This window comes from Christiangramia sediminicola (assembly GCF_031344135.1).
Lineage (GTDB): Bacteria > Bacteroidota > Bacteroidia > Flavobacteriales > Flavobacteriaceae > Christiangramia > Christiangramia sediminicola.
The window spans coordinates 288358-346028 of record NZ_JAVJIU010000003.1 but is presented as its reverse complement, the minus strand read 5'-3'; the positions used below and the strand labels follow the sequence as shown (position 1 = coordinate 346028).

Annotated in this window: 59 protein-coding genes (2 of these 59 only partly in view); 23 read left to right on the top strand and 36 right to left on the bottom strand. The window is 37.1% G+C overall.

Going from position 1 to position 57671, the window contains the following annotated elements; all coding sequences use genetic code 11:
• Positions 1–931 carry the 3' portion of a GH3 family acyl-acid amido synthetase gene (locus tag RE431_RS08850; protein WP_309561625.1) on the top strand. The gene continues 608 nt to the left of window position 1, outside the view, so the window shows 931 of its 1539 coding nt (coding positions 609–1539); its start codon lies beyond the left edge, outside the window; it ends in the stop codon at positions 929–931.
• Here the strand turns inward: RE431_RS08850 and RE431_RS08845 are convergent.
• The 3 genes from RE431_RS08845 to RE431_RS08835 all read right to left on the bottom strand — a co-directional run bounded on the left by RE431_RS08845 (position 928) and on the right by RE431_RS08835 (position 2873).
• Positions 928–1587, bottom strand: coding sequence for a hypothetical protein (locus tag RE431_RS08845; RefSeq protein WP_309561624.1), 660 nt, complete (start codon positions 1585–1587; stop codon positions 928–930). The genes RE431_RS08850 and RE431_RS08845 overlap by 4 nt on opposite strands.
• A 147-nt stretch (positions 1588–1734) precedes the next feature.
• A complete protein-coding gene (locus RE431_RS08840; RefSeq protein ID WP_309561623.1) occupies positions 1735–2199 on the bottom strand; it encodes a DUF4168 domain-containing protein in 465 nt (154 codons plus the stop codon).
• 215 nt (positions 2200–2414) lie between these two features.
• Entirely contained in the window at positions 2415–2873 is a 459-nt protein-coding gene (locus RE431_RS08835) for a DUF1801 domain-containing protein (RefSeq protein ID WP_309561622.1), read from the bottom strand.
• Positions 2874–2975: 102 nt separating this feature from the next.
• Between RE431_RS08835 and RE431_RS08830 the strand changes: the two genes are divergently transcribed.
• Complete coding sequence (locus tag RE431_RS08830) at positions 2976–3716, top strand: SOS response-associated peptidase (protein WP_309561621.1); 741 nt, start codon at positions 2976–2978, stop codon at positions 3714–3716.
• 8 nt (positions 3717–3724) lie between these two features.
• On the opposite strand, the gene RE431_RS08825 is transcribed toward RE431_RS08830, so the two are convergent.
• The 8 genes from RE431_RS08825 to RE431_RS08790 form a co-directional block, all read right to left on the bottom strand.
• Positions 3725–4903, bottom strand: coding sequence for an MFS transporter (locus RE431_RS08825; RefSeq protein ID WP_309561620.1), 1179 nt, complete (start codon positions 4901–4903; stop codon positions 3725–3727).
• Positions 4904–4962: 59 nt separating this feature from the next.
• The gene (locus RE431_RS08820) at positions 4963–6867 is read right to left on the bottom strand and encodes a S9 family peptidase (protein WP_309561619.1); all 1905 of its coding nucleotides are present in this window, start codon (positions 6865–6867) and stop codon (positions 4963–4965) included.
• 101 nt (positions 6868–6968) lie between these two features.
• A complete protein-coding gene (locus RE431_RS08815) occupies positions 6969–7328 on the bottom strand; it encodes a cupin domain-containing protein (protein ID WP_309561618.1) in 360 nt (119 codons plus the stop codon).
• A complete protein-coding gene (locus RE431_RS08810; protein WP_309561617.1) occupies positions 7325–7822 on the bottom strand; it encodes a nuclear transport factor 2 family protein in 498 nt (165 codons plus the stop codon). The genes RE431_RS08815 and RE431_RS08810 overlap by 4 nt, the downstream gene beginning before the upstream one ends.
• A 7-nt stretch (positions 7823–7829) precedes the next feature.
• Complete coding sequence (locus tag RE431_RS08805; RefSeq protein ID WP_309561616.1) at positions 7830–8636, bottom strand: alpha/beta hydrolase; 807 nt, start codon at positions 8634–8636, stop codon at positions 7830–7832.
• A gap of 57 nt (positions 8637–8693) precedes the next feature.
• Entirely contained in the window at positions 8694–9980 is a 1287-nt protein-coding gene (locus tag RE431_RS08800) for a hypothetical protein (protein WP_309561615.1), read from the bottom strand.
• A 122-nt stretch (positions 9981–10102) separates the two neighbouring features.
• Positions 10103–10357 carry an SRPBCC family protein gene (locus RE431_RS08795; protein WP_309561614.1) on the bottom strand — a complete coding sequence of 85 codons (255 nt, stop codon included), beginning with the start codon at positions 10355–10357 and terminating at the stop codon, positions 10103–10105.
• 79 nt (positions 10358–10436) lie between these two features.
• Entirely contained in the window at positions 10437–10604 is a 168-nt protein-coding gene (locus tag RE431_RS08790) for a hypothetical protein (protein WP_309561613.1), read from the bottom strand.
• 70 nt (positions 10605–10674) lie between these two features.
• On the opposite strand from RE431_RS08790, the gene RE431_RS08785 reads away from it, so the two are divergent.
• The gene (locus RE431_RS08785; RefSeq protein ID WP_309561612.1) at positions 10675–11154 is read left to right on the top strand and encodes a VOC family protein; all 480 of its coding nucleotides are present in this window, start codon (positions 10675–10677) and stop codon (positions 11152–11154) included.
• Between the two features lie 108 nt (positions 11155–11262).
• The gene (locus tag RE431_RS08780) at positions 11263–11907 is read left to right on the top strand and encodes an outer membrane beta-barrel protein (protein ID WP_309561611.1); all 645 of its coding nucleotides are present in this window, start codon (positions 11263–11265) and stop codon (positions 11905–11907) included.
• Here RE431_RS08780 and arsB read toward each other — a convergent pair.
• The 5 genes from arsB to RE431_RS08755 all read right to left on the bottom strand — a co-directional run bounded on the left by arsB (position 11895) and on the right by RE431_RS08755 (position 15565).
• On the bottom strand, positions 11895–12944 hold the full coding sequence (gene arsB / locus RE431_RS08775) for an ACR3 family arsenite efflux transporter (RefSeq protein WP_309561610.1): 1050 nt from the start codon (positions 12942–12944) through the stop codon (positions 11895–11897). The two genes, RE431_RS08780 and arsB, sit on opposite strands and share 13 nt — an antisense overlap.
• 1 nt (position 12945) lies before the next feature.
• Positions 12946–13554, bottom strand: a complete 609-nt coding sequence (locus tag RE431_RS08770) for a low molecular weight phosphatase family protein (protein ID WP_309561609.1) — start codon at positions 13552–13554, stop codon at positions 12946–12948.
• A gap of 18 nt (positions 13555–13572) precedes the next feature.
• Entirely contained in the window at positions 13573–14037 is a 465-nt protein-coding gene (locus tag RE431_RS08765; RefSeq protein ID WP_309561608.1) for a DUF6428 family protein, read from the bottom strand.
• Positions 14038–14086: 49 nt separating this feature from the next.
• Entirely contained in the window at positions 14087–14422 is a 336-nt protein-coding gene (locus RE431_RS08760; RefSeq protein ID WP_309561607.1) for an ArsR/SmtB family transcription factor, read from the bottom strand.
• 63 nt (positions 14423–14485) lie between these two features.
• Complete coding sequence (locus RE431_RS08755) at positions 14486–15565, bottom strand: Gfo/Idh/MocA family protein (protein WP_309561606.1); 1080 nt, start codon at positions 15563–15565, stop codon at positions 14486–14488.
• A gap of 365 nt (positions 15566–15930) precedes the next feature.
• Between RE431_RS08755 and RE431_RS08750 the strand changes: the two genes are divergently transcribed.
• From RE431_RS08750 to RE431_RS08740, 3 genes are all read left to right on the top strand, one after another.
• Positions 15931–16869 (top strand): L,D-transpeptidase, encoded by a 939-nt coding sequence (locus RE431_RS08750; protein ID WP_309561605.1) that lies wholly within the window; start codon positions 15931–15933, stop codon positions 16867–16869.
• Between the two features lie 157 nt (positions 16870–17026).
• On the top strand, positions 17027–17947 hold the full coding sequence (locus tag RE431_RS08745; RefSeq protein WP_309561604.1) for a L,D-transpeptidase: 921 nt from the start codon (positions 17027–17029) through the stop codon (positions 17945–17947).
• 81 nt (positions 17948–18028) lie between these two features.
• The gene (locus tag RE431_RS08740) at positions 18029–18706 is read left to right on the top strand and encodes a hypothetical protein (protein WP_309561603.1); all 678 of its coding nucleotides are present in this window, start codon (positions 18029–18031) and stop codon (positions 18704–18706) included.
• On the opposite strand, the gene RE431_RS08735 is transcribed toward RE431_RS08740, so the two are convergent.
• Positions 18703–19497, bottom strand: a complete 795-nt coding sequence (locus RE431_RS08735; RefSeq protein WP_309561602.1) for an HAD family hydrolase — start codon at positions 19495–19497, stop codon at positions 18703–18705. The genes RE431_RS08740 and RE431_RS08735 overlap by 4 nt on opposite strands.
• A 231-nt stretch (positions 19498–19728) precedes the next feature.
• On the opposite strand from RE431_RS08735, the gene RE431_RS08730 reads away from it, so the two are divergent.
• Together RE431_RS08730 and RE431_RS08725 are read left to right on the top strand one after the other, a co-directional pair.
• The gene (locus RE431_RS08730) at positions 19729–22167 is read left to right on the top strand and encodes a TonB-dependent siderophore receptor (protein WP_309561601.1); all 2439 of its coding nucleotides are present in this window, start codon (positions 19729–19731) and stop codon (positions 22165–22167) included.
• 50 nt (positions 22168–22217) lie between these two features.
• The gene (locus RE431_RS08725) at positions 22218–23339 is read left to right on the top strand and encodes a PepSY-associated TM helix domain-containing protein (protein WP_309561600.1); all 1122 of its coding nucleotides are present in this window, start codon (positions 22218–22220) and stop codon (positions 23337–23339) included.
• Between the two features lie 8 nt (positions 23340–23347).
• Here RE431_RS08725 and RE431_RS08720 read toward each other — a convergent pair whose 3' ends face one another.
• Together RE431_RS08720 and RE431_RS08715 are read right to left on the bottom strand one after the other, a co-directional pair.
• A complete protein-coding gene (locus tag RE431_RS08720; RefSeq protein ID WP_309561599.1) occupies positions 23348–23704 on the bottom strand; it encodes a phage holin family protein in 357 nt (118 codons plus the stop codon).
• Between the two features lie 72 nt (positions 23705–23776).
• The gene (locus RE431_RS08715) at positions 23777–24409 is read right to left on the bottom strand and encodes a SanA/YdcF family protein (protein WP_309561598.1); all 633 of its coding nucleotides are present in this window, start codon (positions 24407–24409) and stop codon (positions 23777–23779) included.
• Positions 24410–24537: 128 nt separating this feature from the next.
• Between RE431_RS08715 and RE431_RS08710 the strand changes: the two genes are divergently transcribed.
• Positions 24538–25170 carry an NAD(P)H-dependent oxidoreductase gene (locus RE431_RS08710; RefSeq protein ID WP_309561597.1) on the top strand — a complete coding sequence of 211 codons (633 nt, stop codon included), beginning with the start codon at positions 24538–24540 and terminating at the stop codon, positions 25168–25170.
• Here the strand turns inward: RE431_RS08710 and ribB are convergent.
• From ribB to RE431_RS08655, 11 genes are all read right to left on the bottom strand, one after another.
• Positions 25167–26315, bottom strand: a complete 1149-nt coding sequence (ribB, locus tag RE431_RS08705; protein WP_309561596.1) for a 3,4-dihydroxy-2-butanone-4-phosphate synthase — start codon at positions 26313–26315, stop codon at positions 25167–25169. The two genes, RE431_RS08710 and ribB, sit on opposite strands and share 4 nt — an antisense overlap.
• 29 nt (positions 26316–26344) lie before the next feature.
• A complete protein-coding gene (locus tag RE431_RS08700; RefSeq protein ID WP_408914511.1) occupies positions 26345–27724 on the bottom strand; it encodes an LptF/LptG family permease in 1380 nt (459 codons plus the stop codon).
• A gap of 70 nt (positions 27725–27794) precedes the next feature.
• Positions 27795–28436 carry an outer membrane lipoprotein periplasmic chaperone LolA1 gene (lolA1, locus tag RE431_RS08695; protein ID WP_309561594.1) on the bottom strand — a complete coding sequence of 214 codons (642 nt, stop codon included), beginning with the start codon at positions 28434–28436 and terminating at the stop codon, positions 27795–27797.
• Positions 28437–28445: 9 nt separating this feature from the next.
• Positions 28446–30821 carry a DNA translocase FtsK gene (locus tag RE431_RS08690; RefSeq protein ID WP_309561593.1) on the bottom strand — a complete coding sequence of 792 codons (2376 nt, stop codon included), beginning with the start codon at positions 30819–30821 and terminating at the stop codon, positions 28446–28448.
• 144 nt (positions 30822–30965) lie between these two features.
• A complete protein-coding gene (locus RE431_RS08685) occupies positions 30966–31328 on the bottom strand; it encodes a diacylglycerol kinase (protein ID WP_309561592.1) in 363 nt (120 codons plus the stop codon).
• Positions 31328–31828, bottom strand: coding sequence for a thiol peroxidase (gene tpx / locus RE431_RS08680; RefSeq protein ID WP_309561591.1), 501 nt, complete (start codon positions 31826–31828; stop codon positions 31328–31330). Before tpx ends, RE431_RS08685 begins: the two co-directional genes overlap by 1 nt.
• A gap of 125 nt (positions 31829–31953) precedes the next feature.
• Complete coding sequence (locus tag RE431_RS08675; protein WP_309561590.1) at positions 31954–32202, bottom strand: DUF6952 family protein; 249 nt, start codon at positions 32200–32202, stop codon at positions 31954–31956.
• On the bottom strand, positions 32183–32497 hold the full coding sequence (locus tag RE431_RS08670; RefSeq protein WP_309561589.1) for a thioredoxin family protein: 315 nt from the start codon (positions 32495–32497) through the stop codon (positions 32183–32185). Before RE431_RS08670 ends, RE431_RS08675 begins: the two co-directional genes overlap by 20 nt.
• A 40-nt stretch (positions 32498–32537) precedes the next feature.
• On the bottom strand, positions 32538–33176 hold the full coding sequence (locus RE431_RS08665; protein ID WP_309561588.1) for a peroxiredoxin: 639 nt from the start codon (positions 33174–33176) through the stop codon (positions 32538–32540).
• A 201-nt stretch (positions 33177–33377) separates the two neighbouring features.
• Positions 33378–34850: a Na+/H+ antiporter NhaC gene (gene nhaC, locus RE431_RS08660; protein ID WP_309561587.1), complete on the bottom strand. Its 1473-nt coding sequence runs from the start codon at positions 34848–34850 to the stop codon at positions 33378–33380.
• Positions 34851–35010: 160 nt separating this feature from the next.
• Positions 35011–36225, bottom strand: a complete 1215-nt coding sequence (locus RE431_RS08655) for an aminotransferase class I/II-fold pyridoxal phosphate-dependent enzyme (RefSeq protein WP_309561586.1) — start codon at positions 36223–36225, stop codon at positions 35011–35013.
• Positions 36226–36380: 155 nt separating this feature from the next.
• On the opposite strand from RE431_RS08655, the gene RE431_RS08650 reads away from it, so the two are divergent.
• The 3 genes from RE431_RS08650 to RE431_RS08640 all read left to right on the top strand — a co-directional run bounded on the left by RE431_RS08650 (position 36381) and on the right by RE431_RS08640 (position 40634).
• Positions 36381–36839 (top strand): Lrp/AsnC family transcriptional regulator, encoded by a 459-nt coding sequence (locus RE431_RS08650; protein ID WP_309561585.1) that lies wholly within the window; start codon positions 36381–36383, stop codon positions 36837–36839.
• A gap of 99 nt (positions 36840–36938) precedes the next feature.
• Positions 36939–38342 carry a dihydrolipoyl dehydrogenase gene (lpdA, locus tag RE431_RS08645; protein ID WP_309561584.1) on the top strand — a complete coding sequence of 468 codons (1404 nt, stop codon included), beginning with the start codon at positions 36939–36941 and terminating at the stop codon, positions 38340–38342.
• Positions 38343–38441: 99 nt separating this feature from the next.
• Entirely contained in the window at positions 38442–40634 is a 2193-nt protein-coding gene (locus tag RE431_RS08640; protein WP_309561583.1) for a S41 family peptidase, read from the top strand.
• 1 nt (position 40635) lies between these two features.
• Here the strand turns inward: RE431_RS08640 and RE431_RS08635 are convergent, their stop codons facing one another.
• Both RE431_RS08635 and RE431_RS08630 read right to left on the bottom strand, forming a co-directional pair.
• Positions 40636–41349 carry a LytR/AlgR family response regulator transcription factor gene (locus RE431_RS08635; RefSeq protein ID WP_309561582.1) on the bottom strand — a complete coding sequence of 238 codons (714 nt, stop codon included), beginning with the start codon at positions 41347–41349 and terminating at the stop codon, positions 40636–40638.
• Complete coding sequence (locus RE431_RS08630) at positions 41339–42418, bottom strand: sensor histidine kinase (RefSeq protein WP_309561581.1); 1080 nt, start codon at positions 42416–42418, stop codon at positions 41339–41341. Before RE431_RS08630 ends, RE431_RS08635 begins: the two co-directional genes overlap by 11 nt.
• A 233-nt stretch (positions 42419–42651) precedes the next feature.
• On the opposite strand from RE431_RS08630, the gene RE431_RS08625 reads away from it, so the two are divergent.
• Positions 42652–43068: a hypothetical protein gene (locus tag RE431_RS08625; protein WP_309561580.1), complete on the top strand. Its 417-nt coding sequence runs from the start codon at positions 42652–42654 to the stop codon at positions 43066–43068.
• Between the two features lie 380 nt (positions 43069–43448).
• Here the strand turns inward: RE431_RS08625 and RE431_RS08620 are convergent, their stop codons facing one another.
• From RE431_RS08620 to RE431_RS08605, 4 genes are all read right to left on the bottom strand, one after another.
• Complete coding sequence (locus RE431_RS08620) at positions 43449–43853, bottom strand: DUF2846 domain-containing protein (RefSeq protein WP_309561579.1); 405 nt, start codon at positions 43851–43853, stop codon at positions 43449–43451.
• A gap of 151 nt (positions 43854–44004) precedes the next feature.
• On the bottom strand, positions 44005–45348 hold the full coding sequence (locus RE431_RS08615; protein WP_309561578.1) for a DEAD/DEAH box helicase: 1344 nt from the start codon (positions 45346–45348) through the stop codon (positions 44005–44007).
• A 64-nt stretch (positions 45349–45412) separates the two neighbouring features.
• Positions 45413–46261, bottom strand: coding sequence for a hypothetical protein (locus RE431_RS08610; RefSeq protein WP_309561577.1), 849 nt, complete (start codon positions 46259–46261; stop codon positions 45413–45415).
• A gap of 65 nt (positions 46262–46326) precedes the next feature.
• Positions 46327–47205: an aldose 1-epimerase family protein gene (locus tag RE431_RS08605; RefSeq protein ID WP_309561576.1), complete on the bottom strand. Its 879-nt coding sequence runs from the start codon at positions 47203–47205 to the stop codon at positions 46327–46329.
• A 281-nt stretch (positions 47206–47486) separates the two neighbouring features.
• On the opposite strand from RE431_RS08605, the gene RE431_RS08600 reads away from it, so the two are divergent.
• From RE431_RS08600 to RE431_RS08560, 9 genes are all read left to right on the top strand, one after another.
• The gene (locus tag RE431_RS08600; protein WP_309561575.1) at positions 47487–48284 is read left to right on the top strand and encodes a ferritin-like domain-containing protein; all 798 of its coding nucleotides are present in this window, start codon (positions 47487–47489) and stop codon (positions 48282–48284) included.
• Between the two features lie 20 nt (positions 48285–48304).
• Positions 48305–49105 carry a ferritin-like domain-containing protein gene (locus RE431_RS08595; RefSeq protein ID WP_309561574.1) on the top strand — a complete coding sequence of 267 codons (801 nt, stop codon included), beginning with the start codon at positions 48305–48307 and terminating at the stop codon, positions 49103–49105.
• A 149-nt stretch (positions 49106–49254) separates the two neighbouring features.
• A complete protein-coding gene (locus RE431_RS08590) occupies positions 49255–49791 on the top strand; it encodes an NADPH-dependent FMN reductase (protein ID WP_309561573.1) in 537 nt (178 codons plus the stop codon).
• Positions 49792–51084 (top strand): aminodeoxychorismate synthase component I, encoded by a 1293-nt coding sequence (gene pabB / locus RE431_RS08585; protein WP_309561572.1) that lies wholly within the window; start codon positions 49792–49794, stop codon positions 51082–51084. It abuts the gene before it with no gap.
• Positions 51085–51144: 60 nt separating this feature from the next.
• Positions 51145–52458: a tRNA lysidine(34) synthetase TilS gene (gene tilS / locus RE431_RS08580; RefSeq protein ID WP_309561571.1), complete on the top strand. Its 1314-nt coding sequence runs from the start codon at positions 51145–51147 to the stop codon at positions 52456–52458.
• A gap of 104 nt (positions 52459–52562) precedes the next feature.
• Entirely contained in the window at positions 52563–54422 is a 1860-nt protein-coding gene (locus tag RE431_RS08575) for a CocE/NonD family hydrolase (RefSeq protein WP_309561570.1), read from the top strand.
• A gap of 4 nt (positions 54423–54426) precedes the next feature.
• Complete coding sequence (locus RE431_RS08570) at positions 54427–56247, top strand: DUF885 domain-containing protein (protein WP_309561569.1); 1821 nt, start codon at positions 54427–54429, stop codon at positions 56245–56247.
• Positions 56248–56253: 6 nt separating this feature from the next.
• Positions 56254–57252, top strand: coding sequence for an aldose epimerase family protein (locus tag RE431_RS08565; RefSeq protein ID WP_309561568.1), 999 nt, complete (start codon positions 56254–56256; stop codon positions 57250–57252).
• Between the two features lie 36 nt (positions 57253–57288).
• A protein-coding gene (locus tag RE431_RS08560) for a solute:sodium symporter family transporter (RefSeq protein WP_309561567.1) crosses the window boundary here: on the top strand, positions 57289–57671 show its beginning. Its footprint extends 1207 nt past the window's final position; only the first 383 of its 1590 coding nucleotides appear in the window; the start codon lies at positions 57289–57291; its stop codon lies beyond the right edge, outside the window.

The window sequence follows — 57671 nt, the reverse complement described above, 5'->3', positions numbered from 1 at the left end:
AGCTGAAACTGCTAAAGATTGGGATATTGGAGCATTAAGTGGTATACCTTCATGGATGGAATTAATGCTGAAAAAAGTCATCGAATACCATAATCTTAACAACATTCACGAGATCTGGCCAAACCTGCAGGTATATACTTCTGGTGGAGTGGCATTTGAACCTTATGAGAAAAGTTTTAAAGCATTGCTTGGTAAACCAGTGCAGGTTATAGATACTTATCTGGCTTCCGAAGGATTTCTGGCGCTTCAAAACAGGCCTGATACCAGCTCTATGAAACTTATCCTCGATAATGGAGTTTATTTTGAATTCGTTCCATTTAAACCAGATTATATTAAAGAAGATGGTTCGCTAACAGAAGATGCGCCGGTAGTTACCCTGGCAGAGGTTGAAGAAGATGTTGATTATGTTCTTCTGATCTCAACGGTGAGTGGTGCGTGGAGATATTTAATTGGGGATACTATTAAGTTTACTGATAAAGAAAAGAATGAGATAAGAATTACCGGAAGAACTAAGTTTTTCCTGAATGTAGTAGGATCTCAGCTTTCGGTAAACAAAATGAATGATGCAGTTCAGGAACTGGAAAATCAATTTGATATTAAAATTCCTGAATTCGTGGTAGCTGCAAAAAGATCTGAAGAGGATAATGAATATTATCATTACTGGTATCTGGGAACAGAAGATAATGCTGATAATGATAAACTGGCAGAAGCTTTAGATAATGCCTTAAAAAACGCTAATAAAAATTATAAGGTTGCCAGGGGAAAAGCTTTACATGGAGTTAAAGTAACCACTATAGATCCAAACATGTTTCATGAATGGAATGCCCGAAATAAGAAAAAGGGAGGCCAGGTTAAGATGGAAAAAGTAATGAACGAAGAAAAATTACAGGACTGGCAGGAATTCCTGAAAGAACAGGGAGCGATTAACTAACGAGTTTCTTCGTGAATCTCATCAATTAGAACCATGATTTCTTCCTGGGAAAGGTAAAGGTCCTGAATCCTGTTTTTATAGATATCAGAAAGTTTAGAGTGATTCAGAATAAAATCCTTTGTAGCGATTATATTTTCGCCTAAACCATGATTCACAGCGTAGGTATCAGCCGCTCTCTCAGCTTCTCTAATGTAATTTTTAGAGGTGATATATTTAATTCCAAACCATAATAAATCCATTGCCGATCTATCCCTGTAGTCCATGATATGCCCAAGTTCGTGACCTATCCAACCTACAAGTACATCAGACGGGACGTCGTTAATATCAAAAACTTCATCTTCTATTGAGAACTTCTCATTAATAAAAATAAGGTAACTTCTATTTTTCCTGTTTTTAAAAATACCACTCAATTTAGGCTGAGCCTGCATAAAAGATTTTTTGATATTTTTCTTGAAGCGGATCTCTATAGGTGTATCCTTAAGTTCTGGGTAATGTGAGAGTGCTACATAAGCTTCTCTCCAAATGCTATCGGGAACAATCTTATTTGTGAATTCTAAACTGTCTTTTTGTTGCATGGTTGATTGCTGGGCATAACAAGCAGGTAGCATCATCAAAAATGAGATAATATAGAATGTTCTTTTTATCGTGCCTGTCATATAAAATTATTGTTTACCAAAGTACAACAAAATTGGTGCCTTAAGGATATTCAAGTTTTAAAATAGACTTAAAATAATTGTCTTGATTCAGTACATAAAAAAAGCAGACCGGTAAGATCTGCTTTTTTAATAATGATTGAGATTAATCTAGCTCTTCATGATTTCCTGAAGTCTTTGCTGAAGTTCAGCATCAGACCTTAGGGCCATTGCAAGTTGCTGATATCTTTCCATGCTAAGGTCACTATCGGTGATCACTGCCTGCATTTTTTTCTGAAATTCAGGTTGCATTTCTCCAAGTTCAGTAACTACAGCTTTATATTTTTTATCCTCTTCTGGAGTAGTTTCCACTTCTTTCTTAGGATCCATTTTCGCCTGGTGGATCTCATTGAAACGTTGCAGTTCAAAATCTTCTTCTTGGACCACAGCCATCATTTCTTTTTGAGCTTCCTGGTTCATCGCTCTCATCTTCTGAAATACTTCAGCAAATTGAGTTAATTCTGCATCGCTAACTTCTATTTGTTCCTGTTGTTGAGGCATTGTGGTAGATTGAGCCGATACTGAGGCTGTTCCTACTGCAACTACAAATAACAGACTACTAAAAAACTTTTTCATTTTCTTGATTTTATAATTTATCCAGATAGTGCGAAAACTATGCCTACATACCAGATTATCTTTAGCTTTAAGATTATAGCCTTGAGTCTTAAGGAAGGTTTAACATGTACGTACTGTATAATGTTAATATTTAATGCTGATATAACAAACCCATTGCATTCCTCTTGTAAAGCTGTCATGATATACTATCGCAGTTTTTTCAAAAGAGGTTTTTTCTAAATACGCTTAATCGATTTTTCGTAAGTTGCGATCCATTCAGAAACACTGATTTTAGAGGAAAGTTCGCCTATGAGATCATATGGGATATTTTCTAAATTATTTAATCTGATACAGCTTTTCCCCATATCTGGTTTTTTCCCGGTTCTGTTCTTAAATTCCCCAACAAACCATTCTTGTATATTTTTATCTGAATATATTCCCATATGATATACCGCGATATAATTTTTCTGAGAAGCCAGGTTGATAAAGGGTAGAGGTAAGGAGGGATCACAGTGATAGCCACTAGGATAGATATTATGTGGTATTACAAAGCCGATCATTCCATAATTAATGGTTTCTTCAAAACCTTGAGGAAGATTTTCCTTGATGGCCTGGCGTAACTTTGTCATAGCCGTAATTCGTTCCTGTGGAACTTTTTTCATATAATCATCTGGAGAGTTTGCTTCAATTTTCATAAGATTCCATGTAGTATTCTAAATTAAGGATTCGTCGGAATATCTCATAATGATGATGCCAGGTTCTGATATTTCATTTTGTTATCTTTAAAAGAAAAACCAATGTGTTACCAGAAATCACTGAATCAATCTGAAGATAATCTTACCAGGTATATGGATAAGCCTCCGGTTGAAAGCGGAATTCTCATCCCTTATTTTCTGAACGATGGGTTTACACATCAAAATGTATATATCATTCCCATGGATGAATCTGCTCACTGGTATCCTGCCAGTTGGGGATTGGTGCCAACTTATACAAGTGCCGAAGAGTTTTATTCCAATAGAAAATACAATACCCTAAATGCAAGAGATGATAAGGTTTTCGATTCCAGGATGTATTCCACATCTATAAGGGAACAGCGTTGCCTTATCTTTGCTGACGGTTTCTTTGAACCACATCACACCGGAAAGGAAAGTCAGCCATATTTTTGTTACCTGGATGAAAGTGATTCGGTAAAAGATCGATCTATTTTTACCTTCGCCGGAATTTATAATAGGGATGCCAATGGAAAATATTCTGCATCATTGATCACGGTTGACGCTAATCCTATGTTCGAAAAAGTTCATAATAAAGCCAAAAGGATGCCCTTAGTATTGGATAGAAAATTTGAAAAAGATTGGCTTGAAAACGGGCAATCTGAATCAATAATCAAAGATATCATGGCGGAAGGGTTCACCGGAAAATCCTTTAACGCTCATCCAGTATTAAACTATCGCCTTAAAAAGAATTGGGAATTTAAAGATTCAGAAAAAGTTGTTGAGCCCGTAGAACCTATAGATAAACAATTGAGTTTATTGGGATGAAAAAAGTTTTACTTCGAAATTTTAAAAAATAATCCGGCTAATCCTAAAATTGGGCCTATGGACAGGAGACTAAAAATCCACAAAGTGGAATGACTTTCATTTAAATAATTTAGTAATTGAATACTCAGTATAGTGATACTAAAGCCAATGCAGTTAACTATAGTGAGTGCAGTTCCTCTGGACTCTGGTGAGGTGTTCTTTGCCACAAGAGTTGAAAATAGGGGGGAATCTGCAACCACAACAAGCCCCCATAAAATAAGGAATAGAATAAGAAGTATTTCAGAATTAAGATAAAAGATTAAAGGAGAAAGTATACAGCATGATCCTGACAGAAATAACGCTAAAGCAGCTGTTCTTTTAACACCGTAATTTTCAGAAATATATCCACCTGCTATACAAGCCAGGCTTCCCAGGCCGATGATAAAAAATGAAGTAATCGAGATGCTGAAATTTGCTTCAGGATGTAATTGCTTGAAAGTGCCTAATATCACGGGTACAAATGCCCAGAATGCGTATAATTCCCACATATGTCCGAAATATCCAAATGCAGCAGATCTGAATTCCTTCTTTCTGAAAACCTTTAAAAACAATCCGAGTTCCGGTTTTTGCTTTTTTGAGCGATAAGGTCCGTTAGGTACCAGCAGAAAAATTAGTAAACCTCCTATTATCGCTAGAATTGAAGTAAGGTAGATCACCCATCTCCATTCAAGATCAATATTACCTGAAATTTCCTTTAATAAATGAGGAAAAGCAGTTCCCAGTACCAAAGCACCCACCAAATATCCAAGTGACCTGCCAAGTCCTTTGTCAAAATAGTCTGAAGCTATCTTCATTCCAACCGGGTAAATTCCAGCAAGTGAGAATCCGGTTAGAAATCTGAATAGTATTAGGGAGTAGATATCACTTTCTTCTAGCAGAACTCCAAGATTGAAGAGACTGCCCAGTAAAGCACAAAAAAGAAAAACTTTTGAAGGTGAAAATCTATCTGAAATGGTTAAAAAGGCGAAACTCAAAGTTCCCAGGATAAATCCGAATTGAACTGCAGAAGTTAAGTGTCCCAGTGCGTCAGATGCTAATCCAAATTCTCTAAGAAGATCTGGCATTACAGCATTTCCCGCAAACCATAAAGAAGTACAGCAAAATTGAGCAATAACGATTACAGGTAATATTCGGGAAGGTATTCTCAAAAATGTGAATTATGATTCTTACTGAATATTACCTGCATCATTTCCATTAGCTAGCTAATTTAATCTTTTAAAGCTTTTTCAGGCATTGTAACATCTTCATCTCTCAAATACTTATCAAGAAAAGCTAGGATCTGTCTATAGCCTTTTATTTCATTTTCTTTTTTAATAAATCCATGACCTTCATCCGGGAAAACCATGTATTCAACCGGAACATCGTTTGCCATAACAGCCTCCACGATCTCATCAGATTCTACCTGAAGTACCCTTGGGTCATTCGCTCCCTGCAGAACCATTATTGGATTCTTTACATTTTCAGCATGGAAAAGCGGAGATATTTTTCTCAATCTTATAGAATCCTTGGTAGTTGGGTCACCTAATTCTTCGTACAATGCATTTCTGAAAGATTCCCAATATGGAGGAATTGATTTTAGTGTTCTTAGCCAGTTTGTTACTCCAAAGATATTTACTCCAACTTCAAATTCATCCGGCTCAAAGGTCATTGCTGCCATGGTCATATAGCCACCATAACTTCCACCAATAATTCCTATCTGATCTTTATTGATGTATTCTTGAGATTCCAACCATTTCTTTCCATAAATCACATCCTGAAGATCTTTCTCTCCATGATTTTTATCATCCATTTTATAGAAACTGGCTCCATAACCACTACTTCCTCTATTGTTTACAGCTAGAACAGCATATCCGTGGTTTACGAGGTATTGTATTAATGCAGAATAACCTACACGAGATTGACCGCCCGGCCCTCCATGTACCCAAACCAGTGCCGGTTTTTTATCATTTTCAGTAGCATTTAATGGTTTGTAGTAAATTGCCGGAATTTCCAGTCCATCAAATGATTTATATCGCACAACTTCAGCAGATACCAGATCATTCGGGTCTATATCGGGATTCAGGGTATTGGTAAGTTTCTTTAATTCCTTAGATTTGAGGTCATAGACATAAATGTTATTTGGCGTTTTTGAAGTACCAACGGTAAGCCTTAATAATTCCTCACTTTCAGAAAAACTAGCCGAAACTATATTGCCGTCCTTGATCTCTGGCAATTCCATAGGTTCCTGAGTAGCATTTTTCCACATGATAAGTTTATTCGCGCCATCTTCGTTTACCGCTATCACCCTATAAGTGTCGTTTTCGCTCAGGCTGCTGTACATCACATCCCAATTGGTTTCATAAAGAATTTTTGAATCTTTAGTGGCCAGGTCTAGTGACATCAGCCTGCTGAATTCACCGCCATGATTGGTCGTATAATAGAGTTCTTTTTCATCTTTGCTGAAACCAGTAGGGCTATAAGTAAATCCTGGTTTAGAGATCTCTGTCTTTTCACCAGTTTCATTATTTAAAAGGAAAAGTTTGTTTTCGCTGGTAGTTATTGGCTGGGATAGAGCGAGATATTTTCCAGAAGACGAAAGACCACTAACGGAGTAACCTTCTTTATTCTCGTATAACATTTCCGGTTCCCATATGCCAACCCTCATTTTGTAAAGATCGAAGAATTGGGGATCTCTCTTGTTGGAAATAAAGTACATGTATTGTTTGTCGCCACTCCAGCCAGCGAACTCAGCTTTTTCGTTCTCCCCGGGAGTCAAATCTTTTGAACTTCCATCTGGTTTTAATAAATAGATATGATCTATCTCATTTCCGCCTTTATCAGATGAATAAAGGATATCTTTACTATTAGGAACATAATCTACTGCAAAAAAGGATTCATTTTCTGAATTAGTGACCGCAGTTTTGGTTCCATCGGCAATATTGATCTCATAGAGGTTGAATATGCCAGATTCGTCACTGCTTATTAACAGTCTGGTTTCATCTGCAGAAAAATTACCACCTCCAATACGAGTGTTTTCGTAGAATTGTTCAATGCTATATTCCTTGGGTTTCTGTTGATCCTGCGCATAAATTCCAATGGCGAACAGGAAAATAAGTAAATTGATTCTTTTCATTATTTGGTGTGTTAGTTAGAAAATTGACTTTAAGGTTTGAAAGTCAGTTAAATATACAAAAATGTATATCTGCAGGGAAGCTACTGAAATGGAAAATTCTTTTATAGGTGCTCCTGATTGTTATTGGTAAGAACATGCTTTTCTTTACCGGTATGCGCTGTTGAAGCAGGTTCAAAAAGCATTACTTCAACCTCTTCTTCAGCAATTGGTTTATGCTCTACACCTCGCGGTACGATAAAAAATTCATTTTCATTAAGCTCAACAACTTTATCCCGGAATTGTATTTTCAATTTTCCTTTCACAATAAAAAACATTTCATCCTCATTTTCGTGAGAATGCCAGATGAACTCGCCTTTGAGTTTTGCCAGTTTCACCTGTTGTCCATTTAATTCTCCAACAATTCGCGGACTCCAGTGATCTGAGAATTTTTCAAATTTTTCATGGAGGTTTACTTTTTTCATTTTTCCGAACTTTTATGATCATAACTAAGAACACGCTTCAAAATCCAGTCTCCATCCTTGAGAAGCCAGACATGGGTAAATTTTGCAGAACTTGTTTTGTAAAGTTCCTTATTAGGTTCCTTTATAAAAAATTCATGAACGCCTTTTTGAAGAGCCCCATAAAGTTTACCATTATCATAGAGTGGATAGACTTCCAATGTTCCAGGAAGCAGTTTCCTGATTGGTTTGCGATCTATATTACCGCAAATATTGTTTCTAACAGCTTCCAAAAACCCCTCTTTCGTATCGTCCAGACCAGCCTGATCATGATAAAATTCTAGGTCTTCACTTATGAAATCTATGAATTCATCAATTTTACATTGATTAAACCCGAGGTCGAAAAGCAAACTATCCTTCGCTTTCAGTTGTCTAAATAATTCGGAATCTTCACTTTCCTGAGCTGTAACCAAACTAAAGCTCATTAGAAGAACGAAAATTGATATTAGAGTTTTCATGATCAGTTTATTTTTTCAATAACCAAAAGTAAGTTACTAGAAAATTATCGCTCCAGAGCGCTTCATTATGCTCGCCTCCTTCGACATACTTAGCTTTGAAGTTTTCTGAACTTAATCCATTTTTCTTAAGAACTTCGATCATTTCTCGAAGATCTGGAACCATTTCTTCAGATTCCTTGGTTCCCACAAGAAAATAGAACTTCGTTTCAGGATTTAATTTTTCATTTTTTGGTAGTTTATAAATATCCCGGTTAAACCAGAAGGAAGGGGAGTAGGAGCCAATCATCCCAAAAGTTTCCGGATATTTAAATGCTGCGTAGAAAGAAACCAGCCCGCCTAATGATGAACCAAAGATCCCGGTATTTGAGTAATCTGGCAAACTTCTATAGTTACTGTCTATATATGGCTTTAAATTCTGAACAATAAATTCTAGATAATCATCAGCTTTGCCACCGCCATATTTTTCATGCGGAAAGGGGGTAAGTTCATCTATTCTTTTAGCTCCTCCATGTTCAATTCCCACGATTATTGCCTCAGGTTTCCCGATGCTATCCAGGCTTTCGTCTACTTTCCATTCACCTACGTAAGATGTTTCCCTGTCAAATAGGTTTTGTGCATCGTGCATATAGATAACCGGATATTTATTTTCAGAAGTTTTGTAAGACTCTGGTAGATAGACCCAGATCTTTTTTATAGTATCCAGTTGAGGTGCTTCCAGTTCAAAAGTTGTCACATTCGGTGAAGCAGTACTTTGCGAAAATGAATTGATCGAAAAGGCTAAAAAAAGGAATAGGCAGAAAGAAGTTAACTTCATTTGTGTTTTATAATATTAGACTATCAAAAATAGAATAATAATACAAAAGTCAGTTGATCATTTCTTAGCTTCTCCGGCACATTCAAAACAAGGTATAATATTTTCATCAATTTCAGCATTATCAGATCCTTTTAAGGCTTCGGTCAATCTGCCTTTCTCCTGTACGATCTGGTGGAAGGACCTGGCATATTCCTTTAAATGATCTCTCCTACTTTTGATTTTTAAACTGATATCTTCTTTATCTAATTCTGATATCGCTTTTGGCCAGACCTTAAAGGCGTCATCAATTTTGCTGTCGGTCAAAGCTTTCTGTAGGTATTCAGCTTGTTCCTCATAAGTGTTTTGCGGAGTGTCGATTAAAAAATATCGATCAAAAGGATAAACCAAACCGGGCATATAATCAATTTTGGCTTCAAATGGTCTTACCAGCGGTTCCACATTCTTATTAGTAATGATGGAAGGAATTACACCGCTTAGATTAAAAAAGGCGTTGTCACGATCTCCAGCCAGGGGAATTGCCTTTATCTCATCTTCGTTTTCCTGCAAGATCCAGCCCCATTGCTCGGCATGTCTATCCCAATCTCCAATTAAAAGATCAAATAATCGAACCCTGATTAGTGCTGCGCGATCTATACTAACCATTTCTCCTTTTTCCTGTTTTAATTCCTGCAAATCTTTGGTTTCAATGATCTCTGCTACATTTTCGAAAGAGGTCCAGTTCTTTTCGCTTTCGGTCTCATATTCCAGCAAATAAAGTCGATTCCCGTATTTTTCATTGTATTTTGAAAGTGATTTCTGCTTAGGTATAAAAAGCATTTGAGGATGTGTGTGCATCACCTCGGCAATTTCAGATAATTCTGCAGCAAGTATAGCTCCATAAGGGTGCTGCGCTGAAATTCCGTCAACTATGATATTTTCCAGGCCTAAAGTTTCGGCCATTTCCGGAACTAACTTTTTAGGATCTTTGGTTACACTTCTTAAAGTGAATAGAATACCTTCAGGATTCATCAGTTTTAGGGAATGTGTCTGCTTTCCACCGCCTTCTTTTATAACTTTCAGTCCGCCTTTCAACGTATCCAGAAAGGCGATTGGAACCTCCACTGGAGTAGCCCAGGTTTTTCTGTAGTTTTCACCTTGCATCAAGGTTTTTAGCATGTCTCCCTGGTAAAGAGTACTGGGAGCTATTTTTATAGAATCATGCTTACTGAAATCTATTTTTTCGAGGTCTTCGAATTCCTCTATATGGCAGGTTTGAAAATCTTTATCGGTACTGGATACAGACCAGTATATTAGGCCGATAAAGGCAATTAAAAGTATCGCAATAAGAGCAATTACCTTTTTCATTCAGGATCTGTTTTTATAATTCTTTCGGAATCTAAATCTATGATTTTACTCAACATCTGAAGTTTTTGAAAAGTTATATTATTCAAAAAAAACTAAACTCTATTTTCCAGTTGGAAATATCATTAATCCAACTGTAATTCACTGTTCTTATTTCTTAGATCGGGCCCGTCTAGAAGAATAGATTTCAGGTTCAGTAAATAAAAGGTCCATCCGGTTTTACAGCCAACATGAAAATTATACCTGGATTCTTCATCTGTTGGTATATTTTCCTGCTTTAATTCTAGAATTGTTTCATCAAGTTTTTCCTTTATTTTCAATCTAACTACGCCGGCTTTTCCGAAAATAAATCGAAGAAATTCATCATTTTCAGGTCGCAATATCTTACCATTTTCAATAATGTCTTCTGGCTAGCCATACCATTGCCATTTACAGGTGTCTCCAATTCGGATTTTCTCATTATTCTTTCTTTTTTTTTCCCTCTTCAGAAGTAAATTCAGATTTCTTCAATAACCACTTTTCAAGTTCCTGCTGGCTGCTCCATGCTTTTTTAATTTCGGCTTCAGTTTGCTTTAAGGGAATACTTACGCTGAATCTGCTCCAATCTATTTTTATCTCCTCTTCCATAACATTCAATTTAGGTTCATACTGAAGGATATCGGTTAGTTTTATAAATTTAATGAAAAATTGAAAATTTATGGATTACAAAGTACCTTCTCAGACTCGAATAGGTCATGTTCATTTAAAAGTGTCAGGTATCGATAAGGCACTTAAATTCTATAGAGATATTCTGGGTTTTGAGGTAACAGAAAGACTGGGAGATCAGGCAGTTTTTCTTTCAGCAGGTGGTTACCATCATCATATTGGGCTTAATACATGGAATAGCCTGAATGCTCCAAAAGCTTCAAGATCTGGAGTTGGTTTATTTCACGCAGCCATTCTTTACGAGAATCGAAAAGAACTAGCTGATATTACCAGGAGATTATTAGAAAAAAATTATCCTCTTACGGGAGCGGCAGACCATGGAGTTTCTGAAGCAATCTATCTTGATGATCCCGATGGAAATGGAATAGAACTTTACTGGGATAAACCAAGAGAAAATTGGCCTCTAAAGGAAGACGGTAGCATCAGGATGTATACTCGAAATCTGGATCTGGAAAGTCTTCTGCAGTCATAAATTAAAAACCTGAAAACGAAAGTCTAAAATGCGGAACATCTATTTTTATATATAACCGTTAGTTATTACTGAAGCTTTTCCCTATAATTGCAAGCCAATATATTTCCTATGAAAAGTTTTATCGCCTTATTTGCAATCTTATTATTCAGTCTAATCTCAAATGCTCAGGAAGAATCTGAGACGTTTTTAATTGAAAAGGATACCTGGAGTCTTGGTGGATTCTTATCTATTGGCGGGAGTAATAGAGAAGATACAGATATGACTCCTTACAATGATTTGGATAGTTTTTCCTTTAGCATACGGCCAGAGACTGGCTATTTTGTTTCAGATAATTTAGCTCTAGGACTTTCTTTAGGATATTCTTATGGAAGAACAAAATACAATGGAAGTGAGTTAAGGGATAAGTCTATCAGGCACAATATTATGGTTTCGCCATACGCTCGAAAGTTTTTTGCCATAAGCCCTAAAATTGCATTTACTTTGATGGGTTCGCTGGAATATAGTTACGACCGATTTGAAAATATAGGTGATAGTGATTTAGACTACACTGAGACCAATATTTATGGCGTTAATTTGAGGCCGGGATTCTCTTACCTGCTAAGTGATAAATTCACTATCGATGCCAATATTGGTAATATTTACTACTCCTATTTAGACAGGCTTAATGATGGAAGAGAGGATATGTCCAGTTCTAATTACGGCTTGAACCTAAGCAGCAATATTTATCTGGGGATTAGATATTACATTAATTGAGTTTCCTTAGTATATAACTTTTTTCTTAACCAGAATGATATCCTAACCAGTAATATAAGTGCAGGAACTTCAACCAAAGGACCAATGACTCCTGCAAATGCCTGTCCGCTATTTAACCCGAAAACAGCAATTGCAACAGCGATAGCCAGTTCAAAATTATTACCTGCGGCTGTAAATGAAATCGATGCATTCTTATCATAAGAAGTTCCCATCGCCTTACTAACAAAGAAGCTAATAAGGAACATCAGGCTGAAATAGATCAACAATGGAATGGCAATTCTCACTACATCCATTGGAATTTCAACGATCAACTCGCCCTTCAACGAAAACATCAATACGATGGTAAATAATAATGCGATGAGGGTCATGGGAGAAACTGCCGGAATAAATTTGTTTTCATACCATTCCTGACCTTTAAACTTTACAAGAATTACCCTGCTTAAAATTCCCAGCAGGAACGGTATTCCCAAATAGATCAAAACGCTTTCTGCAATTGTTGCAATAGAAATATCAACTATAGCTCCCTCGAAGCCGAAAAAGGGTGGGAGGTAAGTAATAAATAACCAGGCATAGAAACTGTAGGCGAAAACCTGAAAAATACTATTCAGGGCCACTAAGCCAGCACCATATTCGCTGCTTCCTTCCGCAAGATCGTTCCAGACCAGTACCATAGCGATACATCTCGCTAGACCAATAAGAATAAGGCCAACCATATATTCCGGGTGATCCTGTAAAAAAATCACTGCCAGAAAGAACATAAGTAATGGTCCAACGAGCCAGTTCATGATTAACGAAATACTTAGAATTCGAACGTTCTTAAATACCTTCGGCAATAGCCTGTATTTTACTTTAGCTAGTGGCGGATACATCATCAAAATAAGACCAATGGCGATTGGAATATTGGTAGAACCGCTGCTATATGAATTAATACTTTCCGGAATACCGGGAATTAAATAGCCCAAAGTGACTCCAATTCCCATCGCCAGGAAAATCCATATAGTGAGATTTTTATCCAGGAAGTTTAATTTCTTCGCCATCTTATTTTATATTTTCAAAAACGTAGATCATTTCAGACGCGATCTGGTCACTTCTTTCATCATATTTTTTTTCTTCTTCCGGAGTTCCATCAAATTCCTTCGGATCTTTATAATCTAATGCGATTCGCGCATCAGAACCTGAAATGAATGGGCAATTCTCATCTGCATGGGAACATGTCATCACAGCAGCAAAATTTTCAGAAGGGTTTTCTTCGGAATCATAAATTTTAGAATAGCATTTTATTGATTCCATCTCATTAGAAAACTGAACATAATAATGTGGATTTTCGCCCGATTTCTCATCGATCTTAAATCCTGCCCTTCGCAGAGCATTAATGGCATTCTTGAAAAAAGCAGTAGCTTCAGTTCCACCAGAATAACAGGCTGTTTCTATACCGTAATTGGCCGAAATTGCTTTAGCCCAAATTTGTCCTAACTGACTTCTCCTGGAATTATGAGTACAAATGAAATTTAGCTTTATTGGTTCATTTGCATCTTTTTTCAGTTGAATAAAATCGATTAGCGGTTGAAGCCCATCTTTTCGTTCTTGCGGGATCTTCAGTTTTTTTACTGAATTTATTTTCTGAACTATTTCCGGGTATAATTTCATCTTAGGTTAGTCTGGTTATTAGCAGCATCCTGAATTTGGTGCACAAGCAGAATTCTGTAATTCTGACAATTTCATTTTAGGTTTCTGTGCTGGAATTCCACAATTCTCTTTTGCCATGCAAGCCGTTTTAGTATTTACCAATAGAAAATTTCTTCCATCAAAATCAAGCTCAAATTTATTGATGCTTTCGCCCTGGTATTCCACTTCAATTTCAACATCCGGAAGTTCAAGCTTGTTTTTAGCCAGTTCTATAATCTTCACCAATTTCTCAGGATGTAATCGATGATTATAATCATTCTCTTCCCATAGTTGAAAAGAGATCTTTTGCTCATCTCTTAAAGTGCCACCACAATCAATAAAATGCTTGTTTATTTTTCCAACTTCGGTCACATGAAAATGTTCCGGTACCAACTCTCCGTTTGGAAGTTTGAAAGCGATTTCGCTCAATCCGCCTAGGTGATTAGTAAATTCTGATAGTTTCATAATTAATGTCTTTTTATCGTATTATTACGATAGTTAATCATAAATTTTTTTAGCAACACTCGCCCGGTCCACAGTTTTGGATCTTATCAAACATGCCATTAAAAAGCTTTTGTATAGAACTCCATTTCTCAGGATTTATACAGTAGCTCATAGAAACACCTTCAATGCTTCCCTGAATAAGTCCAACATTCTTCAGCTCTCTTAAATGCTGACTAATTGTTGCCTGGGCCAGACCTAATTCATTCACCAGGTCGCCATTGATGCATTTATTCGATTCAAGTAGATACTGAAGAATAGCTATACGAGCAGGATGTGCCAACGATTTGGCAAGAACGGCCAGCTCATTTTGTTCTTTGGTAAAGAGATCTGTTTTAGTTAAACCCATAATTAATACTATATTGCAATATTACGATGAATAGTGTTTTTAGCAAAATTTTCAGTATGAAATTTATATTAGTACACGTGAACTATTCGCAGCAGCCTGATTGATCTTTTCGACAATATGTATATCTTTCATTCCTTCCTCACCCGGAACTAATAGCGGTTTATCATTAAGAATAGCCAGGGAATCATCATCCATCTGTACAGCTTGTTGATTTTTATCCATGGGACTAAGAATTTTCCCGTCACTGGTTTTTCCCCGCACTCCGGAGTATGATTGCATAGGTCTTAAATAATACCAGCCATTTTCTGCTGTGACCTCCAGGTTGTTCAGACTTTCCCCGAAACTGGTCTTGCCATCTACTATGATCCCCCCGGGAAATTCCATTTTGAAGCTGGTAGTTTCATCTACTTCAGTAAATATTTCTGGTCTATTAGTAGATTGAGTAGCAGTTACGGCCAATGGTTCCAAACCTGTAGAGTACCTCGCAGCGTTAATGGAATAAACTCCCATATCGTAGATGGCCCCGCCGCCCATCTCTTTTTTAAGCTTCCATGGATTGATGGTGCCTCCATTATAGCCGGCTTCAGAAATTACATTTTTTATTTCGCCATAAGGTTTTGTTTCAGCCCATTTCATGATGGTTTGGGTATTCTTTTCGTGTTGCATTCTATAACCTATGGAAAGTTTAACCTTATTCTTTTTACATGCGTCGATGATCTGCTGACATTCTTCGGCAGTTCTGGCCATTGGTTTTTCACACCAAACGTGTTTGCCCGTGTTGGCTGCCTTGATCGCATATTCGGCATGGAGGCCGGTAGGTAAAACGATATAGATCACATCAATATCATCATTATTGGCGATATCAACCATGTTTTCATAATTGTAAACATTAGAATCTTTGATGCCATATTTCTGTTGCCATACCGGTATTTTCTCCGGGCTACCTGTGACAATTCCTCGAAGTTCACAATATTCGGTTTGCTGAAGTGCAGGTGCAAGTAGATCTGTACTATAGTATCCTAAGCCTACCAGGGCAACTCCCAGTTTTCTATTTCCATCTGAAAAAGCGCAGGAAGGAAACGGCAGGAAACTGGCACCAAGTAGTAAACCAGATTTAATGATAAATTCTCTTCTATTATCCATGAATTTTTTTTCTTTAAATTAATAAAAATGAAGAAATATGGCTTAGTTCAATAGTTCATAATATTACCAAATAGTATCTCTAAACTATATGGCTAAAAAGTATTTCTTCAAAAGTGGGAGGAATTTTATCCTCAATTTAAAATATAGGGTCTATAGAATGAGATAAATGGTACTGTTACCGCTGATAATCAAATCACTACTTCTAAGCTTAAGTTAAATTTTCTGAAAATATTAAGGTAATCTTTTTCTCACCCCTCTTAAAAAGGGTTAATTATCATAAAGTCAACAAAGCATTAACGCTTTATTAGCAGCAGTGACGCGGTTTGCTGGTTAATTTCACATCAACAAATCAAACTACTATTACAATGAAAAGCTTTAATGCATTAAGAAAACTTTCTTTACTATTTGTCAGTAGTATGCTTTTTTATGCCTGTAATTCTAATACGCAGGTAGTAGAGCCTTCAGCATCTCAACCGGAAGAGATCAGTATGAGGAACCCGGTGATTAAGAAGGATCCTAAGATTTTTAGAAAAGATATCAGTTATACTATTGACTCCCTTAAAACCAGACAACAGATAGACAGTTTGGTTAATACTTACTCTGAAGTCGAATTAAAAAATATTCTGGCTTTAAATAGAATCGAAAAGAGCAGACTTAGACCTGATAGACCAATTGTAATACCAGATTGTCCTTCAGATGAACTTAATACGTATAGCCCATTTCCTGAAAGTGTCAATTTTTTACAATGTATTCCTAAAACCGTGCTTATCTCTCAGAGAGTTCAGGCATTTGGTTTATATGAAAATGGAGAACTAGTAAAATGGGGGCCTGTAAGTACTGGAAAGAATTCTACCAGAACTCCAAATGGATTGAACTACGGAAACTATAAAGCAAAGAGAAAGATCAGTACTGTAGATGAATCATGGATATTGCCCTATTATTTCAATTTCATGAATTTTGAAGGAGTAGGAGTGCACCAGTATGCATTGCCAGGTTATCCTGCGAGCCATGGATGTGTAAGATTGTACATGGACGATGCCAAGTATATTTTTGACTGGGCAGATATGTGGGACGTGGAAGGATCAAAAATTGCCAGAAACGGAACTCCCTTTATGGTATTCGGAGAATATGATTATTCATCTGATAAGCCATGGATGAATCTTACTCAAAGCATGAAGGCCAATGACCTTACGCAAGAAGAGATCAATACACTTGAAGGATATATTCAGAAATATCAATCAGACCCAAAGAATTTTCACAATATAGCTTCGAAAAATGCTGAAGCAGAATTAGCCAAAGCTTAATTAAATTAGATTTTAATTACATTAGCCGGTAAACATTATTATCCAAGCAGATCTTAATGTTTACCGGCTTTTTTTATATGTTAATGTTTTCTGGTTTATGTATATTTATTTCAGCCTTTTTTGGATACATACCTGTTTACCAGATAATAACTAATTTATGAAAAACTACAATCCTGCTCCGGTTTTATTTTTCGGAATTATAGTAATGCTGCTCTTCTCCTGTCAAATGCAGCCTGAGATTGAAACGGATTTTCAAAATAATGTATCATCGGCTGAACGAAAGCCTGTAATAAAAAAGGAAGCTAAAAACTATAGAACTCAGGTAAACTATGAACTGGACACGATGCAATCAATCCAAGAAGTAGATAGTTTATTTGCACTGCTTAATGAAGATCAAACCAAGGTTTTGCTTGATCTTAACCGTATAGAAAAAAATAGAATTAAGCCTAAAATGGCTATAATTATTCCTGATTGCATTTCGCATGAACTGGTTGAATATTCACCTATGCCTCAGAATATTCATCAATTGAAATGTTTGCCAAAAAGTATGATTATTAATCAGCGTACACAGGCATTTGGATTGTACGAAAATGGAGATCTCAAAAAATGGGGACCAATTTCCTCCGGGAAAAAATCTACCCCAACTCCCAACGGATTGTATTACAGTAATTATAAATCTAAAATGAAGACCAGTTCGGTGAATCATGCCTGGAAATTACCTTACTATTTCAATATTATGAATAATGAAGGTATAGGAATGCATCAGTACGAAATGCCTGGGCATCCTGCTAGCCATGGTTGCGTAAGGCTTAAAATGGAAGACGCTCAATTTATTTATGACTGGGCCCAAACCTGGACACTTGAAAATAATCAGGTGGCAAGGCATGGAACTCCAATAATGCTTATTGGGGAATACGATTATCAATCTGAAATTCCATGGCATCTATTAAAAGAAAATATGAAGGCTGATGATCTAACAAAAGATGAATTTATAACTCTTGAAAAGTATATGTTGGCTTATCAGGAAGATCCTTTAAACGATAAAAACCTGAAAGAAAATAATCTAATTGATCAATAAGATATGAGACTAAAAAAACACCTAATTTGTTTTATCCTAATTATATGTAGTTCTGCAATATATGCTCAAACTACTAATATTATGATCAGAGCTAAAGCTAAGGACGCCAAATTTATAGGTACTTCTATTGGCGGTGCCAAGATCCTGGTTAAAGATGCGGTTACCGGAAATATACTCGCAGAAGGTATGACTGCTGGAAGTACAGGGAATACAGATAAGATCATGAAGCAGGACTGGAAGAGATCAGAAGATCTTTCAGAAGATGACACTGCTGGTTTTAATGCCAGTTTGGATATTGATAAGCCTACTTTTGTCACCATTGAAGCCTATGCACCGGTAAATAAAAAACAGGCTGAGGTAATGAGCAGCACCCAGCTTTGGGTTATTCCAGGTAAAGATATTACGAGAGATGGAGTAGTTCTGGAAGTGCCAGGATTTGTTGTGGATATTCTTAGTCCCCAAACGCATGAACGAATTAATTCTACAGATAAGATCGAATTAAAAGCCAATGTCGTTATGATGTGTGGCTGTCCTATTACTAAGGATGGTATCTGGGATGCCAATCAATATGAAGTGAAAGCTATAGTTACAAACTCAGATGGTGACTCCAAAGAAGTTGTTCTGGATCAAAAGGATAAGCCAAGTACCTTCCAGGCAGATCTGAATTTGGAAAAAGGCCTATATGAGGTAATGATCTATGCTTATGATCCTGTATCCGGGAATACAGGCCTTGATAAAACCAATTTTATTGTGAATTAAGCTTTCAGTAAACCCAAAGATTCTATAGTTCTTAGAACTCCATTATTGTTGTTGTCGTGGCTTGTTACATAGTTACTGGCCTGAATAATTTCTGGATGCGCATTCTTCATAGCATAACTATGTTTCGCTATTTTCATCATCTCCAGATCATTCAGATAATCACCAAAAACCAGAGTTTCTTCGGGGGTAATATTTAATTCCCTTTGAATATCGGCAATCGCATTTCCCTTGTTAGCATCTAAAGCTGTGATGTCTATAAAAACTTTCGCGGCGATAGCAACCTTGTAGCGATCTGTATAATTCACAAAATGAGGAAAAGTGTTTTCCTCCACACCATTAAAATTACAAAGAGTGACTTTGAGATAGGTGTCATCTACCTCAGTAAGATCATCTACCACTTTTAAACGTTCGTAAAATTTCGAGATCTCGTTTCTAAATTCCTCATCATGTGTCTCTATGTATGCCGATTCTTTACCACATAAAACGAGGTGTGTATTGTCTAATTTTCGGCCGAGTTTTATAAAATCTCTTGCGGCATCCTTTTGAATAGGATTAACATATAATTCTTTACCCTTATGGGATACATAAGTTCCGTTTTCAGCAAAGAACATCGTACGGTCTTTAATCTTTTCAAATCTTGACTCTAGATTGTAAAATTGACGTCCACTGGCAATAGAAAATAAGATCCCGTTTTTGGTAAGTTGTTCTTCCACTTTCCAGAAATCTGGATGTAACTCGTGATTATCATTCAGCAAAGTTCCATCAACATCGGTTACAATAAGTTTGATCATAGGTAAAATTTGAATTTTCAAAAGTAATAGATAAGCATGTGAATTGTTTTAATTCAATATTAATTATCATGCTTCGGTTATAAGTAAAATTTATATATCAAATTTTAAGCGTTTGATTTACAGTTAAAGCTTAATTTTTATTTAAAATAAATCTAAATAAGCTTTTGATTCTCATTTTCAGTATATAGCTTTGCGACTCTATTTATAATAAGTCTGAATAAAATTAAAGTGATGAATAAAAAATTACTACTCATACTAATGCTAATCACCAGTGCTGGATTCGCCCAGAATTCAGGCGGATTGCAAGGATTAGTAACTACTGAAAAGGGACAGGGAATTTCAGAAGCAAATGTAGATATTCAGGGAACAGGCATTGGAACTGAAACATCTGAGGATGGTTCTTTCCAGATCGAAAATGTGCCTGTTGGAAATTATCTTCTTAGAATATCATACGTTGGTTATAGGCCTAGCCAGATCGCAATTTCAATTAATCCTGGAAAAGTAACTCAGCTCCCAAATATCATTTTAAGAACCTCTCAGGAAGAACTTGGGGAGGTCGTGATCAATGGAAACGGAAATGCCAACAAGTTTAATCGTGAAAAAAGCCTTTACGTCTCTAAGCTACCATTAAAGAATATTGAAAATCCTCAAGTATACGATAATATCACCGCTGAGCTTTTATCTGAACAGGTAGTGACAAATTTTGATGATGCTTTAAAAAACAGTTCAGGGATTACAAAATTATGGGAATCTACCGGTAGAGGAGGTGATGGTGCAGGTTATTACTCTTTAAGAGGTTTTCCGGTTCAACCAACTTTAGTTAACGGGTTGCCCGCTATTACGAATGGAAGTCCGGATCCTGCAAATATTGAAAATATTGAAGTGATCAAAGGTCCCTCTGGAACTTTATATGGAAGTAGTCTTATTTCTTATGGAGGTTTAATAAACATTACTACCAAACGACCATACGATTACTTTGGAGGAAATCTAAGTTATACACTTGGAAGCTTCGGTTTGAATCGTATTACTGCAGATATTAATACACCTTTAGATGAAGATGGAGATGTTGCTATAAGAGTGAATACTGCTTACCAGACCGTAAATTCCTTTCAGGACGCCGGTTTTTCTAAATCTCTATTTGTTGCACCATCCTTGAAGTATACGGTAAATGACAGGTTGGACTTCCTTGTTAATACAGAATTTTATGATGGGGAAACCACGAATCCAACCATGCTTTTTGTAGATAGGGGTGCTCCGCTTACAGTTACGAATATTGAAGAACTGGGTTATGATACTAACAGGTCTTACACAAGTAATGATCTTACCCTGGAAAACCCTACTTTCAGTCTCCAGGGGCAGATGAATTACCAGCTTTCTGATAAGTGGACTTCTCAAACAGTAGTTTCGCGAGGTAATACAAAATCAAAAGGTTATTATTCTTATCTCTATGAATCTACTCGTTTCTATGAGAACCTGGACCAGGGGGTGGTATTCTCTAGATTTATGAATAATCAGAATTCAACTACTCTTACAACAGATCTACAGCAGAATTTCATTGGTGATTTTGAACTCTTCGGAATGCGGAATAGAGTTGTAACCGGTCTGGATTATTTTCAAAGAGAAACTATAGACAATGGCACAGGATATATAGGCAATGGGAGTGTTTATATTGGAAATGCGAGTCTGCAGAATGTTAATGAGAGCGTTTTTGGTATAACAGACGAAGCAAATTATATCATCAATTCTGACAGCGGAATTCTTTCTACAGCGGCGGTAGATGCACTGCTCGAGAATACCAATAGAAATAATAATACCACCAAGGAGGATATTTACAGTGCTTATGTATCTAATGTTTTAAACATAACTCCGGCATTATCTGCCATGGCGAGCTTACGTATAGATCAGTTTGAAAATGATAGTAATAGCCAGACAGCTCTTTCCCCAAAATTCGGTGTGGTATACCAGCCGGTGATTGATAAGGTTTCCATATTTGCCAATTATATGGATGGTTTTAGTAATGTGGCTCCTTCAGAAGCCATCAATCAGGAAACAGGAGAAACAAGGCGGATCACTTTTGATCCTGAACACGCTTCGCAATTTGAATTTGGTACAAAACTGAATTTTTTCAATGATAAGTTATTTGCTACCCTGAGCTATTATGATATCCAGGTGGAGAATATTGTTCTCGGAAGCGGATTTGAAGTGACCCAGGACGGAACACAATATAGCCGCGGATTTGAAGCCAGGCTTACCGCAAGTCCGGTAAATGGATTAAATATCGTGGCCGGATTTAGTCATAACGATAGCGAAGTGACCGAAGCCGCCGAAAACGATGATTTCCTGGGAAGAAGACCTGAATCTGCAGGACCGGAAAACCTGGCGAACCTTTGGGCAAGCTATAGATTTTCTGAAGGTATTGCTAACGGTTTCGGATTTGGTTTCGGTGGAAATTATGCTAGTGAGAATATAATTTTCAACAGAAATCTCGCGGGAATATTTACGCTGCCTTCATATACTATTTTGAATGCTGCGGTTTTTTATGATGTAGATAAATTTTCCATTAATCTTAAACTGAATAATCTAACGAACGAAGATTATTTCAACGGTTGGTCTACGATCAATCCTCAGGCACCTAGAAATTTTGCTGCTGCCCTTACTTATAAATTTTAGAATGGAATTAGCCAGAGACCGTCTAAAGGCGGTCTCTATTTTTTAGAATTATGAAGAAAAATAAGAATAAAAAATTATTGAAGAAATGGGCGGGTAGGTTGCATCTCTGGTTAGGTTTGCTCACGGGTCTGATTGTTTTGATTGTAGCTTTAACCGGTTGCATTTACGTTTTTCACGATGAGATCAAAGATGCTTTGTATGACTACCGGTTTGTTGAAGAACAAAAGGTAGATTACCTTCCTCCATCTGAGATCAAAAATATAGTTCAGGAGAATTATCCCGGAACCACAGATGATTTTGTACTCTATGTTGGGAAAGATCGGCCAGTGGCAGTCTACGGAGTTCATGAAGAAACACTCTATTACTACTACCTAAATCCATATACAGGCGAATTTTTATATGCGCAGGACTTTACCAAAGATTTCTTCGAAATAGTGAAAGCCTTGCATATGTACCTTTTATTGCCACAGGATATTGGCAGACAGGTAGTAGGAGTTTCTACGATCATTTTTATACTCATGTTGATCACAGGTATTATTCTTTGGTGGCCTAAAAAGTTGAAAAACCTGAAAAAAAGTCTGAAGATCAAATGGAATGCGAGATGGAGAAGGCTTAATTATGACCTTCATAATATCAGCGGATTCTATCTTCATATTCTCGCACTCATCGTGGCCATAACAGGACTATATTTTTCTTATGACTGGGTTAAAAGCGGAATTTACTTCGTGGGAAATCTGGGTGAAGATGTGCAAACCGATCATCATATAGAAGATATTGAGCAAAAAGAACGAATTCCTGAAGAACCTATTGATATTGCTTTTTTTGAAACCATAAAATTAGCTCCGGAAAATGAAATGTATTTTGTCTGGACTGAAGGTGATGATCATCCTGTGGTTACCGGTGCGTATCCAGAGTCACTGGATTATGACCATCAGGCTAATTACTATTTTCATCCGCAAACTGCTGAATTGCTTCAGGAGCAGACATATGCTTCAAAAAGTACTGGTATGAAATTACAGGAGATGAGTTATGGGATTCATACCGGCCAGTATTTCGGATTGACAGGTAAGATCATAGCGTTCATACTTAGTTTATTTGTCGCTTCTTTACCTATTTCTGGTTTCGTGATCTGGTGGGGAAGAAAAAACCGGATGAAGCATCTCACCCGGTAATTGATATTCTAAAAAAGTATGGCATCTACAACTCCGCCTACAATGGCGATTAAAATTGCTAACCAAAGAGATGGCCAGAATCCTTCAGTTTTAAAATCTGAAGTTAGCTTATCTGCGATTTCAATAACGATCGCGTAGGCGATAACCCTTGTAATAAAGCCAAGACCGAGAAAGTAGAAGATTCCTAAAGTTGCAATATTCAGTATTGCGGTTAGTAGCCAGCTAAGTAAAAAGCTAAGTACACCAATGATCAACGCAACTATAATCGCAGATTTAAAACCTTCTAAATGTACTTTGCTTATAAATTTTGCTGCAACTAGAAGAACTACAGCATCAATGAGAATATGAATTAACCATTGAATCATATTTTTTGGGTTTTAGAAGTTAGTACTCTAATATACCAAAAAATGAAAACTGAAAGAATTTAGTGAAATTTACTAATTTAGCCTTGCTTCAAGTGTACGTGGTTCTTTTTTTAGAAGAACTTCCCAGAGAGCCTTCAAATTGGCCAGTTTTTCTCGTTGTTTTAAACGGTATTCCGTTTGGTAAGCACGTTGATCGGCGGCAAAGCCACGGTAGTCTAAGCCAAGGTTTTTTGCAATGAATAAAGCTCTGGGTAAATGAAATTTCTGAGTGACCACGATGGCACTTTCAACTTCAAAAAGTTTACCAGCTCTATACATACTATCATAGGTGTCCAGGCCTGCATGATCTGATATAATAAGACTTTTGTCAATTCCATTTTCTTCCAGGTAGCCAACCATAGCAGCAACTTCGTTATAATCTTCGCTACGATGATCTCCAGTAACCAGGAAGTTATTCACTTTATTTTTTTCAAATAATTTGATGGCAGTATCCACCCGATCTTTTAAAATAGGAGATAGTTTCCCATCGGCATGCACACTTGCGCCAAGAATGATCACAGTTCTGGCAGGAGGCACATTAGACATGTTGTCGTAGATAAGTCCGGCAGTTTGCCTTTGAAAGATAGCTTCAATTCCCAGGATCACGAAAATGATGAGAACCAGACCAATAACACTAGCGAGAATTATTTTTTTTAGCCGCTTCATGAAGGATTGATGAATAATTGTATACCGAAGATAGCCATAATAATTGGATGTATCAGATTAATCTATGCGCTAACGACAGTCTAACCTCATACATTGTGTACATTTGTAAAATATTATTTTAACTGGTTATGAGTAATATAAAAGCTTTGAATTGGCGCTACGCCACCAAAAAATTTAACGATAATAAAATTCTTTCCGAAGAAAAGATCAGGGTTCTTAAACAGGCTTTCAATCTTACGGCAACATCATACGGTCTTCAACCATTGAAGATGCTTATTATTTCGAATAAAGAAACCCAAAAACAACTCAAGGAATTTTCTTTTAATCAGAATCAGGTTGATACCGCTTCACATGTTCTTGTTATATGCATTGAAAATAAAGTTGATGAAGAATTCATCAAGAATTATTTCAAGAGGGTGAAGCATGTTAGAGAAACACCTGAAGAAATCCTGAAACCTTTCCACGATTTCCTGGTAGACGATTTTAAAACTAAAGAAGTTGAAGAAATTGAATCATGGGCAATTAATCAGGCTTATCTAGCGCTCGGAACCTTACTTACAGTTTGCGCAGCTGAAGAAATTGATGCCTGCCCAATGGAAGGTTTTGAACCTGAAAAATATGATGAATTTCTAAAACTTCACGACAGGAATTTACGATCGGTTCTTGTGCTTCCTGTAGGTTATAGAGCAGAAGACGATATGTTCTCTAAGTTCAAAAAAGTACGCAGACCTTTGGATGAGGTTATAATCGAATTTGATTAGTAAGAAACGTATTCTGTAATTTCCAATCCGTAACCAATCATTCCAACTCTCTTGGTTTGTTGAGTATTAGAAAGTAACCTGATCTTATGAATTTCAAGGTCATGTAGGATCTGTGCTCCAATACCAAAATCCTTATTATCCATTTTTACCGGAGGTGCTTTCATAGCCCCGGTTTTCTGACTTTCTTTTAACTCAGACAGCCTGCTTAACAAGTTTGGAGATTGGTTAGCCGGGTTTATAAATACGATGGCTCCACGGCCTTCATCATTGATGGCTTTAAACATTCCATCCAGCTTTTTATCTGGATTGTTCGTAAGTGTCCCAAGGATATCGTTGTTCACAAGAGTTGAATTCACACGAACCATAATCTCTTCGTTTGGTTTCCAAGAGCCTTTAGAAAGGGCAACATGTACTTGTGAATTTGTAGTTTGCTTGTAAGCTCTTAGTCTGAATTTCCCGAATCTTGTTTCCAGTTCGAAATCTTCTTTCTTTTCGATCAATGAGTCATGCTGCATTCTATAAGCAACAAGATCTTCAATTGAAACGACCTTAAGATCAAATTTCTTGGCAACTTCCATCAGCTGTGGAAGTCTGGCCATTGTTCCATCTTCATTCATGATCTCTACAATCACTCCGGCTGGCTGGAAACCGGCAAGCCTGGCAAAATCTATAGCAGCTTCCGTGTGACCTGTACGTCTTAATACTCCACCTTCCTTAGCTTTTAAAGGAAAGATATGTCCGGGTCTGTTAAGGTCCTGAGGTTTCACTTCAGGATCTATAAGTGCTTCTACGGTTTTAGCACGATCTGAGGCTGAAATGCCTGTGGTAACGCCTTTTCCGCGAAGATCTACAGAGATGGTAAAGGCAGTTTCCATAGGATCGGTATTATTACCAACCATCATCTCGAGTTTAAGCTCGTTACACCTGGCTTCGGTAAGAGGCGCGCAAATAAGTCCGCGGCCATGAGTAGCCATGAAGTTGATCATTTCCGGAGTTACTTTTTCAGCAGCTGCTAAAAAATCTCCTTCATTTTCACGATCAATATCATCTACAACAATAATCACCTTTCCGGCACGAATATCATCAATAGCTTCCTGAATATTATCCAGTTTTATTGAGTATTGATTGTTTTCCACCTGAGCCATAACATCTTATTTTATGGCTGCAAAGATATTTATTCTGTTTTACTTTTGTCCTTGAAAAGGCCGGCTTTTTTGAAGAGTTTTTTAATAGGTTCCGTGATGTTATCGAATACAAAAAGTCCCTGATCTGTGGTTGCTCTATAGGTGAGATAAATTCCTAGAGGCAACATGATAAATGTGGAAAGCCAGGTAGCGATAAATGCCGGGACACTACCGTCCTCAGCAGAGTTTTTGGCAAATATCCCGATAAAGTGATAAGTAAGGAATAAAAGGATCGCTACTACAATTGGCAAACCTATTCCACCTTTTCTAATGATGGCTCCTAAAGGTGCTCCTACAAAGAATAATACGATACATGCGATTGATAAAGCATATTTCTCGTGTAAAGCGATTTCAAATTTGTTGACCTGTTGCACACTTCGCTTGAATTCCTGCTTTTTCATACCTAAATGGGCGAGGGAGGAGTTCACACTTCCTAATGCAAGATTGGTGATCTGAGCGCCATCATAAACATTGTAATGAGATAATACTCCTTCTTCGAAGGCTATAAGTGTATCTTTAGGTTTATAGTTTAACCGAATGGTTTGTATTCCGGTACGATTATACATCGATTCCTTGAACTCAGCCATTTTACTATTGTAAGCAACTGAAAAGGAATCTATACTTTCATCAAGTTCAGATATCTTAAGCATTCCGTGAGTGGAACTGTAGCTCTCATCTTCAAGGTTTACATTATTAAAATCTGAAAGGTCTATATTGATCACATACTCATCAAAATAGCTTTTCATGAAAGGCTTGTTCTTTCGCTTTTCGTAATCACTGGGTTTGATTTCGTCGTAATAATTTCCTTCTTTTAGAATAAGTGATAGAACGTCAGACTCTGTACTTCCAACCAGTTCTCCTTCTTTAGCTTTGATCACGGTAGTGTTTCCACCGGTCTGTTTTTTCTGATGAATGATAACATCAGTCAGATACTGGTCATTCTCACCGGTCTTATCTTCCACTTTGATATTAAATGTTCCGATATCATTAAATATGCCTTCAGAAATTGCCATGGCAGGCTTTAACTGTGCGATATTTTTTCGAAGATTAATCGATTTGAATTCAGCTGCGGGAATCACATTATTAGCAAAAAAGAATGCTACAAAGCTTATAAAAACGATGAATACTGTAAGACTTCTCATGGCTCGACCAAGAGAAATTCCAGAAGATTTCATCGCTGCAAACTCATAATTTTCGGCAAAAGAACCGAAAGTCATAATAGAGGTAAGCAGGATAGTGAGCGGTAATACCAATGGAACCAGTTTGGGAGAGAAATAAAGTAAGAACTTTAAGATCACTTCCGCATCCAGGTCTTTACCAGCAAGTTCACCTATGTACAACCAGATAGTCTGGAGAACAAAGATGAACATGAGTATTATAAAGACCGAGAAAAATGTTTTTAAAAAACTGGTTAGTATGTACCGGTCGAGTATTTTCAATTTAGTCTAGTCTATTGATGTAATAATCGCTGTATCTGTCTTCATTAAAAGTAAACAGGTTTTTGGCTAAAGGTTGATCTGTCTTAAAACTTTTCACCGTGATGGTCACCTTAGTGCCATTTTCCTGCGTCTGAATAAGATTATAAATATGTTTGGTCTGACTATCAATTCCTAGAAGAATATTCTTGATCTCAGCATTGCTGTCTTTTGGAGTAAGCTTTACATACTGGATCTCACGTCCTTTTACATTCTGCGTAATATCCATTTGATAGTTGTATCCATCTTCATAAAAACTAAACATTTTAGATGGAGTAATACTATTATTATCTTCTTCTACGTAATTTGAAATGTTGATCTCTTCATCTTCAGGAATGATCGTATAGATTTTTTTTCCATCAAACATCTGTGTAGTACCCATAAGGTTTAAAACATACTTATCACCTGCAATACTAACATCACCTCTTGTTTCCTGACTTACATTTTCAGCTTTATTCTCTAAAGCGTATTTGAATTCTATAACCATATTGTTATAAGCTTTCACTTTAGATGAAACTGAGTTAAGTAATTTTTCTGCCTTTTGAGAGCTCTGTGCCTGAACGTTCATAGACAAAATTGCAGCCAGGATAAATACTAATTTTTTCATTTTGAATTTTTAATTGTCTGGTTTTTCATTTAAAAGTTGATCTAGTGCCGCAAAATCTGTCACTAAAACCTGTCTCGCCTTGCTTCCTTCAAACGGACCAACGATGCCAGCGGCTTCAAGTTGATCTATTATTCTTCCTGCACGGTTATAGCCAAGTTTTAATTTTCTCTGAAGCAACGAAGCCGAACCTTGCTGGTGCGTCACGATCACTTCTGCGGCCTCGCGGAATAACTTATCCCGCTCGCTCACATCTATATCAAGTCCTGTGCCACTTTCCTCGCTTTCATAGGCCGGAAGCTGGTGCGCATCTGGATATGCCTTTTGCGAACCAATGAACTCTGTGATCTTATCAACTTCTGGAGTATCTACGAATGCACATTGTAATCTCTTTAGATCATTACCTTGCGTAAACAACATATCTCCACGACCAATTAATTGATCTGCTCCCTGGTTATCCAAAATGGTCCTAGAATCAATTTTCGAGGTTACTCTAAATGCGACCCTGGCTGGGAAGTTTGCTTTAATAATACCCGTTATTACGTTTACCGAAGGTCTTTGTGTAGCAATGATAAGATGAATACCAATGGCACGAGCTAGCTGTGCCAGACGTGCGATAGGAGTTTCAACTTCTTTTCCTGCCGTCATGATAAGATCGGCGAACTCATCTACGACCAGCACGATATAGGGTAAAAATTTATGCCCGTCATTCGGGTTAAGCTTTCGAGCCTTGAATTTGGTATTATATTCTTTGATATTACGACACATGGCGTTTTTCAACATGTCATAACGATTGTCCATTTCTATACAAAGTGAATTCAAAGTGTTGATCACCTTTGTATTATCGGTAATAATGGCGTCTTCAGTATCTGGTAGTTTAGCCAGGTAATGCCTTTCAATCTTATTGAATAAAGTAAGTTCTACTTTTTTAGGATCTACCAGGACAAATTTAACTTCCGCCGGATGTTTGCAATAGAGTAGGGAAGTAAGGATCGCATTCAGTCCAACCGATTTACCCTGACCAGTAGCCCCAGCCATAAGCATATGCGGCATTTTTGCAAGATCTACTACAAATGTTTCATTTGAAATAGTTTTCCCAAGTGCAAGTGGTAATTCCATCTCGGCATTCTGAAATTTCGCTGAAGAAATAACAGATCGCATGGAAACGATGCTTGCATTTTTATTCGGAACTTCAATACCAATAGTTCCCCTTCCCGGAATAGGTGCAATGATCCTGATCCCTAATGCTGAAAGTGATAACGCTATATCATCTTCCAGGTTTTTGATCTTGGAAATTCTTATTCCTGCTTCAGGAACTATCTCATAAAGTGTAACTGTAGGCCCAACTGTAGCTTTGATCTGGGCGATCTCAATCTTGTAGTTCTTAAGTGTATCTACAATTCTATTCTTATTTTCTTCTAGTTCTTCCTGGTCTATCGTTATAGAACCACCGTAATCCTTTAATAATTCAATGGTAGGATATTTATAATTCTTCAGTTCTAAAGTAGGATCAAATTCTCCAAAATCTTTGACAAGTTTTTTACTTAGATTATCATCTTCTTCCTCTTCAGGAGCAGCTTCAACCTCCATGGAAACATCTTCTTCCGGTGGAGTGGTTACTTCCATTGCTGGAGATGGTGTTGTTTCTTTTTTCTTTTCAGGCTTATCTTCTGAAAGGTCTACCTGCTTAGCCTTTTCTTCTTCAACCTTAGGTTTTACAACGGTATCTTTCCAGTCTTTTTCCTCTTCGGTTTCAGTGATATTAGACTGATGCTCTTCCATAGCATCTTTCAGTTCTTTTTTTCCGGACTTAAAATAACCACCGATCATTTCAGGAGTTACTTTTAATCTAACAGCCAGATATACTATAAATAAGAAGAGCATTAATAAGGCTGTTCCAAAGAAACCTAGATAATCCTGGATAAAGTCATTGGTTTCAAAGCCAATTCTACCTCCAAGAAGAGCATTCTTTTCCGCGAAAAATCCGAAGAATACAGATAGCCATATCATTACCAGAATACCCCAGAACCAGAATTTTCGAAGGTTTGAACTATTGAACCCAAAGAAAAGGTAGATTCCGCTAAGGAGTACGAGAAAGGCAATAGAGAAGGAAGCAAGTCCGAATCCCTGATAAATGAAAAAATCACTTACAGTAGCACCGAATTTGCTTAACCAGTTCCTGGCTTCTATTTCACGATTTCCAAATTCATTAAGAATACTTTGATCTGCCTGCCAGTTAAAAAGGAAAGAAACAAAGGCTACAATTAATGCAAGGCCAAAAAGCATTAGGAAACTACCGAGAACCACTTTCTGCTGCCTGTTCAGCTTAAGTGAGAGATTGCGTGATTTTTTGGCGGTTTTCTTAGTCTTAGCTTTCTTTTTAGCCATACGTAGGTTAAAGGATTTCAGCAAAAATACAAATTAGCCTTTTCCAAAATAAGGAAAAAAAACTTCAATTTTAAAAGTATGGTAAAAAACAACCTATTGGCTTAAAAATGAAATAAATAAAAGCTGAATAATTTTAGGTTCTAATTATTGAAAATAAGGGTAATAAATAAAAACGGCAATGATCACTGCTATAAGTGCAGAAATGAATACAGCACCCGCCGCGACATCCTTGATATGACCAATTTTATTATGAAAATCTGGATGAACAAAATCTGCCATAGCTTCAATTGCGGTATTTAAACCTTCGGTTGACATCACGAGCCCGATTGCAAAAAACTGAAAAATCCATTCGGTTCTTGAAATCCCGAAATACCATCCGGCTATACAAACAAGAATAGAGATCACAAACTGAACCTGGATACTTGGCTCATGTTTTACCAAAAGCCAGGCTCCTTTGATCGCATATCCTCCTCCTCTGATTCTTTTTCCGAGGAAACTGTTCTTCATTATAATAATGTTTTCAGAGCAGCAAGATAATCTGGTTCATCTTCAATTTTTGAAACCTGTTGTGAATGGATCACATGGCCATTTTCATCTAAAACCAGAACAGCCCGGGATAGAAGTCCTTCAAAAGCACCATCTATCATTTCTACTCCATAGTCTTTACCAAAATTTCTATCTCTGAAATCTGAAAGGTTCGTTACCCTGTCTAAATCCTCGTCGCTCACAAATCTTTGTTGCGCAAAAGGAAGATCTCTAGAGATGCACAAAACTACGGTATTTTTCAATTCTGAAGCTTTTTTATTGAAATTGCGAACAGAAGTCGCACAAACGCCGGTGTCAATACTAGGAAAAATATTCATCACCACCCTTTTTCCTTTAAAATCATCTAGCGTCCCAATTGAAAGATCAGATTTGATCAGCTCAAAATGAGGTGCTTTTTCATCCATTGAGGGAAGGCTACCGTAAGTTGTAACATTTTCTCCTCCAAGTTCAATCTTTGCCATGCTGTTTTTTATATTAGAAATATAAATTTAGAAGATTGTCTTTCGGTTATTACTAAAATTATCATAAAACAACAAGGGCTGTTTCCCAATGAAAACAGCCCTTATGAATTGATTTGTAAAAAGCTTTACTGGTCTATTGAACCCAGAACTTTCTTTACAAAATTGTTGGCAGCATCCCTTTCAGGAACGCCATCCTGTATCATTTTATGAACTTCTACAGCTCCACAAAGATTAGTGATCAACTCACCAACAACATCCATTTGGTCTTCTGTAACTGAACGGTGTTCAGTAAAGCTTTCCAAAACTTCAATTGTATGCTGAAGTTTGATCTCCTCGTTGTTTCTCTGTAAATGTTTAATTACTGGTAACTTCATCAACTAAGTTTTTTAATTGGTCAAACTTATTCGTCTGAACCTGGTTTTTAAAACTTCCATTTTTGAATGTTGCGAAGGTTGGCAGATTATCTACTTTCGCCAGTTTTCTTGATTCCGGAAACTTTTCAGCATCCACAAAAATAAACTGAGCACTCTCATTTTCTTCAGCCAGTTTTTTGAATTTTGGCTTCATCAATCTGCAGTTACCACACCATCCGGCCATATATTGAACCACAACAGTATCATTACTTTCAACAACTTCGCTTAAGTTATCCTGATCTAATTCCTTAATCATAGCAATTTTTTTAGATTCTTAATTTAAGCTTCGCGTCTTCTTAGTTTAAACTAAGGTAAGATGCTACACCTTCGCGGTCTGCGTTCATTGCGTCTTTTCCTTCTTCCCAGTTTGCAGGGCAAACTTCTCCTTTTTCCTGAACGTGAGTGTAAGCATCGATCAATCTTAGGAATTCATTTACGTTTCTTCCTAGTGGCATATGATTAATACCTTCATGAAATACAGTTCCTTCTTCATCGATAAGGTATGTAGCTCTGTAAGTTACATTGTCACCTTCCAAAGTGATTGCTCCGGTTTCGTCATCATAAGTTTCGCTCATGATGTCAAGAATATCAAGTCTTGAACTTAAGTTACGATTAGAATCTGCTAAGATTGGATATTTTACACCTTCAATACCACCATTATCTTTTGGTGTATTTAACCATGCAAAATGAACTTCTGGAGTATCACAAGAAGCTCCGATCACCATAACATTTCTCTTTTCAAATTCTTCCCTTGCGTTTTGAAAAGCATGTAGTTCTGTAGGGCAAACAAAGGTGAAATCTTTCGGGTACCAGAAAAGCAATACTTTCTTGTTATTTTTCTGAGCTTCTTCCAACACATTTAATTTGAAAGTATCTCCCATTTCGTTCATTGCATCTACGCTAAGATTTGGAAATTTTTTTCCTACTAAAGCCATATTGTATCTTGTTTTTAATTAAACTTCTTCTTTTTCTACACCACAAATTTAGCATCTAAAGACGCATTTGAAAGCCAGAAAAATTTTAAAATTTTATTGTTTAATAGGGTATGTCTATCATTCTAGATAATCGCAATAGCTTGCATCTATAATTGTCAAAATATCAGCAATTTAACTTTAGACTGAAGTATTTCGCAAGGATTATTTTTCGGAAAGCATTTTAATTTTTATCCCTACAGCTGCGAATAATAATGTCATAAACGGACTCAGATAATTAAAAAAGGCATAACCTGCATAAGATAATACGGGAACTCCTAGAACGCCACTATGGTACGCTCCACAAGTATTCCATGGTACAAGAACAGAAGTTACGGTTCCGGAATCCTCTAAACTCCGGCTTAAGTTCTCTGGAGCCAGGCCTTTGTCCTTATAAGCTTTAGCGAACATTTTTCCCGGAACTACGATCGCCAGGTACTGGTCTGATGCGGTTACATTTAATGCTAAGCAGCTAAATACCGTACTTGCGAATAATCCGAAAGTAGTATGGAACATATTTAGTAAAGCTTTACTAATCCTGGAAAGCGCTCCAATGGCTTCCATAATTCCACCGAACACCATTGCGCAAATGATTAGCCAGATGGTTCCTAACATTCCTGCCATTCCGCTGGAAGCGAAAAGATCGTTCAGGGCTTCAGAATCTGTTTCTACAGCTGTGTCTACGGTTATTGCATTCATAATGCCTTTATAACCACTAATAAAGTTAAGGTTGTCCATTCCGCTAACCGCAAGCACAATATCCGGCTGGGCGATAAGAGCAGCAACCGCACCCATTAAAGTTCCAATCAATAAAGCGATAAGAGGTGATGTTTTTCTAACGATTAATACAATCACCAGGATTGGAACAACAAATAGCCACGGACTGATATTAAATGCTGCATCAATTGAATCTAAAATTGCTGTTGTATCGGTAGTTCCGCTAGTGTCGAGATTTAATCCGATTATGATAAAGGCGATTATGGTAATGGTAATGGTAGGCACTGTAGTTAATGCCATATATCTAATATGAGTAAAAAGATCTGTTCCTGCCATGGCCGGTGCAAGGTTCGTGGTATCACTTAAAGGAGACATTTTATCCCCGAAATAAGCTCCGGAAAGAATAGCTCCTGCAGTCATACCCAATGAAATTCCTAAAGCATCTGCAATCCCAATCAATGCAATCCCAACTGTTGCTGAAGTAGTCCAGCTACTTCCAGTAGCCAGAGAAATTACTGAACATATGATCACACAGGCAGCAAGGAAAATCGTTGGATTCAGAATTTGAAGTCCGTAGTAGATCATCGTTGGGATAATACCACTTATAAGCCAGGTTCCGGCTAGTGCTCCAACCATCAATAAAATTAAAATCGCACCAGCAGTACTTTGAATATTACCGGCAACTTCATCGATCATCGTATCAAATTTGATCTTATTAAAATAACCAACGATCGCAGCTACTGCACCACCTAAAAGTAAGATAAACTGGTTCGATCCGCTAAGAGCGTCATCACCAAAAACAAAAACATTGAACGCCAGCATGGCGATAAGTGCGAAAACAGGAATGAGTGCTTCCCAGATATTAAGCTCTTTGTTCTCAATAATTGGTTCATTATTAGGATTTGCAGTAGAGTTTTCCATTAAGCTTAATTACTTTATATATGGCAAAATTAAAGCCTCACAGTATTCCTGAATTTCTTCAGAATTACCGTGAGGCTTATCATTTTAAAACCGGTCGTTAATATTGATCATTTTTTTTCTGATCGTAATTTTACGACTTTCGGCTTAATCCTGCAAAATTTTAGACCATTTCAGTATCTAAAACCCCAACTTTAATCATACATTCTTTCATCATTTCATAAGTTCTTGCAATATCATTATCCAAACCTATGGAGAAACGGATCAATCCATCACTTAATCCCATTTCTATCTGTTCTTCCATTGGAATTTCTGAAGAAGTAGAAGTTCCCGGAGCGCTGAACAAAGTTTTATAGAAACCTAAACTTACGGCCAGGTAACCAAGATTTTTTTCCTGCATTAGTTCCATGAGCTCATTTGCTTTATCCAGAGAACCAACATCAATGGTTAACATTCCGCCGAAACCGTATGATTCATTCATCATTTTTTTAAATGTTTCATGACCCGGGTGAGATTCCAATCCAGGGTAAACGGTTTTAAATCCGTCTTCCTGAAATTTACTGGCAAGGTACATAGCGTTGTGGCTGTGTTGCTTCATTCTAATGTGAAGTGTTCTCAGGTTCTTTAATATCGAAGCCGATCTAAAACTATCCATAGTTGGTCCTAAAAGCATTGCTGCCCCGTCATTTACATTCCTTAGATCATTGATAAAATCTTTAGTTCCGCAAACCACACCGCCAACGGTATCACTGCTACCATTTATGAATTTAGTAAGACTGTGTATCACCACATCTGCACCAAGTTTTTGTGGAGTAATAGATAACGGTGAAAAGGTATTGTCTACAACCAGTTTTAGGTTATGCCCTTTGCTAATCCTGGCTAGAACCGGGAGATCTGCAATCTCCAATAGTGGATTGCTTACAGATTCGCAGTAGATAATTTTAGTATTATTTTTTACAGCAGCTTCAACCATTTCCGGTTTTGTGATATCCACAAATGTGGTCTCAATTCCGAATTTAGGTGCGAAGTTTTTCAGGAAAGCATAAGTTCCTCCGTAAACGGTTCTGCTGCATACAATATGATCTCCGGCATTGCACAACTGCATTAATGCTGAAGTGATCGCGCCCATTCCTGAAGCTGAAACATTGGCGGTTTCGGTTCCTTCCATCGCTGCCAAAGCTTCTCCTAAATATAAATTAGAAGGGGAGGAGTGACGTGAATATAAGTAGCAACCTTCTGCATTTCCCTCAAAAGTATCAAACATAGTTTTTGCTGAAAGAAAAGTATAGGTTGAAGAATCTGAGATCGATGGGTTTACACCACCAAATTCCCCGAAGTATTGTAGATCCTGAATACGATCTGCCGGTTTATATTTCATAGTTATAGCTTTGGAATATCAAAATTGGCAGATATCAGTTTTAAAAACAATGATAATTATCAGATACAGAAAATAAATCCTATAATATAGATTTTAATAGATTTAAAATCTATATTTGAAGTAAACAGCAAGGTTTTTATTATAAATTTTAAGTTTTGAAAATAGACGCATTAGATAAAAGGATCCTGAATCATCTTCAACAGGATAGTAAAAAGACAAATAAAGAGATTTCCAACGATCTCGGGCTTTCGGTGACCGCAGTTTATGAAAGGATCAGGAAAATGGAAAGAGCAGGGGTAATACGAAATTATGTTGCGCTTCTAAATCCCGAAATGGTGGAAAAAGGTTTTATGGTATTATGCCAGATTAAACTAACTCAGCATAAAAAGGATTTCCTAACTAAATTCGAAAGGGAAGTAACCAGTCTTCCTGAAGTTATAGAATGCCTTCATGTAAGTGGAGATTTTGACTATATGCTAAAAGTACTGGTTAAAGATATGGATGCATATCGTGAATTCCTGGTAAAAAAACTTACTATCTTAGATCATATTGGTAGTACTAAAAGTATTTTTACGATCAATAAGGTGAAGCAAACTACCGAGGTGATTCTCTAAATCTTAAAATTTTATTATGTCTAATGCTCTACATTGGTCATTGTAGAGAATAGTCGTACTTTTACGATCAATTTTTGAAAAACAAAAAAACACACAATTATGAGTACATATGATGTTGCAGTTATAGGATCAGGACCCGGTGGATATGTAGCCGCCATTCGTTGCGCCCAACTGGGAATGAAAACTGCAATCATAGAAAAATATTCCACGCTTGGTGGAACCTGTCTTAATGTGGGTTGTATCCCAAGTAAGGCACTTTTAGATTCTTCTCACCATTATCATGATGCTATCAAGCATTTTGAAGACCACGGAATTGAAATTCCCGGAGAAGTAAAGCTGAACCTGGAAAAAATGATGGAACGTAAATCTTCAGTGGTAAGCCAGACTTGCGACGGAGTGAAATTCCTGATGGATAAGAATAAGATCGATGTTATCGAAGGAGTTGGTTCTTTTAAAGATAAAACTCATATCAATATCGAAAAGGATGGTGAAACTCAAACTATCGAAGCGAAAAAAACGATTATCGCTACCGGATCTAAGCCGGCAAACCTTCCATTTATAGAACTGGATAAGGAAAGAGTGATCACTTCTACGGAAGCTTTAACGCTGAAAGAAGTTCCAAAACACATGATCGTAATTGGTGGTGGAGTTATTGGATTAGAGCTTGGTCAGGTTTATCGTCGTCTTGGTGCTGAGGTTACTGTTGTTGAATATCTTGATAGAATTATTCCAACGATGGATTCTGCGCTTTCAAAAGAACTTCAGAAAGTATTGAAAAAGCAGGGAATTAAATTCCATACCAGCACCAAAGTGAAGTCGGTTGAAAGAAATGGAGATGAGATCATCATTAAAGCCGATGACAAGAAAGACAAAGAGATCGAACTTAAAGGTGATTACTGCCTTGTTTCTGTAGGTCGACGTCCTTATACAGACGGATTGAATGCGGAAGCTGCAGGAGTGGAGCTAGATGATAAAGGAAGATTGAAAGTTAACGATCACCTTCAAACGAATGTAGATAATATTTACGCGATCGGTGATGTGGTTCGTGGAGCGATGCTTGCTCACAAAGCGGAAGAAGAAGGAACTATGGTTGCTGAATTGATTGCGGGGCAAAAGCCACATATCGATTATAATCTTATACCTGGTGTGGTTTACACCTGGCCAGAGGTTGCGTCAGTTGGAAAGACTGAAGAGCAATTGAAGGAAGAAGGAGTAAAATATAAAGAAGGGAAGTTCCCGATGCGTGCGCTTGGTCGTTCTAGAGCCAGCGGCGACATTGACGGATTGGTAAAGATTCTTGCTGATGAAAAGACCGATGAGGTGCTTGGAGTTCATATGATTGGAGCAAGAACAGCCGATCTTATTGCTGAAGCGGTTACGGCAATGGAATTCAGAGCTTCTGCTGAGGATATCGCGAGAATGTCTCATGCTCACCCGACTTATGCTGAAGCAGTGAAAGAAGCGGCATTGGCAACAACAGAAAATAGAGCTTTGCATATTTAATAGAAATAGCATAAAATATATTTTAGACCCGGACGTTATATTGTCCGGGTTTTTTGTTTTATTGCAGCCCCTTATTTATCAACGTTCATCAAGTTACACATGAAAAATCTTCTGCTGTTATTCCTGTTATTCTCGACAACTATTTATGCTCAAAACGAGAAGTTTAATTTAAATTTTGATCAAAACTTCAAAGGAGAAGAACTTCCTGATGACTGGTTTGTTTGGGGAGATTATCAAATAGATAAAGACTCTGTAACTAATTATTCAGGAAAATATGCCGCAAAAATATCTTCAGGTGAGGATGGCGGTAGCTTTGGAAGTATTGCTTATAAAATTCCAGCCAGGTATAAAGGTAGAACCTTAAAGCTCGAGGGCTATATAAAAACTGAAAATGTAACCAATGGTTTCGCAGGTTTGTTGATAAGGGTGGATGGCCTTGCGGGCTCCCTTGCTTTTAATAACATGCAGAGACAACAACTTTCCGGTACTAATGATTGGGAAAAGTATAAAGTGTTTGTTCGGTTTCCGGAAAATGCAAAGACTATCTATGTGGGTGGTATTCTCTCTGGGAATGGTACAGCATGGTTTGATGATCTTAAACTTAAAGTAAACGGTAACAAGGATGTTCAGGAAATAGAAGAGGTAGAGTTTGAATTAAAACCTGCGCAGATAGATTCAAGTTTTGCCAATAATTCAAATTTTAAAATTAAAGATCTTACCAATTTGCAGATAGATCGATTATACAAATTAGGAAAGGTATGGGGATTTGTAAAATATCACCATCCTGAAATTGCCAAAGGAAATATTAATTGGGACAATGAACTTTTCAGGATTCTGCCAAAACTCAATTCTAAAAATTTTGATCTTGAGTTAGCAAATTGGATCAGTTCACTTGGTGATGTGGATGGTGATGAGCATGAATTACCAGAAAATGATGAAGTTGAACTTTGTCCAGATTATGGCTGGATCTACGATACAGAATTTCTGAGCGAGGACCTTTCTAAAGAGCTGAAAGAAATACTCACGTCCAAGAGAGAAAATGAACATTATTACGTAGGGATCAATAGTGGGGTTCGTAACCCTCGGTTTACAAATGAACTTAGTTATCCAAAAATGGAGTGGGATGATACCGGCATTAAATTGTTGGCACTTTACCGTTACTGGAACATGATGGAATATTTTAATCCGAATAATCACCTTACAGATAAAGACTGGGAGACGGTACTAAGGGAATATATTCCACGCTTTGTTGAAAATAATACGGAGCTGGACTATAAACTTAATATGCTTCAGTTAATTGAAGAAGTAAGTGACACCCACGCCAATATGTGGTATTATGATGAGGCCTTAAATGAGTTTTTCGGGAACAAAAGAATACCTATCAAAGTTCAATTTATAGAAGAGATGCCGGTGGTAATTAAGGTTGGTGATTCCGCAGGGCAAAATATTCAAATTGGAGATGTTATCACTCATATTGATAGCAAACCCATAAAAGAGATCATCGAGAATAACCTGAAATACTACCCGGCTTCAAATTTTCCTACGAAGTTGAGGGATATGGCCAGGAAACTTTTGTGGACCAACAAAGACAGCCTGGAATTAACCCTTCAGAATAAAAGTGGTTTTTATACTGAAAAGATTGTTTCAGTAGAAAAATGGGATGATTCAGAAAAGATAATTCCGAGCCATAAATATATTGAAAATGATATTGGTTATATCTACCCGGAATCACTGAAAAGAGGTGAAATTAAAGATATTCTGAAAAAGTTCGAAGATACGAAAGGTATTGTGGTGGATATGCGTTGTTACCCTTCAGATTTTATAGTTTTCAGTATGGGAAACAAAGTTGTTCCCCAGCCAACCGACTTTGTAAAATTCACTAACACATCTCTGGAAGATCCTGGGTATTTTGAATTTCGTAATGGTTCAAAAGTAGGTTCTCTAATTAAGAATGCTTATGACGGAAAATTGACCATTCTTATAAATGAAGAGACTCAAAGTAACGCGGAATATACCACTATGGCTTTGAGGGTAGCGCCAGAAGCTGTGGTAATTGGAAGCCAGACTGCCGGAGCTGATGGAAATGTTTCCCGTATAAATTTACCGGGAGGAATTAAAACCATGATTTCAGGTATAGGTGTCTATTATCCGGATGGAACCGAAACTCAAAGAATAGGTATCGTGCCCGACATTGAAATAAAACCGACTATTTCTGGATTTAGAGAGGGAAAAGATGAATTATTGGAGAAAGCGATCGAGGTTATTAAAACCTCTTCTGTAGATACAAAATAGTTTATTGAAATTTTCCCAGTGTTTGGATCACCTGATCTTTATATGTTCTGCTTATGGGTAGCGATTTATTCTGAATGATCACCTCTTCATTTGAATAGGATTCTATCTTATCTATGGCGATAATAAAAGAGCGGTGAATCCTTAAGAATTTAGATTGCGGAAGCTTTGTTTCTATTGACGAAATGGTTTCTCTCGTGACTTTAGTGCCATTAGAAGTTTCAATTTTAAGGTAATCGCTTAGGCTCTCGATCCAGAGGATTTTTGAAAAATCGATCTTGTGCATTTTTCGGTCGATCTTCACAAAAATGAAATCTGAAATTTCATCAGACTTATGTTCCGGCGGACTTTGATTGATATGTATTTCCTGAAAATTGTTGACTGCATCCAGTAAGCGTTCAAAGGAAATAGGTTTTAAAAGGTAATCTACCGCGTGCAGATCGAAACCCTCAATGGCGTATTCTCGATATGCGGTTGTAAATATGATCTTAATATTCTTATTGATAGATTTTGCAAATGAAATTCCAGAAATACCGGGCATGTTTATGTCCAGGAAGATAAGATCTGTCTTATTCGCATTGATCATATTAAATGCTTCCGTAGCATTTTTACAGCGACCAATGATCTCGATCTTATCGATCCTGGAAATGTGATTTTCCAGGATGTCTAAAGCAACCGGTTCGTCATCAACAATGATACATCGAATCTTATCTAACATTTGTCGGATTTTTAGCGAGGTTCAAATTAAGTGAAACACAAAAATTATCTTTATCATCTTCAACCTTTAATTCATGATCATTCTCGTATAGAATTTGTAATCTTCTTCGAATATTTTCCAATCCGATTCCTTCTCCATCAGATCTTTCCGTTTTTTCACCTAAGGAATTAATAATCCTGAAGTTCATAATTTCATCATCCAGGCTTAATTCAATCGTAATTTTCAATTTTCCATCATTACCCTTTCCATGCTTAAAGCTATTTTCCACAAAGGGAAGAAGCAGCATTGGGGCGATCTGAACTTTTTCGGGAATAGGATCAGAATGAAAATTGATCTCCAGGTCTTCTCTAAAGCGTTTTTTTTCCAGGTCTATATAGTTCCGAATATGATTTACTTCATCTTCCAACTTTACCAGCGGTTTTCTGGTTTGATATAGGATATAGTCCAGCAGATCTGATAACTGCAGGATCATTTCTGGAGTGGCCTGATTGTTAGTTAAACTCAATCCATAGATAGTATTCAGGGTATTAAAAAGAAAATGCGGATGTATCTGCATTTTCAAATATTGCAACTCCTGTTCTTTAAGTTTAAGCTGTGCTTCCAGAATCCGGTTTTTTAGCTCCTCATTTTTAGCGGCCGCCGAATAATTATTTTTCAACAAGCTGAATGCCGAAGCGATCGCAACCACCAGATATACACTTATTAGTATATAAATTAGACTCTTGGTGATTGGAAATTTTTCCTCATAACCATAGCCAACAGTGATCATTATTCCATAAAATGCAGAGATCGTTATATACGATGCTGAAATTAAAAAGGCCGCCAGCGAGTATAAGGTGAAGGTTAGATATCTTTTAGGAATTAAGTATTTTGGGATAAGCCTGTATACAAAAACATAGGTCGTTCCTATAGTAACTGGAAGGAAAAAAGCAGAAAATGTAACTACAGTTTTAAAATCTGCATCTTCAAAACCGAAGAAAAAAGTAAAGAAAAGAAGGACCACAAGCCAGAATAGACTATGTAGTAAAAATCGTTTTCCTAATTCTAAAAAAGCTCCTGAAAGATTCATTAATAGATAAAAATGTGACTAAATAATGGAAAGAGAAAATTTTTGCGACAAATAACCATTTTTAAATGGTGGATAACATTAGAATGGAATTTGAAAGGCTTTATGATCTGTATTAGGTTAAAAAGGAAATTAAACCTGCAGTTCATCTCAAAATCAAAAAGCAAAAGAACTTATATCATAGCTTTGAACTTGTTAATCAATAAAACTAAACAATGATCGCCTTAAGTATTTTCATGTTAAAGCAAAGAGGATTTTTTGACCAGTTATTTGCAAGGATAAACGAAGGAGGACCCCTTGCGATGAGCCTGATCCTTATTTCTTTTTTATTAATCCTGTTTTTAATCGTAAGAGCAGCGATGAAACTTAAATCGCCAACCCATGTATTTCACAAAGCTCTTACTTTAATAAATCAGCTGGCATTGCTGGCTTTGGTTATAGGTTTATTTGCACAATTCATTGGATTAATTCAAATATTTGATGCCTTTGAAGCTCTTGGAGATATTAGTCCTGCATTATTTGCCGGAGGCTTGAAGGTTACTCTTCTTGCTCCTTTATTTGGAGGTTTTACCTTTCTGGTTGGCAGGATGGCCAGTTTTATCCTCAATTGGATCAGGAACGTGGAGTTAGATAAGGTTTCATCAATCAATTAATGAACAGACTAAAATTTTAATCAAACCAATTCAAACTTTCACTACATTTAGAAGTTAATTCTAATTATAGAAATCATGGCAAAAGAAAAATCGCCTTCAAAGAATTCGGCTAAGAAAGAGCCGGTACTAAGTTTGAAAGAAAAGAGGGCTGCAAAGGCAGCGAAGAAAAAGAATAGAAGTTAATTCATAAACAAAAGGAGCGCAATGCGCTCCTTTTGTTTTCTTTTCTCTCTGGTTAACGGATTAGGAGGTATGGAATTGTTTCCCTGTTACTGGTTTTTTGGTCAAAGTAGTTATTTTCATTCTAAGCTTATTTCACTAATAACGATGAATCGGGATTGCCCCAGAACTCTATTTAAAGAACTTTTTTAAATTACTTGTTAATCGCAATCTTCTTGTTCCTCCAGTTTAGGAATTATTTTGTTTGCAGAGTTTTTGGTTACTTCTGTAAAATGGCTGGAACCCATAACAGAGGAAGGAGTTTCTACCTGTAAATAATATTCTTCATTGGCCTCCAACTCTAATTCAAAATGATCAACATTTGCTTTTGATTTTTTCCCTGTCATTTGAACAGAAAATTTATGAATGCCAGGTGTTAAATTAGTTATTATGTATTTATGATTTTTAATCTCACAAATAATTTCATCATCAACAAAAACCTCGAATTTTGTTAATGACCCTATTGACTGAGTATCTCTTATAATATATACCTCGGCAGTTTTATCCTGAGCATAAATAGAGATTGAAAAGAATAGAAAAATGAATAATAACTGAATTTTTTTCATGGAGTTGATTTTTTGAATATCTGAATATAGTAAAAAATTGACTTTCAGTTATTTGATCGGACGATAAATAAATAAAATTTTAAAATTCCAGAAACTTGTTAAGGATAACGCTAATAGCATCCTATAAAAAAAGAGCGCAATGCGCTCTTTTTTATTTTTTCCGTCTTCGATTGGCGTTTTTATCGCCTCGCGTTTTAGGTTTTTTATATTTTTGCGCGATCTCTTTTCGGTAAGATCCACCAAGATTAACCTTCTTATTTTTATCCTTCTTTTCGTGGAATGCCGGTCCGGCTTCGTCTATAACTTTATTTGGATTATTGATCTCTATTGCCCTTGGTTTTTCTTCCGGAATCAATTCTGTAGCAATTTCGACCTCCTTAGGTAGTTCATATTTTGGAACTTCTGTTTTCATCAAGTCCTCGATCGCTTCCAGGTATTCCTGTTCTGCCTCAGTAGTAAATAATAATGACTGACCCTTTTTCTCGGCACGTCCTGTTCTACCAATCCTGTGCATGTAGTTCTCAGGATATTGCGGGGTGTCAAAATTTACGACATGAGAGACATTCTCAATATCCAGACCTCTAGCCATAACATCTGTGGCGATAAGGATCCTGGTATTTCCTTCATCAAAATCACTTACACTTTTTAGTCGATAATTCTGACTTTTCCCGGTGTGCACCAAGCTGGTTTCTCCCGGGAATTCTTCACCCAGATTTTCGTATAATCTATCTGCGATTCGCTTGTCGCCAATGAAGATGAGTACTTTATGATATGCTTCAGCATCAGAAAGCAGATGCTTTAAAAGGTTTGCTTTTGTATAAAAATTCGGGATCTTATATCCACGCTGATCAATATTTTCCAGGGGAGTCCCGCTTACAGCTACAGAAATCTTTTCCGGAGCCTTAAAATTAGCGTCTATCATTTCCTCTACCGTTTCAGTCATCGTGGCTGAAAACATAATACTTTGCCTGTTCGTGGGAAGTAATTCTATGATATTGTTTACCTGGAATTTAAAACCCAGGTCCAGCATCACATCCACTTCATCTATCACGAACTTCTGAATAGACTTTAGCTGAACAGCTCTTCGCAAAACCAGATCATAAAGTCTCCTTGGAGTAGCAACAACAATATCCAGTCCCTGCATAAGATCCTGATGTTGCGTATTTATATTTACGCCACCATAAACTCCTGCAACTCTAAGATTGATATATTTTGCGAGCTTTTCAATTTCCTCAACTACCTGAACAACCAGTTCCCTTGTAGGTACCATAATTAGAATACGCGGATTCTTTTGTTCAGAATATTTCAGCATTCTTAACAATGGCAATAAATAGGCGAAGGTTTTTCCTGTACCCGTCTGGGCAATTCCAACTACATCTCTTCCAGACATGACAGATGAAAATGCCTGTTCCTGAATAGGAGTGGGAGTCTGAAAATTCAGATCTTCCAGGGCATTGCGTAACGGGGTATTTAAATTTAGGTCTTGAAAACTCAAAGCGTAAGGTTTAATTTTTGCAAAGGTAGCGCATTAAAAACTTACAAACTGCAAGACGACCAATTTACCTTTTACTTCCCCAGGGAGATCTTTTGATAAGGTAACTTATTGTAGTTTCATATTTGTTCAGGTTAGTCCCAATACCTGTCCTATCTACACTATAAACGCTACGTCCCTCATCGTTGAAAATTTTCAGGTTGATATTCGTGCTATAGTTTTCTGTTGAACTACTGGAAGAATATGTATTTTCCTTTCCAGAAGATTTTCTGGAATCTCGATCTCTTTCTTGCTTGTCCTTATAAGTTGTTCTACTGCTGCCGTAGGTATTGGAACCTGTATAATCGATGTTGGCAGAACCTATAACTACAAATTCAACTCCAAGAAGCTGAGCTATGTCTGCCGGTCTCATCTTGCTGGCTTCGGCCTCTCCAATATTATTTTCGTAAAGAATGGCATTGGTTTCAGAAGGATCCTGGAGAATCACCTGGCTGGTATTACTTCTAATAGAATTTGCTGTGGTGTTTTGTACTTCCTCCATCATTCCCTCTGAGGTTAAGGAAGCATTATTAGAAATTATTTTAAACGGTAGCACGGCAATCTTATTTTTTCTCTCAGCGGCAGTTGAAGTTACAGCTGTATTTGCATTTGCATTTGATGGAGATGAACTATTCTGAACTTGATTATAGACTTCTGTTCTTCCACTGGCAAAATCGATCTTATGAATATTTTGCTTTTTTAACTCATATTCCAGGTCTTCTCCGGAATAAACAAAACTAATCGCATCACTTTTAACCGCGGTAACTTTTCCTTTTTTCTCATCACCATTTAGCATATGCACAATATCTTCCTGTGCCTGAGAAACTGATGTAATAAGAAAGAATAATAAACCGAAGACAATAGTTAGATTTTTCATAGTAAAACTTTTTAAGTGCTATGAAAATAATAAAAAACTGAATATAAATGAATTACTAAATTATTTTAATTTATCTGGATCATGTAGAAATGGTTTATTTCCTCACCTTCGTTAAGAACTTCAATGCCTTCTTTATCCTTTAAATTTTGGTTGGTATCTTCAACATCTGCAATTCCAAGCCATGGTTCAATACAAACATATGGCGCACCGGGTTTTGCCCAGATACCAAGGTTTTTAAAATCTTTATATTCTACACTTAGAATCTTCCCATGTTTTGCACTTACGAGGTCCACCTTATTTGAATTGATATTTTTAAAGATAAGGGCATCTTCGTCGAAGATATTTTCAGTCAGCTTTATCGTATGGTCATTTTTCAGGATCTCTTTGGTTTCGGAACTAACCAGGCCGTCATCGTTTAGAATGTAAGTTTTGAGATCCATCTTACGATCAAATTGCAGAGAATAATCATCAATATTTTCATTATTAAAAAGTTGAATATTAAAAGCTGGATGACCACCTAATGAAAAATAAATAGGTTTTTCATCGAGATTAATAAGATGATGACTCACTTCCAGGTTTTTTCCATCGATAGTAAAAGCTATTCTCAAATCGAATTTAAAAGGATACATTTCTAAAGTTTCTTCTGAATACAATAGCTCAAATACGAGTTGGTGTTCAGATCTCTCCTTTAGCCTGATGTTCTCATTATGACGGATAAATCCGTGTTTTGGAACCGAATACTCTTTTCCTTCATAGAAATATTTCCCGTTCTTGATCTCGCCAATAATTGGGAATAAATTAGGCGCGTGGCTTCCCCAAATTTTAGGATCTGCCTGCCAGATATATTCTATATCATTTTCCTTATTAATTATACTGCAAAGTTCTGCACCAGTTTCCTTGACAGAAATCTTTAGGAAGTCATTTTCAATACTGTGTTTTTTCAAGGCTATAGTTTTTTAATAAAGTTAAAATTATCATTCAATTTTTTATCTCAACCTGGAAGATTCTATCGAAAAAGGCTGAAAAAAGCGATTTCAACTATCAGAATTTCTTTCCAAATGAATTTTGATATTATCGTTCATGAACTAATAAATATGTATTAAAAGTTCGTATTTGTTAAATATTCAATGTTTTATGAAATTTTGTAACAAATTAAAAACCAGCTACTTGCATTGAGCGTATGTATTATAAAGGGGAAATTTTATTAACCACTAAATATATAATTATGGAAAAACCAGTAATTAAGGTTGAGGCTCAAAAAGCGAATGGAAAATCATCTTCCCGGAGAAGTTTTCTTAAGCTTGGTGGTCTTGCCGTAGTAGGATCTAGCTTAATGTTATACTCCTGCGAACCGGATGAAGACGAAATTTTCTCTGCAGATGCGAAAGCAAAAGGAGTTAATAACAAAAAGGTATTTAATCTTGGTGAAGGTGATCGCGCCATACTGAATTATGCTTATATCCTTGAACAACTAGAGGCGGCATTCTATGCCGAAGTAGTTAATGGAGAAAGTTTATCATTCAGCGGAATGGAAGGCGATTATGAGATCTTCTACGATATCTACCAACATGAATTAATTCATAGAGATTTCTTTGAATTGGTCCTAGATTCGCTGTTCGATCCGGGAGAGGTGGCACCAAACCTGGAATTTGATTTTAGTGCTGTTGATTTTAGTGATAGGGATACTGTTCTGAATTTTGCTCAGATCCTTGAAGATACTGGAGTGCAGGCTTATAATGGAGCCGGTAAACTGCTATCTAATGCAACGTATTTATTACTGGCAGGGAAAATAGTTTCGGTGGAAGCTAGACATGCTTCTGCGATAAGAGATCTTATTGGTACTGCAAATGGAGATTTAGATAATTTCGCCGATGAAGATGTAACCGTGGGTCTATCTCTCGGTGATCAGATGTTTCCTGAAGCCTTTGATGATGCTGTAGATCCAAATGTGATCCTGGAGAGGGTTGCAGGCACCGGATTCTTACAAACCCGCATAATCGCCAATAATATTCCAACTGAGTAATAATCTTAAAATCTTGAATTATGAATTTTATAAAATTTTTAGATAAAGTAGCCGATGGTGACTTGCTGGATGCCAAATCCTCCAGGAGAGAATCATTTGGTCACATGAAAAATATCGGGAAAAATGCTGCTATGGCATCAATTCCTTTTGCGTTTGCTGCGACAAGTAACAAAACCAAAGCGGCAACGATGGCAACATCATACGCCTCAGCAATGGCAAGTCCTACAGAGATCCTGAATTTTGCACTTACGCTGGAATATCTTGAAAAGGAATTTTACCAGATAGGTATGGATACCGACGGATTAATCACCGGAAATGCAAGAGATGTATTTGGTTTAATCCTGAAGCATGAAGATGAGCATGTGAAGTTTTTACTGGCTGCATTAGGTGATAACGCAATTGAAAAACCAAACTTTGATTTCACCGCTGGAGGTAGTTTTGATACTTTCAGTAATTATCAAACCTTTCTTTTATTATCACAGGGCTTTGAAGATACAGGTGTTAGAGCCTATAAGGGTCAGGCCGGGGCATTGATAGATAATAATGCTTTATTAGAATATGCTTTGCAGATACATTCTATCGAGGCGCGACACGCTTCTAAAGTACGTAGAATGCGTATGGAAAAAGGATGGATCACAGGTGCAGGAGATCAGTCCTCGCCAATTGCAGCGGTTTATGCTGGCGAAGATAATAAGATTCAAGGAGGCGTAGACCTGAGTTTGGCACTTTCAAAATATTCGAGCGCATCTTTAACTGAGGCCTTTGATGAACCTCTTACTATGCAGGAAGTCAACGCAATTGCTTCCCTGTTTATTCAATAAGTGAGTGAACAGTTATGGTTCTCAACCCCGGATTTTTCCGGGGTTTTTCAATATAATACATCCTGAATCTTGAAAAACACTTTTTGCATACAATGCTCCAAAAGTTTCTTCAAATTATTTTAGGTATTTTTAGGCAAAAATTGACCTAAATGAAGAAAATCCTTGCCTTTGCCGGTTCCAACAGTAGCACTTCTATTAATCAGCAATTGCTGGATCATATTGTTGGCAGGATTCAGGGCCACCAGATAAAAGAACTCAGATTGACCGATTATCCATTGCCTATTTATAGTCAGGATATTGAGAAAAATGAGGGCATTCCTTTAAACTCTACGATTATCAAAAATTTGATCATGGAAAGTGATGCCTTGGTAGTAGCTGTAAATGAGCATAATGGTGGTCCGTCCGCTTTTTTCAAGAATATTATCGACTGGCTTTCACGAGCGAACAGGAATTTTCTGGAAGGCAAAATGATCCTTTTAGTAAGTACTTCTCCGGGAAAGCGCGGAGCAAAAAGTTCGCTTGAATATGTAAAAAATATCTTCGGAAGATTTGGCGGACAAGTGATTGAAAGTTTCAGCCTACCATCTTTTAAAGATAACTTTCAGGACGGAAGGCTTACAAACGAAGTGCTGGATATGGGAATTGAAGATGTGCTTACTACCTTTGCGCACCAAATTGAAAGTTAAGTGCGCAGTTCTAAAAGTTTTTCAGTTAAAGATCCTCAAAGATTAAAGCAACAAATATTGTCCTGGAGCCGGCAATTTCAGGAAATTACCTGGCTGGATAGCAATGATGATGATTCTAAAACCGGGGAATATGAGGCTATTCTGGCTGTTGAAGCTTTTACGGCTATAAAAACCGATCATGAAAATGCATTTGATAAGCTTAAGGAATATCAGGAAACAACTGCCGACTGGATTTTTGGGTATTTAAGTTATGACTTAAAGAATGATGTAGAGCGACTCAAATCTTCAAATTTCGACGGACTTCATTTTCCCGAACTTTACTTTTTTCAGCCTCAGAAATTGATTTTTATAAAGGGAGATAAGGTTGAGTTTCATTATTTACGAATGGTAGATGATGAAATAGATCACGATTTTGAGGATATTCAGAAAACTGAGATTGCTATAGATTCAAAGCATACTCCGGTAAAAGTGGAAGCAAGGATATCTAAGGAAAAATACCTGGAGAAGATTGGTATAATGCTTAATCATATACATCTAGGAGATATCTATGAAGCTAATTTTTGTCAGGAATATTATTCAGAAAATGTAGATATAGATTCCTTCGATATTTACAGGTCTTTGAACGAGATCTCAACTCCACCATTTGCAGCCTATTTGAAACTGGAAAATTTTAATCTTATTTCAGCTTCTCCTGAAAGATATTTAAAAAAGAGAGGAGAAGACCTATTATCACAGCCGATCAAAGGAACCGCCAGAAGAGCTAAAGATCCCGAAGAGGATAAAAAGATAGCAACAGAACTTGCTAATGATCCCAAGGAGCAGTCTGAAAATGTCATGATCGTAGATTTAGTGAGAAATGACCTTTCTAGGATCGCAAAAAAGGGAAGTGTAAAAGTAGATGAACTTTGTAAGGTTTATTCGTTCAAACAGGTGCATCAATTGGTTTCCAGCGTTACTGCGAAGATCGAAGATGAGATTCCGCCGGTAGAAGCTTTGAGAACAAGTTTTCCTATGGGTAGTATGACCGGAGCGCCTAAAATTTCAGCGATGAAGATCATTGAGAAACTGGAGGAATCTAAACGTGGACTGTATAGTGGTGCCGTGGGATATTTTACCCCGGAAGGTGATTTTGATTTTAATGTGGTGATAAGAAGTATTCTCTACAATTCTGAAAATAAATATCTCTCCTTCTCTGTAGGCGGTGCAATTACTGCCAAATCTCATCCTGAAAAGGAATATGAAGAATGTCTTCTAAAGGCAAAAGCTATGCGCGAGGTACTTACAAATTTGTAAGGAATTTAGTTCAGTTCTGCTGGAAGAAATTCAATTTCAGCTTTGTATCTTTGAGTGAGCATGGAAAAATCTTTCAAGAATCTTATAAAATCTGACTATCCATACATCTGCGGAGCCAAGCTTTTAGTGGCTGTTAGCGGAGGGGTAGATAGTGTGGTGCTTGCTCATTTATGCCATTCGGCGAAACTTGATTTTGCTATAGCGCATTGCAACTTTAACCTTCGGGCTGAGGAGAGCGATGGCGATGAAAAATTCGTAGTAGATCTAGCAGATTCTTTCGAAGTTGAGGTTTTTACTGAAAGTTTTGATACAATTGCCTATGCTGAAAATCATGGTATTTCAGTCCAGATGGCCGCACGTGACCTTAGATATGAGTGGTTTTCAGAATTAAGCAGCAGTATACAATTTGATTATACCCTAACAGCGCATCATGCCAATGACAATTTAGAAACTTTTCTAATCAATTTAATTCGGGGAACCGGACCAGAAGGCCTTACCGGGATAAAAAAGGAAAGAAATGAGATCGTAAGACCTTTGCTTCCCTATACCAGATCTGAAATTGAAAATTTCGCCAGGAAGAAAAATTATAAATGGCGGGAAGACAGTAGCAATTCTTTAGATAAATATATGCGGAATAAGATTAGGCATCAGATTGTTCCCGTGATGGAAGAATTGAATCCGCAGTTACTGGATAGCTTTGCCAAAACACAGGCTCATTTGCAGGAAAGTATGGATCTTGTAGAAGATTATATCAGCCTCCTGTACCCGAAATTGGTGCAAAAAGATTCTTATGGTTATTCGATAGATATCGTATTTCTGAAAAAAGTGCCTAATCAAAAACAGATATTATATCAGCTTTTAAAATCATTTGGATTTACTGAATGGAACGATGTTTATGATCTTATGGAGGCTCAAACCGGTAAAATGGTTTTGTCTGATACCCATCGTTTGATAAAGGATAGGGAAAAATTATTGCTTACAGAGCATAATGACAAAACCAGTAAGAAGGAATATAAACTGGGAAAAGAAGAGGAGCTGGTGATGATCCCAGAAATGGGCACATTTCATATTAGTGAAGTGGAAAAGATCGATCAGGTTTCCAAGACTTGCATTTATGTTCCGGAGCGAAAACTTCAATTTCCTCTAACCATTAGAAAATGGAAGAAAGGTGATTTTTTCCATCCTTTTGGAATGAAAGGGAAGAAAAAACTAAGCGATTTTTTCAAGGATGAGAAATTTTCCCTTCCGGAAAAGGAACATACCTGGATCCTTTGTTCAGGAGAAGACATCGTCTGGATCATAAATCACCGAGCAGACAATCGCTTTGCCGTAGAAAAATCTGATTCCAGAATTTTAAAGATCTGCATCACCTAAAGTAGTTGCAGAAATAACCTTGCGAATTCAGCATTATCAGTGTTTTTCTTTTAGGTTTAGATGTCTAATTTCTATCTTTAGGAACTTTATATAAAACAACATTGATGAAAATCTTCAGAATCCCCCAATTTACAGTTTTAATCCTGTTCTTAACAACCCCAGTTCTCGCTCAATCTGAAGCAGAATATGACGTAAAGGAATTTTATGATAAAATGGAGGTAGACATTCCTATGCGGGATGGAATCAAGCTTCACACTACTATCTATACGCCAAAGGATAATTCTTCAGAATACCCAATTTTGATGCAGCGAACGCCGTATAGTTCAAAACCTTATGGTGAAGATCAATTTCGATCAAAAATAGGTCCGAATGAGATCCTGATGAAAGAAGGAAATATTATCGTTTACCAGGATGTTCGCGGTAGATGGATGAGTGAAGGGAAATATGATAATATGCGAGCCTATATTCCGAATAAAAAAGGAAAAGAGGTAGATGAGGCCAGTGATACTTATGATACTATTGAATGGCTTATCAAAAATGTCGAGAATAATAACGGGAAAGTTGGAACCTGGGGAATTTCTTATCCTGGTTTTTACGCGACTTATTCATTGCTTAGTGGCCACCCGGCTTTAAAGGCGGCATCACCACAGGCGAGTATTGGTGATTTCTTTTTTGATGATTTTCACCATAATGGAGCATATTTATTAAGTTACTGGAGAGCTACCGCAGTTTTTGGATATCAGAAAGACAAACCAACCGATTCTTCATGGTATGATTTTCCAAAGCTTGGAACTGAAGATCAGTATCAATTTTTCCTGGATAATGGTCCGTTGAGTAACCTTGATAAATATTACAAGGAAGATAATGAATTCTGGCAACAGCTAAAAGAACATCCAAATTATGATGAATTCTGGCAGAAGCGCGGAATTGTTCAGCATTTTAAAAATACCAAGATCAAACCTGCGGTAATGTTTGTAGGAGGATTGTTTGATGCTGAGGATCTTTATGGACCTTTTGCCCTATATAAAAATATAGAAGAGAACAGCGATAATTATAACAGTATCGTATTTGGACCATGGAGCCACGGTGATTGGGCAAGAGAGTCTGGAAGACAGGGTGTTGGGAACGTATATTTTGGAGATAGTATTTCTACCCATTTTCAGCGAGATTATGAAACGGAATTTTTTAATCATTTCCTCAAGAAGAAAACCAAGGATATGTTGAAACTGGCAGAAGCTCATATTTACGATACCGGCGCCAGGGAATGGAATGATTATTCTGAATGGCCTCCGAAGAACATAACTTCGAAAACCTGGTATTTAGGAGATAACCAGAAACTGACAGAAGAAGCGACAGATAACGAGGAAAAATTTGTTAGTGATCCTGAGAAACCGGTTTCTTACAACAACGAGATAAAAATGGTATTTACTCCGCGTGAGTATATGACCGGAGATCAGCGTTTCGCAGCAAGAAGACCTGATGTTTTGGTATTCGAAACCGAAGTTCTGGAAGAGGATATGAAACTTGCTGGCCCAATTGAAGCCATGTTGAAAGTTGCAACTACAGGATCTGCTGCAGACTGGGTGGTGAAGGTGATCGATATATATCCTCCAGATGCTGAAAATTACGAAGAAACGATGCCTCATTTAAAGATGAGCAATTATCACATGATGGTTAGAAGTGAAGTAATGAGAGGTAGATTCAGAGAAAGTTTTGAAAATCCAAAAGCATTTGAACCGAACAAGAAGACCGATGTGAATATCACTTTGCAGGGCATTAATCATACATTCAAAAAAGGACATAAACTTCAGATACAGATTCAAAGTACCTGGTTTCCTTTGATCGATAGAAATCCGCAAACATTTGTAGATAACATTTTTGAAGCTAAGGAGGAAGATTTTCAGAAGCAAACCCATACGGTTTATGGAGATTCAGCGATCAAATTTTCAGTAATAGAAGAATAGATTTATGAGCATTAGAAATAATATTTTATTGATCCTATTTGGAGCTGCGATCATTTCTTGTGGTGATGAAAAAAAGGATGGGAGTTATACTTCCGCAGATATGGAAAACGCGTCTGAAGAATTAAACCAGTATTTCGATAAGGAATTTCAGAAAGAAATTGAAGAATCACCCATGTTGCAAACTCAAATGGGAATGAAGTCTGACTATGGAAAATGGGACGATTTTTCTAACCTGAAATATGCCGAAGATCTTGAACAGGCTAGAACAAGACTGGATTATCTTGACAAAATTGATAAAGAATCACTGGACGATAAAACCAGATTGAGCTATGATCTGTTCAAAAGACAGGTAGAAAATGAGATTGCCGATTACGATTATCGATTTTATGATTACCCGATTGAGCAAATGCATGGCTTACATGCAGAATTACCTGCATTTTTGATCAATATGCATAGGGTTGATTCCATTTCAGATGCCAAGGCATATATTTCCAGGCTTGTAGGTTTGGAAAAGGTGATGAATGATATTATTGAGCAATTAAAATTAAGAGAGCAGAATGGAGTGATTCCTCCAAAATTTGTTTTTGACAGGACTCTAGATGCATCCAGAAATATCATAAAAGGAAAGCCATTTACCAATTCTGCTGAAGCCAGTACGCTAATGGCAGATTTCAGTTCTAAAATTGATAAGCTTGAGATCTCTGAGGAAGAGAAAACTGGATTGATAAATGAAGCGGAAACTGCACTGGTAGATCATGTTCAGCCAGCCTATAAAAGCCTGGTAGATTTTCTCGAAAATCAGCAATTACGAGCTACTGAAGAAGCCGGTGTATGGAAATTCCCGAAAGGTGGAGAGTTTTATAACAATGCGCTGAAAAGAGTTACAACTACAGATTTAACAGCCGAAGAGATTCATGAGATCGGGCTGAACGAAGTAGCTAGAATTCATGGTGAAATGGAGAAGATCATGGAAGAAGTTGAGTTTGAAGGTACATTGGACGATTTCTTCGAATTCATGAAAACCGATGAGCAATTCTATTACGCGAATACAGAAGAAGGAAAAGCTACCTACCTGAAGGAAGCAAAAGGGATTATCAATTCCATGAAGGAAAAACTTCCGGAGTTGTTCAATACGATGCCAGAAGCAGATATCGTGGTGAAGGCGGTTGAACCTTTCCGTGAGAAAAGTGCGGGAAAAGCATTTTATCAGCAGCCAGCTATTGACGGTTCCAGACCTGGAACTTACTACGCAAATCTTTATGACATGGAAGCGATGCCGAAATATGAAATGGAAGCATTAGCCTATCATGAAGGAATTCCAGGACATCATATGCAAATAGCGATCGCACAGGAATTAGACAGTATTCCGGAATTCAGAAAGTTCAGCTTCTTTACTGCCTATGTGGAAGGTTGGGGACTATACAGTGAGTATATTCCAAAAGAGATCGGTTTTTATGAGGATCCGTATTCAGATTTTGGAAGACTTGCCATGGAACTTTGGAGATCATGCAGACTTGTAGTAGATACTGGTATTCATGCTAAAAAATGGACCAGGCAGGAAGGTATAGATTATTACAAAGAAAATACTCCGGCAGCCGAAAGTGCCTGCGTGAAAATGGTAGAAAGACATATTGTAATGCCAGGGCAGGCAACCGCTTACAAGATAGGGATGAACAAGATCCTTGATTTAAGGGAGAATGCGAAAAAGGAGTTGGGTGAAGATTTCGACATCAGGGAATTCCATGATGTGGTGCTTACAGATGGAGCCTTGCCACTTACAGTTCTTGAGTCTAAGGTAGACTCATGGGTAAAATCAAAAAAATAATTAAGCTTGAGCGAGATCCAAAAATCAGATCTGAAGGTTATAGACCTTGTTAATTCGAATAAAAGTAGATTACAGATCCTGAACTATGGCGCGGCTATTTTCAGTTTCAAATTAAAAAATAAAAATGATGATCTTATAGATCTGGTAGTGGGACCTCGTGAACCGGAAGAATATCTTAGTCAGGAATATCGTGATGAAAACAAGTGTTTTGGGGCTACCATTGGCAGGTTTGCCGGACGTATTGCTGATGGAAAATTTGAAATTGATGAAGAGGAATATGAACTAAACGAACAAGAAGAGCGCGTTCATTTGCATGGTGGAAAATATGGGTTTCAATATAAGCTTTGGGAAATAGATAAGGTGAACGAAGGCGAGAACCCTTCGGTAACACTGTCTTATATAAGTGAGCATCTGGAAGAAGGTTACCCGGGAAGACTTCAGGTAACTGCGAAATATACACTTACAGAAGAAGATGAAATAAAGATTTCCTATACAGCCAAAACAGATAAAGCAACGATTGTAAATCTTACCAATCATTCTTATTTCAATCTTAATGGTGGCGGAAGTGTGAGCGATCATTTTATGAGAGTGAATGCTTCAAAGATTCTTGAGCTTGATGATAAAAATCTACCGACAGGAAATCTTACCAAGTTGAAGAATAACCCAAAAGATTACCGGGAAAATAAATTACTTGGAAACCGGGAACTGGATGATGTTTATGTTCTTGATGTAATGGAGAATGAGGTGCAGGCGCAACTTTTCTCTTCTCTAAGTGGTATAAAAATGAAACTGAGCAGTGATCAACCAGTCGTGGTAGTATATTCACCTGAGACTTTACCAGACACCTGGACCTATTTAAGTGAAATAGACAGAAAGTTTCCGGCCGTAGCTCTGGAAGCTCAGAATTATCCTGATGCACCAAACTTCAGAAACTTTCCTTCGAGTTTGCTAAAGCCCGGTGAATTGTACGAAAACAACATCACATTTGCTTTTTCTGTAAAATAATAATTCTATATTTAACCGAAAATTTAAGAAAACGTTATGATTGGAATTCTATCCTTTGTGGGATTTACTGCCCTGGTAGCCATAATTGCCTATTTTGCAACGAGATCTACAGATGAAACCACCAGTGATGGTTATTTTCTTGGTGGTAGAAGTTTGACTGCCGGAGTGATCGCAGGATCGGTTTTATTGACCAACCTTTCTACAGAACAGATCGTAGGATTGAACGGTTCGGCTTATACAGAGGGAATTCTGGTAATGGCCTGGGAAACACTGGCGGCACTTGCAATTGTAGTTACCGCTTTGTTTTTGCTTCCGCGTTACCTAAAAGGTGGTTTAACCACAGTTCCACAATTCCTGGAGAAACGTTTTGACAGGACTACAAAATCTATCGTTTCCGGACTTTTCCTTTCCGGTTATAT

Coding starts and splice junctions, on each gene's coding strand:
- RE431_RS08845 (WP_309561624.1), bottom strand. CDS start 1,587: ATGACAGGCACGATAAAAAGAACATTCTATATTATCTCATTTTTGATG.
- RE431_RS08840 (WP_309561623.1), bottom strand. CDS start 2,199: ATGAAAAAGTTTTTTAGTAGTCTGTTATTTGTAGTTGCAGTAGGAACA.
- RE431_RS08835 (WP_309561622.1), bottom strand. CDS start 2,873: ATGAAAATTGAAGCAAACTCTCCAGATGATTATATGAAAAAAGTTCCA.
- RE431_RS08830 (WP_309561621.1), top strand. CDS start 2,976: ATGTGTTACCAGAAATCACTGAATCAATCTGAAGATAATCTTACCAGG.
- RE431_RS08820 (WP_309561619.1), bottom strand. CDS start 6,867: ATGAAAAGAATCAATTTACTTATTTTCCTGTTCGCCATTGGAATTTAT.
- RE431_RS08815 (WP_309561618.1), bottom strand. CDS start 7,328: ATGAAAAAAGTAAACCTCCATGAAAAATTTGAAAAATTCTCAGATCAC.
- RE431_RS08810 (WP_309561617.1), bottom strand. CDS start 7,822: ATGAAAACTCTAATATCAATTTTCGTTCTTCTAATGAGCTTTAGTTTG.
- RE431_RS08805 (WP_309561616.1), bottom strand. CDS start 8,636: ATGAAGTTAACTTCTTTCTGCCTATTCCTTTTTTTAGCCTTTTCGATC.
- RE431_RS08800 (WP_309561615.1), bottom strand. CDS start 9,980: ATGAAAAAGGTAATTGCTCTTATTGCGATACTTTTAATTGCCTTTATC.
- RE431_RS08790 (WP_309561613.1), bottom strand. CDS start 10,604: ATGGAAGAGGAGATAAAAATAGATTGGAGCAGATTCAGCGTAAGTATT.
- RE431_RS08785 (WP_309561612.1), top strand. CDS start 10,675: ATGGATTACAAAGTACCTTCTCAGACTCGAATAGGTCATGTTCATTTA.
- RE431_RS08780 (WP_309561611.1), top strand. CDS start 11,263: ATGAAAAGTTTTATCGCCTTATTTGCAATCTTATTATTCAGTCTAATC.
- arsB (WP_309561610.1), bottom strand. CDS start 12,944: ATGGCGAAGAAATTAAACTTCCTGGATAAAAATCTCACTATATGGATT.
- RE431_RS08770 (WP_309561609.1), bottom strand. CDS start 13,554: ATGAAATTATACCCGGAAATAGTTCAGAAAATAAATTCAGTAAAAAAA.
- RE431_RS08765 (WP_309561608.1), bottom strand. CDS start 14,037: ATGAAACTATCAGAATTTACTAATCACCTAGGCGGATTGAGCGAAATC.
- RE431_RS08760 (WP_309561607.1), bottom strand. CDS start 14,422: ATGGGTTTAACTAAAACAGATCTCTTTACCAAAGAACAAAATGAGCTG.
- RE431_RS08755 (WP_309561606.1), bottom strand. CDS start 15,565: ATGGATAATAGAAGAGAATTTATCATTAAATCTGGTTTACTACTTGGT.
- RE431_RS08750 (WP_309561605.1), top strand. CDS start 15,931: ATGAAAAGCTTTAATGCATTAAGAAAACTTTCTTTACTATTTGTCAGT.
- RE431_RS08745 (WP_309561604.1), top strand. CDS start 17,027: ATGAAAAACTACAATCCTGCTCCGGTTTTATTTTTCGGAATTATAGTA.
- RE431_RS08740 (WP_309561603.1), top strand. CDS start 18,029: ATGATCAGAGCTAAAGCTAAGGACGCCAAATTTATAGGTACTTCTATT.
- RE431_RS08735 (WP_309561602.1), bottom strand. CDS start 19,497: ATGATCAAACTTATTGTAACCGATGTTGATGGAACTTTGCTGAATGAT.
- RE431_RS08730 (WP_309561601.1), top strand. CDS start 19,729: ATGAATAAAAAATTACTACTCATACTAATGCTAATCACCAGTGCTGGA.
- RE431_RS08725 (WP_309561600.1), top strand. CDS start 22,218: ATGAAGAAAAATAAGAATAAAAAATTATTGAAGAAATGGGCGGGTAGG.
- RE431_RS08720 (WP_309561599.1), bottom strand. CDS start 23,704: ATGATTCAATGGTTAATTCATATTCTCATTGATGCTGTAGTTCTTCTA.
- RE431_RS08715 (WP_309561598.1), bottom strand. CDS start 24,409: ATGAAGCGGCTAAAAAAAATAATTCTCGCTAGTGTTATTGGTCTGGTT.
- RE431_RS08710 (WP_309561597.1), top strand. CDS start 24,538: ATGAGTAATATAAAAGCTTTGAATTGGCGCTACGCCACCAAAAAATTT.
- ribB (WP_309561596.1), bottom strand. CDS start 26,315: ATGGCTCAGGTGGAAAACAATCAATACTCAATAAAACTGGATAATATT.
- RE431_RS08700 (WP_408914511.1), bottom strand. CDS start 27,724: ATGTTCATCTTTGTTCTCCAGACTATCTGGTTGTACATAGGTGAACTT.
- lolA1 (WP_309561594.1), bottom strand. CDS start 28,436: ATGAAAAAATTAGTATTTATCCTGGCTGCAATTTTGTCTATGAACGTT.
- RE431_RS08690 (WP_309561593.1), bottom strand. CDS start 30,821: ATGGCTAAAAAGAAAGCTAAGACTAAGAAAACCGCCAAAAAATCACGC.
- RE431_RS08685 (WP_309561592.1), bottom strand. CDS start 31,328: ATGAAGAACAGTTTCCTCGGAAAAAGAATCAGAGGAGGAGGATATGCG.
- tpx (WP_309561591.1), bottom strand. CDS start 31,828: ATGGCAAAGATTGAACTTGGAGGAGAAAATGTTACAACTTACGGTAGC.
- RE431_RS08675 (WP_309561590.1), bottom strand. CDS start 32,202: ATGAAGTTACCAGTAATTAAACATTTACAGAGAAACAACGAGGAGATC.
- RE431_RS08670 (WP_309561589.1), bottom strand. CDS start 32,497: ATGATTAAGGAATTAGATCAGGATAACTTAAGCGAAGTTGTTGAAAGT.
- RE431_RS08665 (WP_309561588.1), bottom strand. CDS start 33,176: ATGGCTTTAGTAGGAAAAAAATTTCCAAATCTTAGCGTAGATGCAATG.
- nhaC (WP_309561587.1), bottom strand. CDS start 34,850: ATGGAAAACTCTACTGCAAATCCTAATAATGAACCAATTATTGAGAAC.
- RE431_RS08655 (WP_309561586.1), bottom strand. CDS start 36,225: ATGAAATATAAACCGGCAGATCGTATTCAGGATCTACAATACTTCGGG.
- lpdA (WP_309561584.1), top strand. CDS start 36,939: ATGAGTACATATGATGTTGCAGTTATAGGATCAGGACCCGGTGGATAT.
- RE431_RS08640 (WP_309561583.1), top strand. CDS start 38,442: ATGAAAAATCTTCTGCTGTTATTCCTGTTATTCTCGACAACTATTTAT.
- RE431_RS08635 (WP_309561582.1), bottom strand. CDS start 41,349: ATGTTAGATAAGATTCGATGTATCATTGTTGATGACGAACCGGTTGCT.
- RE431_RS08630 (WP_309561581.1), bottom strand. CDS start 42,418: ATGAATCTTTCAGGAGCTTTTTTAGAATTAGGAAAACGATTTTTACTA.
- RE431_RS08625 (WP_309561580.1), top strand. CDS start 42,652: ATGTTAAAGCAAAGAGGATTTTTTGACCAGTTATTTGCAAGGATAAAC.
- RE431_RS08620 (WP_309561579.1), bottom strand. CDS start 43,853: ATGAAAAAAATTCAGTTATTATTCATTTTTCTATTCTTTTCAATCTCT.
- RE431_RS08610 (WP_309561577.1), bottom strand. CDS start 46,261: ATGAAAAATCTAACTATTGTCTTCGGTTTATTATTCTTTCTTATTACA.
- RE431_RS08600 (WP_309561575.1), top strand. CDS start 47,487: ATGGAAAAACCAGTAATTAAGGTTGAGGCTCAAAAAGCGAATGGAAAA.
- RE431_RS08595 (WP_309561574.1), top strand. CDS start 48,305: ATGAATTTTATAAAATTTTTAGATAAAGTAGCCGATGGTGACTTGCTG.
- RE431_RS08590 (WP_309561573.1), top strand. CDS start 49,255: ATGAAGAAAATCCTTGCCTTTGCCGGTTCCAACAGTAGCACTTCTATT.
- tilS (WP_309561571.1), top strand. CDS start 51,145: ATGGAAAAATCTTTCAAGAATCTTATAAAATCTGACTATCCATACATC.
- RE431_RS08575 (WP_309561570.1), top strand. CDS start 52,563: ATGAAAATCTTCAGAATCCCCCAATTTACAGTTTTAATCCTGTTCTTA.
- RE431_RS08570 (WP_309561569.1), top strand. CDS start 54,427: ATGAGCATTAGAAATAATATTTTATTGATCCTATTTGGAGCTGCGATC.